This window comes from Haemophilus sp. SZY H8, assembly GCF_018829755.1.
Taxonomy (GTDB): Bacteria; Pseudomonadota; Gammaproteobacteria; order Enterobacterales; family Pasteurellaceae; genus Haemophilus; species Haemophilus haemolyticus_K.
In genome coordinates this window covers 346,029-403,699 of the sequence record NZ_JAHKJY010000002.1, presented here as the reverse complement: position 1 = coordinate 403,699, position 57,671 = coordinate 346,029, and the positions used below count along the sequence as shown (strand labels likewise).

Here is a 57,671-nt window from a genome sequence, read left to right as displayed (position 1 = left end):
AGCATGTGATAAATGAGGAGTATAAAAAAGATCCTGCCGATTTGCATCAATGGGCTATGAAAACACTTAAAGAGCTTAAGAAAAATACAGTCACTGTTTCTGATGTTGATTATTATTATACTGAGCCGCGTTTTCATAAGAAATCAACAAAATTACTAGGCATAATTTTATCTTATCTTGGATTAGGCACTGAAGGTTCATCTAAGTATGGTTTTGAAAGGCAGCCTATTTTTTTCTATGGTCGTAAAAAAGTAAGATTATTCAATACATTGAATCGAACAATGGAAGAGGCCACTTTACAAAGAGGTAAAAGTATTCGATTGGCCATTAGATTTGTTAAAAATTATATTCATTTGATACGTAATATTGAATCTTATCGTTCTAAATTATTAGAGTTTAGAGAGCATTCAAAAGAAAATGCTTCTTGGGATAAATTATTTAGTAGTCAAAATGAAAAGTAAACATATTATTGAATTAGACTCTTGGCGTGGAATTATGGCACTTTTAGTTGCCATATTTCATTACACCGTACCAAATAATTTCGTTTCTGCAGAGCTAGCAGTTGATTTCTTTTTTATACTTTCCGGTATAGTAATACAGAAATCTTACTTTGATAAAGAAATGAGTTCAACTGAGTTTTTCATAAAGAGATTATATCGCTTATACCCGTTACATTTATTCTCACTTATAATCTTGCTTTTTTTATTTCTTAGCACTGTATTCTTTGTGCATTATCCAAAAAATGGAGATTTATTAACATCTTTTTCTTGGCAGTTTCCAGCAGATTATTATAAAGATGGTATATTTTTTACGTTTATTCAACAGGTACTTTTTATTAATGGTCTAGGATTTCATCCCCATCATCAATATTAGAATGGTGCCTCTTGGTCTGTATCTTGTGAGTTGTGGGTTAATTTAATTTTCTTTATTTGGCTAAGAAAACTATCAATTCCATTAATTATTCTTATATCTATTTTTATTTATTCTATATTGTTTGTTACGTTTGGCAGATTAGGTGTTCATAATGAATATATAATGTATATGAACTCTGGAATGCTTAGATGTTTAGCTGGTTTTAGCCTAGGCGTTATTATTTATAGATGGCTAGAGCCGATAAAAATAAGTCTAGACAATAAGAAAAGAAAGCAGATGGTGATTTATTCTTTCTTGCAGATGATGTCTTGTGCTGTGTTTTTTTATATTATGTTTTCGAATCAACATAATTATAATGACTTTTTAGCGTTAATATTTATTTTGGTGGCAATATCTATTTCATTTATGCAGTTTGATACTCTATTAAATAGATTGCTGAATTTAAGGGTATTAGTGTTTTTGGGGAAAATTAGTTATTCAATATACTTAATGCATTATTCTGTTCAATATGTTATGCAGTCATTGCTAGGTATGAAGTTTGATTTCTCGTTAAAGGGATATATTAATTTAGTGGTATTCATTTCTATAGTAATTTTGATTTCTACAATAGTTTATTTTATGGTAGAGAACAGAAGCACAGATATTATGAAAAAGGCTAGTAGTTATTTTAAAATTACTTAATAAGAGTGTAAGTGTATATGTTTATTATTCCAATGGCGGGACTAAGTTCCCGTTTTTTTAAAGCAGGTTATACAAAACCAAAATATCAATTAGATTTAAACGGTGAAACTGTTTTTTCTTGGTCAGTTCGCTCATTTGAGCGATATTTTAAAACTGATAAGTTTGTTTTTATTTATCGAGATGTTTATGACACTAAACAATTCTTAGAGAAAGCGATAGTTGAGCTTGGTATCTTGGATTACGAATTAGTTTGTTTGCCCGAAGAAACACTCGGACAGGCAGATACGGTATACCAAGGAATTAATAAGCTCGATCATGATGAAGAGATTTATGTTTTTAATATTGATTCTCGCATAATTGATTTTGTTAAACCTGAGTGGGTGAATGACTGTGATGGTTATTTAGAGGTTTTTAAAGGTGAAGGAGAGCATTGGTCTTTTGCGTTAGCAGAAGAGAATTCTAAAAAGGTAATCCGCACGACTGAAAAAGAGCGGATTTCTGATTTATGCAGTGATGGCCTTTATTATTTTAAGAGAAAGTCAGTATTTGAGAGATTATTTCTTTCTGCAAAAGAAAATCGAAAGACAGCAAAGAATGAGTATTATATTGCGCCACTTTATAATGATTTAATCGAAGTTGGTTCGATAGTCTTCTATGATTTAATTGAAAATGAACGTATCTTATTCTGTGGAACTCCAGATGAATACCAACAATTATTAAAAGGGGATGCTTAATATGAAACGACTTATCATGGATCTAGATAATACTATCACCTTAACTGAAAATGGTGATTATAAGAATGCTAAGCCCATTGTTTCAGTTATTGAAAAATTAAAAGAATATAAAGCTCAAGGCTTTGAGATAATTATTAGTTCTAGTCGTAATATGAGAACCTATGAAGGGAATGTGGGAAAAATTAATGTTAATACATTACCTATAATTATTGATTGGTTAGAGCGTCATAATGTACCTTATGATGAAATTTATGTTGGTAAGCCGTGGTGTGGACATGATGGTTTTTATGTCGATGATCGTGCAATTCGTCCAGATGAATTTAGTTCTATGAGTTATGATGAAATCCGTAAATTAATAAAAATGGATGGTGAATATGATTCTAATTAATTCTGCGGCCTATGTTAATGCTGAATTTCGTAATGAATTTGGTGCAATCCCCCCGGTTTTTTTACCTATAGGTAATAAGAAATTATTAACTCATCAGATTAGTATGCTTCGTGAGCAGTTTTCAAAAGATATTAAAATAGTGGTTTCTTTACCGAGTACTTATGCATTAAGTATAGAAGAATCATTGCTGCTAGATGAGCTAAATATCGAGCCTATTTTTGTTCAAGATGGCATTTCGTTAGGAATGGCTCTTCTTTATGTCTTGAATACCATCGGGGATAATAACGAACCTTTACGTTTACTACATGGAGATACGCTACTAGGCTCATTTCCTCAAAATGAAAATTGCATTGCTTTAGCAAAAGCGGAAGATGATTACATCTGGCAATTTAATGAAAAATATAATGCGGTGTGGTGTGGTTTTTTTTCCTTTAGTAATCCTAAAGCATTTGTAAGGGCTTTAGCCTTATCTCAAGGTGATTTTTCCCAAGCCGTCAATATTTATGAAGAAGAAAATGGTATTGAATACGAAGATGTATCATCGTGGTACGACTTTGGACATATTAATACCTACTTTAAATCGCGTTCACTTATAACAACCCAACGAGCATTTAATTCATTAAAAATAGAGGACGGTGTTGTGTGGAAATCGGGCTCACCGCCACGAAAAATTGAGGCTGAAGCAAATTGGTTTAAGGCTTTACCTGCGGGATTAAAAAGATTTACTCCACAGCTTATTCAAGTTGGTAAAACAGAACAAGATAATCCGTTTTATGAAACAGAGTATTTACCAATACTTCCATTGAATGAAATTTTTGTGCATGGAAGAAATCCGGTAATTTTTTGGGAGAAAGTTTTAGGATTGATCTCATTTTATATGAGTGAATCAAGAAAATATTTTCCTAGAGGAGATGAAGTGCTTCTTGAAAAAATCAATCAGGATTCTACCGCACTTTATGCAGATAAAACATACGAGCGCTTGATAGCATATGCAAAGCAAGTAGGTCTAGACTTATATAAGCCGACTCGTTACGATGGTATTGACTTGCCTTCTTTGTGGCAAATTGCGGAAGACTGTGTAAATAAAGCATTAGCACTTCCTATAATACCGTCAGTAGTTCATGGTGATTTATGTTTTAGTAATATAATGTATGATTCTCGTAGTAATTCAATAAAAGTCATAGATCCTAGAGGATTAAATATTAATCATGAATTAACAATTTATGGAAATCAAAGTTATGATTTGGCTAAACTTTGTCATTCTTTTATTGGATTATATGATTTTATTATTGCGGACTCATTTAATTTAGAAAAAAATAATGATATTGGTGTTAAATTAACGTTTAACTTAGATGCTCGTTTAGAAAAAATACAAGCTGTTTTCATGAAGCAATTAATAATACCAAATATTCAACATGAAGATATTATAGCTCCTACAATTTTATTATTTTTATCAATGATACCATTACATTATGATAAACCCCATAGACAAGATGCAATGCTTGCAAATGCTCTGCGTTTATATCGTACTTTTATGACTAAATCTTAAATTAGGTGAATATAATGAAAAAATTCTTATTAGTCGGCGCTGGTTTCTCAAATGCCGTTATTGCTCGTGAATTAGCAGAGAAAGGTTATAAAACAGTTGTTATCGATTCTCGTAGCCATGTGGCAGGCAACTGCCATTCTGAACGTGATGCTGAAACAAATGTAATGGTGCATGTTTATGGCCCACATATTTTCCATACTGATAATGAGCGAGTATGGAATTATGTGAACAACTTTGGTGAGTTTATGCCATTTGTTAATCGTGTAAAAACGATTAGCCAAGGTGCGGTGTATTCTCTCCCAATTAACTTGCATACGATTAACCAATTCTTTGGCAAAACGTGCTCACCGAAAGAAGCAAAAGCTTTAATTGAGGCGCAAGCAGATTTGTCTATTACTGATCCGCAAACCTTTGAAGAGCAAGCAATGCGTTTTGTCGGTAAGGATTTGTATAAAGCGTTTTTCTATGGTTACACCAAAAAACAATGGGGTGTAGAGCCAAAAGAGTTACCGGCAAGCATTTTAAAACGCTTACCTGTACGTTTTAACTATGACGATAACTACTTCGCACATAAATTCCAAGGTATGCCGAAAGAGGGGTATACGCAAGTTGTGGAAGCGATTTTAGATCATGAAAATATTGAAGTGCGTTTAAATACGCCATTTGCTGAATCGATGAAGGCAGAATTTGATCACATTTTCTGGTCAGGTCCGTTAGATGCATACTTTGGATTTGAACTTGGTCGCTTAGGTTATCGTACTTTAGATTTTGAAGCATTCCGCGATGAGGGTGATTTTCAAGGTAATGCGGTAATTAACTATGGTGATGAAGAAGTACCATATACTCGTATTTCAGAACACAAACATTTTGCACCATGGGAACAACACGAGAAAACAATTTGTTATCGTGAATTTAGTCGTCTATGTGGTGAAAATGATATTCCGTATTACCCGATTCGTTTAGTGAAAGATAAAGTACTCTTGCAACAATATGTTGAAAAGGCGAATAAAGAAACGCAAGTGACTTTCGTAGGGCGTTTAGGTACCTATCGTTATTTAGATATGGATGTGACGATTAAAGAAGCCTTAGAAACAGCTGATGTTGTAAGAGAATCATTAGAAAAACAGACTGTACTTAAACCTTTTTATGTAAATATGGACTAAAGTATAGCGAGTCTATCATCAAGCCATATACGATTTCGTGTATGGCTTTTGTTTAAATAAAATTGAGTCAATTATGCATACTGAAAAATCAATTTGTGCAGTGGTTGTGACATTTAACCGCAAAGCATTATTATTAAATTGTTTAAATGCACTGAAAGCTCAAACACACCCTTTATCTCATATTGTGGTGATTGATAATGCCAGTACTGATGGTACAGCCGATTTTTTAGGTGAGCATGGTTGGATAAACAATGATGCTTTTACTTTAATCACGTTATCCGAAAATATGGGCGGTGCAGGTGGATTCCATGAAGGAATTAAGTATGCGTTTGAACAAGGTTTTGATTATATTTGGTTAATGGATGATGATGGATTTCCAGCTGAAACATGTTTGGAAAAACTCTTACCTTACACTACTGAGAATTGTTATATAGGTCCGATTGTGCTTGATTGTGAAGGCAAAGAGAAACTAAGTTTTAGCTTACGTTTACCAAATAGTTTGCAAGTACTCGATCATTACTCTGATATTCCTCAGTCTTTCAAAATAGATAATCAAATTAAGGATACAGTATTGCCTTTTAATGGTACATTAATCGGAAGAGATCTTGTCCAACAAATGGGATTTCCTATGAAGGAGTACTTTATTTGGGGAGATGAGCGAGAATATACTCTGCGTGCGGAGGCATACCGTGCCAAAATTTTGACAGTGATTGATGCATTGTTTTATCACCCTATAGCCAGCTCTATATCAGAACCAATGTTTTGGGGTAAATTACGGTTTAATAATGCACATTCAGATTTAAAACAATATTGTTTTTGTCGTAATACAATTGCTACTTTTGCCAAGCATAAAGGGTTTATTTATGCTCTGACTTTTTTTGTTAAAACGACTTGGTTTTATGCATTTACTCAGCCAAGTCTTTCTCGTTTACTATTTGCTTGGCGTGCAATGTGGCACGGGCTTACTGGTAATTTTTTTCATCACAAGGATTACTTAAAATAACATGCAAAAACTTACTGTATTAGTGATTACGCATAAAGACTACGAGTTTCCAGATTCTGCATGCTATTGCCCGCTTTTTGTGGGAGGGGAGACTACAAGTGATTTAAAAAATGAAAGGTTTTACCAAGATAGTGTTGGTGTGAATATAGCTGAAAAAAATAGTAGTTTTTGTGAATTAACCGGACTTTATTGGGCTTGGCAAAATGGTATCTTTAAAAATAACCAATATGTTGGGTTAGTACACTATCGGCGTTATTTTGCAGGTAAAGAGTTATGTTTGAAGAAACAGCATATTGCATCAGAAAGAGAGTTGCTATCTCTTCTAGAAAAATATGATGCGATTTTACCGAAAAAACGAAATTATTTTATTGAATCAATTTATTCTCACTACCAACATGCCCATCATGTTAAGGATCTGAATTGTACAAGGAAAATTATTTCTGAATTGCATCCTGAGTACATAACGAGCTTTGATACAATTATGCAAGGCCGAAAGATTCATATTTATAATATGTTTGTTATGTCATCAGAGAACGCATCAGAATACTGTAAGTGGCTTTTCCCTATTTTGTTTGAATTAGAAAAGCGAATAGATATAACCCAGTATGATAGCTACCAAAAAAGAGTATTTGGTTTTATCGCCGAGCGCCTATTCAATGTTTGGTTGGTTCATCATCAGTTAAAGTTTTGTGAAATTCCGGTAGTTAATTTGGAAGGCGAGAATTTGTTAAAAAAAGCGATTAATTTATTAAAACGGAAATTTTTAAGATTAGGATTTCACTATGCATAAAATTACGTGGTGTAAATTTATTTTGTTAGCTACTGATTTTTTAACACTTTTTAGTTCATTATTTATTGCCTATGAAGTGTTAGATATTACTCGTGGCGGCCGTTTTTATTTTCCTTTGGAAGAATTTAATGACTATGTATTGATTCATGCCTGTGTATCTTTCGTTGGTGTGTTATGGTTTTGGATACGATTACGGCACTATACTTACCGCAAACCGTTTTGGTTTGAATTAAAAGAAATTATCCGTACCTTATTGATTCTTTTCATTATTGAATTAGCAATTGTTGCCTTTTCTCGTCTATATGTTTCCCGTTATTTCTGGTCTGTAACTTGGATTTGTATCTTTGTAGGACTTCCTTTCTCCCGAATTTTTGTAAAAAATCTTTTAATAAAAAGCGGCATGTATCTAAAAGAAACTATCATTATAGGCAATGGGAAAAATGCTAAAGCGGTATTTAACGCTTTAAATGATGAATCGTATTTAGGATTCGACATAAAATTTTTTGTTACAACGGAAGATGATCATTCAGAGTTTCTAGAGGGGGTCCCTATCATGGACCATAACTCTGAACGGCTAATGGAATTGGTTTCACCTGAATTTACTCAGTTTATTCTGGCGATTGATGAGGAAAAGAAAGTTGAGCAAGATTTTTGGTTACGTTATTTAATTCGTAAAGGATGCCGTTCTATTTCAGTAATTCCTGATTTTCGAGGTATTCCACTTTATGGCACGGATATGTCTTTTTTATTTAGCCAGGAAATGGTGCTTTTTAGAGTAAATAATAATTTAGCAAAACGTTCATCTAAGATTGTAAAAAGAACCTTTGATATCTTAGGCTCATCTTTTCTCTTACTTTTATTGTTACCATTTTGTATTCCTTTATATTTTATAATCACAAGAGATGGCGGTAATTTCATATACGAGCATTCAAGAATTGGTCAGCACAAAAAGAAATTCAAATGTTTGAAGTTTCGAACAATGGTGAATAATTCAGATGAAGTGTTAGAAAAGATTTTAGCAATGGATGAAAGTGCTAGATTAGAATGGGAAAAAGACTTTAAACTTAAAGATGATCCACGCATTACACCAATAGGCAGATGGTTAAGAGAAAGAAGCTTAGATGAATTACCTCAACTTTGGAATGTACTTAAAGGTGAAATGAGTTTAGTCGGACCTCGTCCAATAGTGAAAAAGGAATTGCCTTACTATCAAGAAGATGTGGATTATTACCTTATGGCTAAACCTGGAATGACTGGCTTATGGCAAGTCAGTGGGCGAAATAACGTGAGCTATGATACTCGCGTTTATTTCGATACCTGGTATGCTAAAAATTGGTCTTTATGGAATGATATTGTGATTTTACTTAAAACAGTGAAAGTTGTTTGGAATAAAACTGGAGCTTATTAGTGAAACGCATCCTCATCACCGGCGGTTCCGGCTTCATCGGTTCCGCCCTTATTCGGTATATTATTAATCAGACTCAAGATTCTGTTATCAATATTGATAAACTGACCTATGCGGCAAATCAATCAGCTTTGAAAGAGGTAGCAAATAATCCTCGTTATACTTTTGAGCAAGTTGATATCTGTGATCTTAAGTCGATAGAAAGCATTTTTGAGAAATATCAACCGGATGCGGTGATGCATTTGGCAGCTGAAAGTCATGTCGATCGTTCTATTACGGGAGCGGCTGATTTTATTCAAACCAATATTATGGGGACTTATGCCTTGTTAGAGGTTGCTAAGAATTATTGGCATACCTTAGACGAAACTAAAAAAACGACCTTTCGATTCCATCATATTTCTACTGATGAAGTGTATGGAGATTTATCCCTTTCCGAACCAGCCTTTACCGAACAGTCCCCTTATCATCCGAGTAGTCCTTATTCAGCCTCAAAAGCGGCGAGTGACCATTTGGTGCACGCTTGGTATCGTACTTATGGTTTGCCTGTGATTATCACAAACAGTTCCAATAACTATGGGGCTTATCAACATGCTGAAAAGCTCATTCCTTTAATGATTTCAAATGCTGTGATGGGGAAGTTTTTGCCAATTTATGGTGATGGGCAGCAAATTCGTGATTGGTTATTTGTGGAAGATCATGTTCAAGCCTTATATTTAGTTTTGACAAAAGGTCGAGTCGGGGAAAGTTATAATATTGGTGGAAATTGTGAAAAAACGAACCTTGAAGTAGTTAAAATGATTTGTGAACTACTCGAAGAACTGGTGCTAAATAAGCCTAATCACATTAAGTATTACGAAGATTTAATTACTTTTGTAAAAGACCGACCAGGTCACGATGTGCGATATTCATTGGATTGTTCTAAAATTCATGAAGAATTGGGCTGGAAACCGCAAATAACCTTTGAACAAGGACTTCGTAAAACAGTAGAATGGTATTTATCAGATAATTATTATGCTAAATAGGTTTCCTAATTAAATAAACGAACTACATCTCTAGATAGGTACTATTTGAATAGTAAGCTTGTAATCCAGTAAAATAGAGTAATTACATATTGCTTATATTATTTCTATGAGTATCTTTATTTATATTTCTCTCATTATATTCAAAATTCTCTTATCTGATATCTGATACTTTGTGCCTAACTGCTGTGCAAATAAGCTCACACGTAATTCCTCGATCATATAACGAATTTCCGCAACTTCATCAGAAATCGGTTTAGATTTCGGCAGTTTAGCTAGCAATTGTTGGTAAGCCTGTTGTACTTGTTCCACGCGTAGCATCGCGGCACGGTCACGATTTACATCTTGAGCCAGTTTATCGATACGTTTATCAATAGCTTGTAAATAACGTTGTAAATCAGGTAGGCGATCATAACCGCTTTTTTGCACAAAACCTTGATAAATAAGATCCGCAAGTTGTGATTTAATATCCGACAACGCAAAGGCCATAGTGAAATCCATTTTGCCTTTTAAACGTTGGTTTAAGGCATGGTTAAGGGATAGGATTTGCTCCACTTTCTGCGCAATATCTACGGTCACTTCGTTAAGGTTTTCTCGAACAAAATCACGCAATTTTTCAAAACCGGCTTCATCCCATACAAAACCGCCAAAATCGGCAATCAGTTTATCTACGGCACAAGCGATACAATCATCGATCAAATCCAACACGCGACCGAATGGTGTAAAATACAGCCCCAATTTAGCTTTATTCGGCAATTTTTCATGCAGATATTTAATCGGTGACGGCACGTTGAGCAACAATAAGCGACGTAAACCTTGTTGCATTGCCACCGCTTGTTCAAATTCCGTTTCAAACAGTTTAATGCCCACCGCATCTTTTTCGTCCACAATGGCAGGAAAGGCTTTCACACTGAAACCGCGCTGTTTTTGTTCATAACACTGCGGCAGCTCGGCGAAACTCCAAATATGCAGTCCGCTTTGCTCAATACCATCGTCCGCCACGGCAGAAATGCTTTCTTGCACACGATCTTTTAAGCTAAATTTCAGCTCGTCTAAATTCATAGATTCGGCGATTTTCTTGCCGTTTTCATCCACCACACGGAAAGTCATTTTCAAATGGCTCGGGATTTGTTCCCAATTCCAATGTTCCGCTTCTACGGTGACGCCCGTCATGCGACGCAATTCATAAATCAGCGTATCCAATAACGGTTTTTCCAACGGCACGACGCGACTTAAAAAAGCTTGGGCATAATTTGGTGCCGGAACAAAATTACGGCGATAAGATTTCGGCAAAGACTTAATCAGCGCAATCACCAGTTCTTCCCGCAAGCCCGGAATTTGCCAGTCAAAACCCGTCATTTCCACTTGATTGAGCAACGGCAACGGAATATGCACGGTCACGCCGTCCGCATCCGTACCCGGTTCAAATTGATACGTCAGTTTGAGTTTTAAATTACCTTGATGCCAGAAATTCGGGAAATCCAGCTTGCTCACTTGTTCCGCATCATCATTAATCAAGAATGAACGTTCAAAATTAAGTAATTCAGGATCTTTTTGCTGTGTCTTTTTCCACCACGTATCAAAATGTTTTTGGGAAACCACTTCCGTGCCAATACGCTGATCGTAAAATTCAAAAAGCGTACGGTCATCCACCAAAATATCGTGGCGACGGCTTTTGTGTTCCAATTCCTCTACTTCTCGAACGAGTCGTTGATTTTCTTTGAAGAATTTATGTTTGGTATTCCAATCCCCTTCCACTAAGGCAGATTGAATAAAGATCTCGCGACTTACCGTTGGATCAATAGCACCGTAATTCACTGGTCGCGCCGCCACAATCGGCACGCCATACAAGCTCACCTTTTCATCGGCAATCACCGCCCCGCGAGATTTCGACCAACGCGGCTCGGAATAGGATTTTTTCGTTAAGTGTTCGGTGAGCGGCTCAATCCATTCCGGATCAATGTCCGCCACCATGCGACCCCAAAGTTTAGAGGTTTCTACTAACTCTGCCGCCATCACCCATTTCGGTTGTTTTTTGAAAAGCACAGAATTGGGAAAAATTGCAAAATGGGCATTACGTGCACCAAGATATTGTTGTTTCTCCGCTTCTTTTAAACCGATATGAGAAAGCAAGCCACTTAAAAGTGCGGTGTGAATTTGCTGATATTCTGCTTTTTCCGAATTAATCGGCAAGCCCATTTCACGCACGGCAAGGCGAATTTGTTGATAAATATCCTGCCATTCACGAATACGTAAATAATTTAAGAAATCCTTTTGGCATTGGCGGCGAAATTGGTTTTTACTCAATTCTTTTTGTTGTTCTTGTAGATAACGCCAAAGATTTAAGAATGCCAAGAAATCTGATTTTTTATCAGTAAAACGACGATGTTTTTCATCGGAAGCTTGTTGTTTTTCTTGTGGGCGCTCGCGAGGATCTTGAATGGATAACGCGGCGACAATAATCATCACTTCATGCAACGCACCTTGTGAGACAGCGGTCAGCAACATCTTCGCCAAACGTGGATCCACAGGGAGTTGAGCTAATTGACGGCCTACTGCCGTTAATTGACGTTTCTCGCCTGATTTGGTGCGAACCATTTCAAACGCACCCAATTCTTCCAACAGTTTTATCCCATCTTGAATATGGCGTTTATCTGGCGCATCCACAAATGGGAAGGCTTCAATATCGTCCAAACCCAATGCCGTCATTTGCAAAATAACGGAGGCTAAATTGGTGCGTAGAATTTCAGGATCGGTAAACTCTGGACGAGAATTAAAATCCTCTTCCGAATATAAACGAATACAAATCCCTTCACTTACACGACCACAACGGCCTTTACGCTGATTAGCAGATGCCTGTGAGATAGGTTCAATCGGTAAACGTTGTACTTTAGTACGATAGCTATAACGGGAAATGCGCGCTGTACCTGGGTCAATCACATATTTAATGCCCGGCACGGTCAATGAGGTTTCTGCGACGTTGGTCGCCAACACGATGCGATTTAATCCGCTCGGATGGAAAATTTTATTTTGTTCTTGAGCAGACAAGCGTGCAAAGAGCGGTAGAATTTCCGTGAGTTTTAGATTTTGCCTTTGTAAGGCTTCAGCGGTGTCGCGAATTTCCCGTTCACCGTTCATAAAGATCAAAATATCGCCGCGCCCTTCCGCTTGCAGTTCATCCACCGCATTGAGAATACCTTGCAGCTGATCTTGATCGTCTTCTTCCACTACAGGACGATAACGCACTTCAACAGGATAGGTTCTGCCCGACACTTCGATAATCGGGGCATTGTTAAAGTGTTTAGAAAAGCGTTCCACATCAATGGTTGCAGAAGTGATGATGAGTTTTAAATCACGACGACGTGGTAAAAGCTGTTTCAGATAACCGAGAATAAAATCGTTATTTAGGCTACGTTCGTGCGCTTCATCGATAATCAAACAAGAATATTGGTTGAGGAAACGATCGTTTTGAATTTCCGCTAACAGGATCCCGTCTGTCATCAACTTGATTTGTGTATCATCACTGATTTGATCGTTAAAACGAACCTTATAACCAACTAAACCGCCAAGCTCCGTTTCCAGTTCTTCCGCAATACGCGCAGCCACAGAACGCGCGGCAATACGGCGTGGTTGAGTATGACCAATCATGCCCAAATTGCCAAAACCTAATTCGAAACACATTTTCGGCAATTGGGTGGTTTTACCTGAACCAGTTTCCCCTGCCACCACGATGACCTGATATTCAGAAAGCAGTTTTTGAATTTCTGCTTTACGTTGGCTAACGGGCAGGCTTTCTGGAAAAATGATGGGATTTTTAACCGCACTTTTACGATTTTCTACACGTAATTGAGCCTGTTCAATCTGCAGCTGGATTTCTGTAACAACGGCTTGTTGGGCCTCTTGACTTTTAATTTTTCCAATACCATGAATGCGGGCGGATAAGCGACGTTGATCCACCTGCATGATGTCATTTAATTGAGAAAAAAGAGATTGCTGTAAAGGTGTTAATGCGTGTTTTACCGATCTGTTTTTCATAGCGATTTATTTTTGAAACTTCCGTAAGCTAAGCTAATCCATCCGATTAAAAATAAAGTTCCGCCAATAGGCGTAATCCATACTATTACATTGCTTGCTCCGAAAGCGAGGGCGTATAAACTTCCACTAAATAATAAGGTTCCAATTAACCAAGAAGACATGGATAATCGGGCGAATTTTTTGTCACGTAAAGCAGATAATGCAACGGCAAGTACTGTAATAGTATGGAACATTTGATATTTTAAACCCGTATCAATCCATGATAATGCTTTGGCTTCTAATACATGGCTTAAGCCATGAGCTGCAAATGCGCCTAGTGCGACGCAGAAGAATCCGCTTAAAGCGGCAAGAGTAAGGTATTTGTTTTTCATTTAAATTTTCCCTAAAAGTAAAGCTAATATACCTGCAGCAATAAGTGGACCAACGGGTATGCCACCAAAGAAAGATACGCCGATAACCGTACCAATCATAAGCCCTGTGACGAGAACGGGTTGATTTGTCATTAGGTCAACACCTTGGCCTGCAAGCCAGGCTACAAAAATACCAACGCCGATAGAGGAAAACATTTTCCAGTGAATAAAGGCAGAAAGTTCAGGCAATGGAATTTTCCCTGACACTAAAGGGCTGAGGACACCGAGGGTTAAAACCATAATTCCCAGTTTTAAACCATATTGATCGATCCAAGGAATATACTGTGATAAAAAAGTTTGCTGCATAATGAGCAAGACGGTAGCAGAAATTGTGATTGCGCTATTATGGCTGAGTAATCCGAGAATAATTAAAATCACCAATAATAAGGTGACGATATTAAATTGTAACGTCATAAGTAAAAGTGCGGTTAAAAGTGGTGAAGAATTATAGCAAGTTTAGATAATTGATGTGTTCTTTATTTCAATAAAACAGGCTAAAATACAAGCTACATTTCAGTTTTATTGAGCGTTTTTATGTCGAATACTATTGAGCATCTAGCTAACCATGAACTCATCAAAACCGTTATTTTACTCGCTTCCAGTGTAACCATTGTGCCACTATTTAAACACCTTGGTCTTGGTAGTGTGTTAGGTTATTTGGTGGCTGGTTGTCTAATTGGGCCTTCTGTATTTGGCATAATTCAAGATCCTGCTGCAGTTGTGCATTTGGCTGAACTTGGGGTGGTAATGTTTTTATTTATTATTGGTCTTGAAATGCACCCTGAACGCCTTTGGGCAATGAGAAAAGCAATTTTTGTACGTGGTTTTTTGCAAGTGGGATGCTGTGGTGCATTACTTACTTTAGCTGGAATTTATTTGCTCGATTTACCGAAAGAAGTCGCGTTTATAGCAGGCATGGGATTTACACTTTCTTCAACTGCTATTGTGATGCAAACTTTGGAAGAACGTTGTATTACCAGCACATCTAAAGGTCAGCGAATTATTTCGACTTTAATTTTTGAAGATATTGCTATTGTACCATTATTGGCATCAGTGGCGTTTCTTGCGCCTCATTCTGAAGAAAGCACTCATACCGATTGGATGTCAATCGGCATCGCATTAGGCGCGGTAATCGGCTTGATTGTTGCGGGTAAATGGTTAATGAATCCGTTATTCCGATTAATTTCTAAAGCACATATTCGCGAGATGATGACAGCAGCCGCTTTATTAGTTGTACTTGGCGCGGCATTAGCCATGGAAATAGGTGGACTTTCAATGGCAATGGGGGCATTTGTAGCGGGCGTTATGCTGTCAGAGTCTTCGTTCCGCCATCAATTAGAAGCGGATATCGAGCCATTTCGTGGTTTATTGCTTGGCCTGTTTTTTATGGGCGTGGGGATGTCATTGGATTTGATGTTAGTGTTTAATCACTGGTTATTACTACTCGGAATTGTATTTCTTTACATTATTGGCAAAGGGCTTTCCGTTTATGTCGTTGCCCGAATCACTCGCTTAGAACATAGAGAAGCAGTAGGAAGAATGTCACTCTTGGCGCACGGTGGTGAATTTGCTTTCGTACTTTTCTCTGCCGCAACAACAGCAGGCGTAATGAGCAACCATGAAAACGCTACTTTTACTGCAGCGGTAATTATTTCCATGTTGTTTTCTCCATTTATTACACAAATTACTCGTAAATTAGCGCAATGTGGAGAGAGAAAATCGGCGACTCAACCAGATACGAGCGATCTGTCGCCTATTGATGATTTAGAAGATAACGTGCTTGTAATTGGTTTTGGGCGTTTTAGCCAGATCGTATGTCAAACATTATTAATCCGTGGCATCAGCGTTTCAGTGATTGATCGTAATATAGAAAATATCCGTGCTGCGGCAAAATTTGGTTTTAAAGTCTATTATGGTGATGGTATTCGTTTGGATGTACTTTACGCCGCTGGAATTGAAAAAGCTAAATGTGTGGTGATTGGTATTAATGATACAGATCGCATTGAAACGATTGTGAGCCAACTTAAAGGGGCTTATCCAAACTTGCCGATTTTAACCCGCACTTATGATAGAAAAACGACCGTGAGCCTAATTAAGCAAGATGTGGACTTTATTGTGCGTGAAACTTTTGAATCCGCCATTGCGCTTAGCCAAGCAACATTGATGAAACTTGGCATTGATAAGATTGAGGCTGATGAAGTCATTAAAGAAGTGCGAGCATTGGATCAAGAACGTCTAAATGAGGAAGTTCTGCATGGTTTTTCTAATGAAATTGTGAAAAAGTATTGGACGCCAAAACCTTTTATTAAACCTCATGCTGATGCTCAGGCTTTAAATGATGAAACGGCAGAATTGTTAATCGATGAGGATGATTTACATCAAGATAGAGAAGAAACAATACAGAAATAATTCATTTTTAATTTCTCAATAAAAAACTCGCCATACATATATGGCGAGTTTTGACATAAAGATATGTTAGCACTTTCATGCAACTAAAGTTTTGCTGAAAGCATGGTTTCCAATTTTTCTTGGTCAACAGCAAATTTGCGAATACCATCTGCTAATTTTTCTACTGCCATCGCATCGCTATTATGTTGCCAATAGAATTCAGCTTCAGTAAGAGGTTGTGGTTTCGCTTTTACTTCGCCTTTGTATTCTAGTTTACGTACAAGTGCGGTTGAATTTTCTTGTAATTCTTTCAGCAATGCCGGTGCAATGGTTAAACGATCGCAACCTGCAAGTTCAGTAATTTCGCCTACATTACGGAAGCTTGCGCCCATCACAACGGTGTTGTAGCCATATTCTTTGTAGTAATTATAGATTTTGGTAACAGAAATAACACCTGGGTCTTCTGCTGGCGCATATTCTTTTTTATCGGAGTTTGCTTTGTACCAGTCTAAAATACGGCCTACGAATGGAGAAATTAAGTAAACGCCTGCTTCTGCACAAGCACGAGCTTGAGCTTCAGAGAATAATAAGGTTAAGTTACAGTTGATGCCTTCTTTTTCAAGGATTTCTGCAGCACGAATTCCTTGCCATGTTGATGCAATTTTGATCAGAATGCGATCATTTGAAATACCAGCAGCATTGTAAAGTGCAATTAATTTACGTGCTTTTTCAACCGTTGCTTGCGTGTCATAAGAAAGACGGGCATCCACTTCAGTAGAAATACGTCCTGGAACGATTTTTAAAATTTCTAAACCAATGTTTACCGCTAATTTATCTTCTGCATCGATGAGTTGTTGGGATTTGTCATTGCTTTGTGCTTTCGCGTAAGAAACAGCTTCGTCAATAAGTGGTGAATATTGTGGTAGGGCAGATGCACTTAAAATTAAAGATGGGTTAGTTGTCGCATCTTGTGGTTGGTATTTTTTTATGGCCTCAATATCGCCAGTATCAGCAACCACAACGGTCATATTACGAAGTGAATCTAATTGAGTTGTCATCAGTCTCTCCTATTCAAATGAAATGGAATAAATAATCTCAGCTACGATAGCATAAATTTATGACGAAAAGGAAAAATTTTTCAATAGAAAAAATAGGTGCAGACATTGATCTGCACGGAAGATTTACATTTGAAGTTTATTTTTAAGTGTGGTTTCAATTTCATCTAAAATAGCATAGCGTTTACGATACATTGAGCGTTTTTTACTTGGAACATCGTCTAGGTTTGTATCTCTAATAAGAGGTAACATCCAATAATTTTTTCGTTCACCACCAGCTTCTGAAAATATGGCGTCATAATCAACCACGAAATGTTTACTTTGAACAAAGCGAGACTTATTTTGGTATTTTTGAGGAATACCATAAAGTTTGTCATAGCCTAATATTTTTGTGAGCGATTTCATTATTTCAACCATTAGATAGGCTGGGCGTAATCCGTGGCAAGTTTTAGTGAGTTGTTTTACCATTTCTTTAGCGCCTTCAAAATTTGGGGCCTTGCACAACAGCAATAAGCAATGCCTCCTCTAACTTCCCAAATGTGAGTAGATAAACTTCAGCATCAGTGGGTTTATAACGTAACTCTAATGTCCAAAAACCTTCCATGGGTTGGTGATTGCTTAGCATGAATAGCAATTCAAAATCAGGAATAATTTCACCAAAAGAAATGGGGGTTTCCAAAATAGAAGGAGATAGGTTTGATAATTTTTGTGGTACAAATAGAAAATTATCACAAATGGTTGATAAACGTTTTTGGGTATTGAAACGTTTATCTAAAAAACGATGAACTAAGGGATAGCTATAATTGGGACGTTGTGTTAGCAAGCTAATCAGAACTGGAGTTTGATTAACGAAGGCTTCAAATTTTTTTATTGTTTGACAATGTAAGAGTGAACGAAGACGATAACGTAAACGTTTTGCTGCATAAGATTTATTAGGTCTATCAGGATAAATCAATTCGGCTTTAGGCCACTGATATAAGGTTGGTACAGTCATGTGGATTCCTTAAAAGTGCGGTCAAAAATAAATGATGAATACCGATCCGCAAAATGCAATGAATTTTGACATAATTTTGGAAATATTGCTATTTGATATGAAGTTTAGGAAAATCAAAAGCGGCCAGTTTTTGCTGACCGCTTTTTATCATGAGGGAATTATAAAATCTCTTTCGCTTTCTCTACCACGTTTTCAACAGTGAAACCAAAGAGTTTGAATAATTGATCAGCAGGTGCTGATTCGCCGAAGCTATTCATGCCTACCACATGACCTTCAAAGCCAACGTATTTATACCAGAAGTCGGCAATACCCGCTTCAATCGCAACACGTTTAGTTACTGCTGCAGGTAATACGCTTTCACGGTACGCTGCATCTTGTTTATCAAAACGGTTAGTGCTTGGCATAGAAACGACACGTACTTTTTTACCTTCACCGGTTAATACATCCGCTGCTTTCACTGCTAATTCCACTTCAGAACCTGTCGCGATGAAAATTAATTCAGGTGTACCTTCGCAGTCTTTTAATACATAAGCGCCACGTTTAACGGCATCTAATTGTGCAGAAGTGCGGTCCATTTGTGCAAGATTTTGACGAGTGAAAATTAACGCACTTGGACCATCTTGACGTTCAACCGCTTGTTGCCATGCAATGGCTGATTCCACTTGGTCACATGGGCGCCATGTTTCAAGGTTTGGAATTAAGCGTAGTGATGCAGTTTGTTCCACAGGTTGGTGAGTTGGACCATCTTCACCTAAACCGATAGAGTCGTGAGTATAAACGAATAATGAGCGTTGTTTCATTAATGAAGCCATACGCACCGCATTGTGTGCATATTCGTAGAACATTAAGAAGGTTGCGCCGTAAGGAATGAAACCGCCGTGCAAGGCAATACCGTTCATAATGGCAGACATACCAAATTCACGAACACCGTAGTTGATGTAGTTACCACCTACGTTTTCATGCGCACGAATCGGTTTAGAACCACTCCATAACGTTAAGTTAGAGCTTGCTAAGTCTGCAGAACCACCTAAGAATTCAGGTAACACATGAGCATATGCTTCGATTGCATTTTGTGATGCTTTACGGCTTGCAATACTCGCTGGATTTGCTTGTAATTTTTCAATGAACGCTTTAGATTCTGCCGCCCAGTTTGCTGGTAATTCACCGTTTACACGACGTGTAAATTCTGCGGCAAGTTCTGGATATGCTTTTGCATAAGCAGCAAATTTTTCTTCCCAAGATTTTTCTGCTGCAGCTCCTTTCTCTTTTGCAGACCATTCAGCATAATATTCAGCCGGAATTTCAAATGGTGCGTAATCCCAGTTTAAGGCTTTGCGGGTCAATGCAATTTCTTCATCGCCTAATGGTGCACCGTGACAATCGTGTGACGCTGATTTATTTGGTGAACCGAAACCAATGATCGTTTTACAAATAATTAAAGTCGGTTTTTCTTTTTCTGATTGTGCAAGTACAACAGCCTGACGAATTTGTTCTGCATCATGGCCATCCACATTACGGATTACTTGCCAGCCATAAGCTTCAAAGCGTGCTGCGGTATCATCGCTGAACCAACCATCTACATGACCATCAATTGAAATGTTGTTGTCATCGTAGAATGCGATTAATTTACCTAGGCCTAATGTTCCTGCTAAAGAGCAAGCCTCGTGAGAAATCCCTTCCATTAAACAGCCATCGCCTAAGAACACGTAAGTGTGGTGATCAACGATTTCATGACCTTCACGGTTAAATTGACCTGCTAAGGTTTTCTCAGCAATCGCCATACCCACCGCATTAGTGATACCTTGGCCTAATGGACCTGTTGTGGTTTCAACACCTGGCGCATAACCATATTCTGGGTGACCTGGGGTTTTAGAATGTAATTGACGGAATTGTTTTAAATCTTCGATAGAAAGATCATAGCCAGTTAAATGTAAAAGGCTATAAATCAACATAGAACCATGGCCGTTAGAAAGTACAAAACGATCTCGGTCAGCCCATTTAGGATTGGTCGGATTGTGTTTTAAAAAGTCGCGCCATAATACTTCAGCAATATCCGCCATCCCCATTGGTGCACCAGGGTGACCAGATTTAGCTTTTTGCACAGCATCCATTGATAAGAAACGAATTGCATTGGCTAATTGTCTACGAGTTGCCATTTTGTTCTCCTGTTATAATTCGCTTTGAAAAAATAATCTTGCGCATTCTACCTTATTTCTGAAGGAAATTTAGCAAAAATCCGCACTCAATTTAATAGTTTGTGACAATAATCAAATTCTACGGCGACGCTGGTGAAAACGCGCGCTACTCGATTTTACTTTCAAATTTACCGCACTTTTTTTCTCTTTGGATTTGCGGTAAGTCCGTCGATAGTGACTTAAAAAATAATGAATAGAGCTTGCCATCAGCGCGCCAAGTAAAAAGACAATAATGAGTTCACCATATAATTGGTGAAAAATCTGATTAATTTTTGATTGGTTAGATTGCGTATATTGCGCATCAATAGTGACGCGTAAAAATCCTTTAATGCCGCTTTGGGCGTAAAGTGGCTCCACAATTTGTTGGTTATTTTCATCGGGTGAATTGCGAGTCTCGCGACTTTGAGCCAGTAATTTTCCTTCGCCATCATATAAGCTTGCATCTAAAATAAAGTCTTCTTTGACTATTTGATCAAGATTATCCGTTAATTGCTCTGTTTTGGCATTGTTTGTAAGTAAAACTGAAAATAAATTGGCTTGTTGACGAACCAAAATATGTGAGATGTTCGCCACTTGGTTTACGCTAGCAAATTGTGAACTCAGCTTAAATTGCTTCACACCAAATAAGATAACGCCAAGTGCAGTTAGGCTTAGCACAATAATCGTTGCAAGCATGGTTGATTTGATTAGTTTTTCTTTAATTATTTGCACTTTTTCAACTCACATCGGTTAAAATCTTTTCAGTCGCCACAATTTACAGGATTTTTATGCAAATTCAACGTTTCGAAAGCATTACACAAAAATACCCACAACTTCCTACCGCACTTTTAGTTAACGAGGAGCCTATACAGAATGGGGAACCTTTTATCTTATACGGCACAAAGTTGGACATGACTAAGCTGGAAAAATTTCAACAAAAGTGCGGTCAAAATTTTCAGATTTTTGATGTTTGGATGGTGGAGCAAAATATTGTCGTTTTATTAAAAGGCCAGTGGTTTGCTGAGTTTGTTAACTTTGCTCATGATGTTGAAGTAGATATAGCTAAATTAGATTTTAGCCCTAAATTGTCTCAAGCTGGGTTATTGGTGATGGATATGGATTCTACCGCGATTCAAATTGAGTGTATTGATGAAATTGCGAAACTAGCAGGTGTTGGTGAACTTGTTTCTGCGATTACGGAAAGCGCAATGAGAGGTGAATTAGATTTCGAGCAAAGTTTGCGTCGTCGAGTGGGGACATTAAAAGGTGCGCCAGAAAGCATTTTGCAGCAAGTTAGAGAGCATTTACCGCTAATGCCTGGATTAGTTGAAACGATCCAAACCTTACAGAAATATGGTTGGAAAACCGCAATTGCTTCAGGCGGATTTACTTATTTTGCGGATTATTTGAAAGCCTTATTGCAGCTTGATTTTGCTGCATCCAATCAGTTTGATATTGAAGATGGAAAACTCACTGGCTTAGTTAAAGGCGATGTGGTTGATGCCCAATATAAAGCTAAAACATTACAACGTTTGTTAGAGGAATACAGTATTGATTCACAACATTCTATTGCTATTGGTGATGGTGCAAATGATTTGGCAATGATGAACGTAGCTGGGTTAGGTGTTGCGTTTCATGCTAAACCTAAAGTGCAACAACAAGCGCAAATTGTGGTAAACTTCGCCGACTTAACCGCACTTTTATGCCTTTTAAGTGCTAATGATAGAATTTAATAAAATGGGAGAAGACTATGCCATCTTTTGATATTGTTTCTGAAATCACTTTACACGAAGTCCGTAATGCCGTGGAAAATGCCAACCGTGTGCTTAGCACGCGTTATGATTTTCGTGGTGTAGAAGCAGTAATTGAATTAAATGAAAAAAATGAAACGATTAAAATTACCACAGAATCTGATTTCCAACTTGAACAATTAATTGAGATTTTAATTGGATCTTGTATTAAACGTGGTATTGAGCACAGCTCTTTAGATATTCCAGCAGAAAGCGAACACCACGGTAAACTTTATAGTAAAGAAATCAAACTTAAACAGGGGATTGAAACGGAGATGGCGAAGAAAATTACTAAATTAGTAAAAGATTCTAAAATCAAAGTTCAAACTCAAATTCAAGGTGAGCAAGTACGTGTGACAGGTAAGTCACGCGATGACTTACAGGCTGTCATTCAACTTGTTAAAGGCGCTGAATTAGGCCAACCATTCCAATTTAATAATTTTAGAGACTAGGATATAGTTATTGAGGTTTAAACTCATAGAAGTATGCAAAATTACCGCATATTTTTCAATGTATTATCGATGAGAAATAGTTAATGACAGAACAGGAAAAACATATTCAAGACAATGACAAGCTTTACCGTTATCTTTTCCAAAATCGTGCGGTTCGTGGGGAATGGGTTCGCTTAAATAAAACATTCACTGATACATTAAATACCCATCACTATCCGAAAGCAGTACAGGATTTATTGGGTGAAATGATGGTAGCGACTAATTTGCTTACTGCCACACTAAAATTTGACGGCAATATCACCGTACAAATTCAAGGCGATGGTCCATTACGCTTAGCATTAGTAAATGGCAATGATCAACAACAAATCCGCGCCCTTGCTCGAGTGGATGGCAACATCACTGAAAATATGAGTCTGCACAATATGATTGGCAAAGGCGTATTGGTCATTACTATTGCACCAAAAGAAGGAGAACGCTATCAAGGTGTAATTAGCCTGGATAAACCAACGATCACTGAATGCTTAGAAGATTATTTTGTACGCTCAGAACAGCTTCAAACTCAATTAATTATTCGTACTGGAGAATATGAAGGAAAGCCAGTGGCAGCAGGTATGTTATTACAAATTATGCCTGATGGTTCTGGTACACCAGAAGATTTTGAGCATTTAACTACGCTCGCAGCAACAGTAAAAGATGAAGAATTATTTGGTCTCCCTGCAGAAGAGTTACTCTATCGTTTATATCACGAAGAAACCGTCAATCTTTATCCAGCACAAGATGTACAATTTTTCTGTGGCTGCTCTGCAGAGCGTTCTGGTTCTGCATTACTGCTCATCTCCGATGAAGAAATTGACGAAATATTAGCCGAGCATAAAGGCAGTATTGATATGCAATGTGAGTGCTGTGGTACACACTACTTCTTTAATAAAGAAGCAATTGGAAAATTAAAATCAACAAAACTTTAAAAACAATCCCGACGCCATGTCGGGATTTTTGATCTATATCATAAATACACCTAAAAATAGGTAATAAAAAGCCATGATTTTTCAAAAATGAGATCTAGTTAACATTTTTTTGCATTGACATTCTTTAGAATAGGCGACAGTTAAATTTTAATCTTAAATATTAGAGGTGACTTATGACAGACTTAAACAAAGTAGTAAAAGAACTTGAAGCTCTAGGCATTTATGACGTAAAAGAAGTTGTCTACAATCCAAGCTACGAGCAATTGTTCGAAGAAGAAACCAATCCAGGTTTAGGAGGCTTTGAAAAAGGTACTTTAACTACGACTGGTGCAGTAGCTGTAGATACTGGTATCTTCACTGGCCGTTCACCAAAAGATAAATATATCGTATTAGATGAAAAAACCAAAGATACTGTTTGGTGGACATCTGAAGCAGCGAAAAATGACAACAAACCAATGAACCAAGCTACATGGCAAAGCTTAAAAGACTTGGTGACTAACCAACTTTCTCGTAAACGCTTATTTGTGGTTGATGGTTTCTGTGGCGCTAGCGAACACGACCGTATTGCGGTACGTATTGTAACTGAAGTTGCATGGCAAGCACATTTTGTGAAAAATATGTTCATTCGCCCAACTGAAGAACAACTTAAAAACTTTGAACCTGATTTTGTTGTAATGAACGGTTCTAAAGTAACTAATCCAAACTGGAAAGAACAAGGTTTAAATTCAGAAAACTTCGTTGCTTTCAACTTAACTGAGCGCATTCAATTAATCGGTGGTACTTGGTACGGCGGTGAAATGAAAAAAGGAATGTTCTCAATGATGAACTACTTCCTACCACTTAAAGGTGTTGGCGCAATGCACTGCTCAGCCAACGTTGGTAAAGATGGCGATGTAGCAATCTTCTTCGGCTTATCTGGCACAGGTAAAACAACCCTTTCAACCGATCCAAAACGTGAATTAATCGGTGATGATGAGCACGGTTGGGATGATGTTGGTATCTTTAACTTTGAAGGTGGTTGCTATGCGAAAACCATTCACCTTTCAGAAGAAAATGAACCAGATATTTACCGCGCTATCCGTCGCGATGCATTATTAGAAAACGTGGTTGTTCGTGCCGATGGTTCTGTTGATTTTGATGACGGTTCAAAAACAGAAAATACTCGCGTGTCTTACCCAATTTATCACATCGATAACATTGTAAAACCAGTTTCTCGTGCAGGTCACGCAACTAAAGTTATTTTCTTAACTGCAGATGCATTTGGCGTATTACCACCAGTATCTAAATTGACACCAGAACAAACTAAATACTACTTCTTATCAGGTTTCACTGCGAAATTAGCAGGGACTGAACGTGGTATTACTGAACCAACTCCAACTTTCTCAGCATGTTTCGGTGCAGCGTTCTTAACCCTTCACCCAACTCAATATGCAGAAGTGTTAGTAAAACGTATGCAAGCAGCTGGTGCTGAAGCTTACTTAGTGAATACTGGTTGGAATGGTACAGGCAAACGTATCTCAATCAAAGATACTCGTGGAATCATTGATGCAATCTTAGATGGCTCAATTGAAAAAGCTGAAATGGGTGAATTGCCAATCTTCAACTTAGCAATTCCTAAAGCATTACCAGGTGTAGATTCTGCAATCTTGGATCCTCGCGATACTTACGCAGATAAAGCACAATGGCAATCAAAAGCTGAAGACTTAGCTGGTCGTTTTGTGAAAAACTTTGTTAAATATGCAACTAACGAAGAAGGCAAAGCTTTAATTGCTGCTGGTCCTAAAGCTTAACTAAAAATACTAAAAATATTAACCGCACTTTGGGTGACTGAAGTGCGGTCATTTTTTATCTGTTTTCAAGCTGATAAATGTATTCAAAAATTGACAAAAATCCAGTAAAATCACCGCGTTTTAACTTTCGTCAATTAAAAGGACAATGTAATGCTTAACCAAATTAAAAAAGATGCTCAAGATCGTATGGAAAAAAGCCTTGAAGCATTAAAAGGCCATATTTCGAAAATCCGTACCGGTCGTGCACAACCGAGTTTACTTGATGCAATTCAAGTTGAATATTATGGTGCAGCAACTCCACTTCGCCAATTAGCAAACGTAGTGGCAGAAGATGCGCGTACTTTAGCTGTAACTGTTTTTGATCGTTCTTTAATTTCTGCGGTAGAAAAAGCAATTTTAACCTCAGATTTGGGTTTAAACCCATCTTCAGCGGGTACCACAATCCGTGTTCCACTTCCGCCATTAACGGAAGAACGTCGTCGCGATTTAATCAAAATTGTAAAAGGCGAGGGTGAACAAGGTAAAGTTGCGGTGCGTAACGTTCGTCGTGATGCAAATGATAAAATCAAAGCATTATTAAAAGACAAAGAAATCAGCGAAAACGAACAACATAAAGCAGAAGAAGAAATCCAAAAAATCACAGATATTTACATTAAAAAAGTAGATGAAGTATTAGCAGATAAAGAAAAAGAATTAATGGATTTCTAATCATAAAAAATGCGAAAGGCAGACAGTTTTGTCTGCCTTTATTTTATTAGGTATGCGAATTTAGACGTACCAATGAAAATATAATCAACAAAAGTGCGGTAAAGATTCTATGCAAAAACAAAACATTGTCATTCTTGGTTCAACGGGATCAATCGGTAAGAGTACCCTTTCTGTTATCGAAAATAACCCTCAGAAATATCATGCATTTGCACTCGTCGGCGGAAAAAATGTAGAAGCAATGTTTGAACAATGCATAAAATTCCGACCGAACTTTGTGGCGCTTGATGATGTAAATGCGGCTAAAATTTTACGTGAGAAATTAATTGCACATCATATTCCAACAGAAGTGTTGGCAGGACAACAAGCTATTTGTGAACTAGCTGCACATCCAGATGCCGATCAGATAATGGCATCGATTGTTGGTGCTGCAGGATTGTTACCGACTCTTTCAGCAGTTAAGACTGGTAAAAGGGTATTACTGGCAAATAAAGAATCTCTGGTAACCTGCGGACAGCTTTTTATTGATGCCGTAAAAAACTATGGTGCGAAGCTTTTACCAGTAGATAGTGAACATAATGCGATCTTTCAATCGTTACCGCCAGAAGCACAAGAAAAAATTGGTTTTTGCCCACTTTCTGAATTAGGTGTAAGTAAAATTATACTCACTGGGTCTGGCGGGCCATTCCGTTACACGCCACTCGAACAATTCACCAACATCACACCAGAACAAGCGGTTGCACACCCTAATTGGTCTATGGGTAAAAAAATCTCTGTCGATTCAGCTACCATGATGAATAAAGGCTTAGAATACATTGAGGCTCGTTGGCTTTTCAACGCAAGTGCGGAAGAAATGGAAGTCATTATTCATCCACAATCAATTATTCATTCTATGGTACGTTATGTTGACGGCTCAGTGATTGCTCAAATGGGAAATCCAGATATGCGTACACCAATTGCAGAAACTATGGCATATCCTCACCGCACTTTTGCAGGAGTAGAACCTCTCGATTTCTTTAAAATCAAAGAACTGACGTTTATTGAACCTAATTTTAATCGCTATCCAAATTTAAAACTGGCTATTGATGCCTTTGCTGCGGGTCAATATGCGACAACAGCAATGAATGCAGCTAATGAAATTGCTGTACAAGCATTTTTAGATCGTCAAATTAGTTTTATGGATATTGCAAAAATTAATGAGCGTACTATTGAGAAGATTACACCGCAATCTATTCAATATATTGACGATGTATTGGAAATTGATCATTTAGCGAGAAAGATTGCTGGAGAACTAATATAAAAGTGTGATGTTGCGTTTATATTCTTATTATGGATGGAGTTTGTTTACTACTAATAAAAAAGTACGGCAAAACATAGCCGTACTTTTTTTATTTACTAGATAACGCTACCAAGTAAAACCGACCTTTAATGAAGCAAATTTCTGTGGTGCCACATCAGATCCCTTAAGTATTCCAATATTCGTGCTAATATTCCACTGTTTAATCTGCGCATTAAAACCAAGTTCATGAGTAAAATAACGTCCGAATTGTTGTTTTAATGCAACATCATTGACACTTAATATACCATCAAGGGCAAGTTTTTGTTGAGTGGCATCATAGTAATTGCTTGAGAAAGTTGGGGTGAATTTTACACCATTTATATCAAAGGTTTTATCTAACATTATACCTGCTCGGTAAGTAGTTAAATATAACGTTTTACTGTTGATATTTGCACCATCTAATTGGTAGTTTGTGCTAGATAGACGGTAGTAGCGCATACCAACTGAAGGTGTGACGTGAATTCCCCAGTCTAAAGAAGCCCCAATATTTCCACCTGCACTAAAAATATTACGGTGGAACGTTTTGTTTTCTTCGTCAAATTTTACATTGTTACGGCTGCGTCCATAACCTAAGTCAAAACTTGCAAAGACACCATTATTCCACTCGCCTTTAACAAAACCATTTATGCCTGTTAGTCGGCTTGTACCCGATACATTTTCATCAAACTCATTATTCGCACGAGAATGAGAAAGCACCGCACCAATTTGCATATTCGAATTTAATGCCTGTGCTACACCGATTTGAGTTAAAGTTAAATTTTGCTTATATGGTCGATTATAGTCGGAGCGATAAGTTCTCTGACTTGCTTCCGTATTCACCCAAACATTCGATTTATCTTGGCTTAATAAATGACGATCTAAATTTCGTCCAATTTGTAATACCGAATTAACGTTTGAAGAAAGCTCTGATAAAGCCGTATTGGAATAACGACTGATCAATTGAGCCTGTACAGGTATTGCCACATCTTCAGGTATCTCACCTAAGAAATGATTAATATCACCTAAAGTTGCATAAGTATCTTCAAGCGCATTAACGAGAGAACGTATAGCTTGATCTAAATTTTCTTGCGCAAAATGAACCGCACTTTCATCACCTGATGCTTTAGCATGTTCTAATGCTTGTTGAGCAAATTCTACTTGTTCTATATTTACATCAAGTTCCGCTTCAAAAGCCACTAGATCACTATTATTTGCGACTTTAGCAACTTTTCGACATACATCAGATGAAAGCCCTTGGGCTGTGCAAAGTTTTTGCGCTTGTGCAATTTTATTTGCATAACCCACTTGTAAACGATTTAATTCTGCTTGCAAATTACCTTGTTGAGATGAAAGTGAATTAACTTCATTTTTTATCGAATTAACACCATTAAGTACCGAAGATACTTGTTGCGTATAATAATTTGCTTGAGAATTAAGGTTGCGATATTCATTACGTTGATTTTCTAATTTAGACTTATATTGCGTAAATTGCTCATATAATCGTCGACGTTTAATAAAACGGATACGAGGCGTACGATTGTATTCATTAAAAGCATTATCAATTTGATTATTGGTTTGGTTTATATCTGAAAGCAATCGTGCAACATGTGATTTATAAGTATTTTCTTTTGCTTTCACATCCTCGTATTGAGCATTTAATCGATTTAGCTCTTGTTGTTTTTGATTAAGTAATTGGTGTACTTTCTCAAATTCACGCTGACTATTTGCAATAAGTTGCTCACTACCTTGAAAAGACTGTTCAGCCTCACGCAATGGGTTATATAGTCGATAGTCATTGTTGCGATTAGCTAGAATATAACGATATGCCCCTAAATCAACATAACCATTTTCAAGCGCAAAGCGAGCTTGCCCTATTCGCTGATTTGGATGATTTAATTTAACAAGGCTTAATGGATTTACTTCATTAGGTTCTTTACCCGTATTTTTTACAGAAAGGATATAAGAACCTGAAGCAAGCCCATTTACTGTAATATGATCGCCTCTACGTTCCGCCACATTCGTTAAGAAACGGAAGTGACCATTCCCCGTCAATTTGCCATTAATTGTTAACTCATTAAATTGAATCCAACCACGATAGTTTTTATTTACATCATCATAATTGGCATTTAATGTGATCTGGCTATTAGGTAAAAGCTCTAAATTTCCTACTGTACTATTTCCGTTGAGTGACCACTGGCTATTAGGTTGTAAGTAAATTTGTGTCGTAGGGGCTGCATTAATACGCCCAACTAAATGCGCTTTACCTAAATTAAGCTGGCTATTATTTTTTAAATCAATGTTACCGAATACAACTGTAACAGGCATGCGATTAAAAGCTAAATTCCCTAAAGTCTTATTCTCAGAACAAGCTGTGTAACCTGTATAAGATTCACGAATGCATTCATTGGATTTACCTTGGGTAAAACCTAGCTGAATTTGGGCTTGATGTCGAGCGTTGAAATTCCCTTCTAATAAGCTTACATTACGACTACTTTCTAGTTTTGCATTGCCTGAAACATTAAATTCACGCGCTTTGAATTGGCGATTAATCCAACTATTTTCATCTATAACTTCTTTTTTGTTTAAATGATCATAAGCGTGAGGAGTAGGAATACCTGAAAGTACTAAGTGCCCTGCTGATACGTTTAAATTACCATTTAAATTCGTACCGCCGTTCAATACAAGCACACTATTGTAATAGTTAGGGTTGTAATTAAACGTTAACGCACCGTTATAACGTTGAGAATCATACTCGCCAAGGAAACCACTAAACGTATCTAAACGTTTTTTAGAATTTTCTTTTAAAACCTCATTTCTTACAACTTTTTGTTTGTCGTTACCTAAAAATTCCCAATCATTGGTGGTTGTCATATCCAAAGGGAAATAAGCTCGAGGATTTTTCCCATCTTTTAGACGGAAATAATCTAATCGGTTATTTCTGTGGATGTTTTTATATTCATAAAGCGCAAATGAAGTAGTTGGTTCCTCTCCCCATTTTACCCATTCTATGTTTTGAGCCGTTACATCATTACGACCAATTACATTAATTTCAGCGGCATAAGTGCGGTGATTATTGACAATTTTTGCACCGTCATCAGTATTTTGAATACGATGAAAAGTAAGCGAATTTCCATTAACATCTAATCGCCCACCTCGGAAACCAAAGTAAATGTTGTCTGAATTGACCTGCTTATTATTGGCAAGAATAACTGTTCCTCGACCACTTGTTATCCCGACTTGGTTAAAGGCTTGCTGCTGTCCATTAAACGACTTTTGATCAAGTACTACAGTTCCATCACCTACACTAATATCACCTAGGTTTTTGCCTTGACCATCAATATAAAGTGTGCCTGAACCTAATTTTGACAGACGGTCATTTATAGGGTTTTTTACGCGCCAATGAACCGTTTTATCACCGTTAACGACAATTCCCGCTCCTAGCCAAGTCGTATCATTATTTTCTGCGCGAACAATGGCATTTTGATTGAAGTATAAAGCCCCTGCACCTTGGTTAATACTATCTTTAAGAATAAGAGTTGAACCATCACCACCTTGGAAATGAATAGTCTTACCATTATCTAAAGAAGGGCGTTGCGTATTTTGATCTAATGATTTTTTAGATGAACTTTCTAATGCTACATGAATATTTTCAGCACCATTTTTTAATACACTATCTCCATTACCTAAATTCCGCCATTGGATCTCTTTAGCGCGAAGTGGAATCTGAATCTCATCATTTTTAAAAGCTTGTGCTATGACATCAGGTTGAATAATCGTATAAATGTTCTCAGTCCGATCGTAATTTGCAAAAGTAGACAACACTGCAGCTAATACCCAGCGTTTTTCCTTCGCATCATAAGCAAATAGCGGTGAGCCACTATCACCAGGCAAACCATAAGTTGCTAATCCATCATAAATATCACCATTGAATAACACCCAATTATCCATTGATGAGCGCGGTGTAAGTGGTATACCACCTGTAAGATAGTTGTATGCTGAGGTTAAAGACGTTTTTTCCTTGCCATCTTTACTTCTTAAATATTGACGTCCAGACCCTACTCGCACAAAGTACGGATAACGATTTTTATCTAAAAAAGCACCATTGCGTGGTCCTGTTTTTTTAGCATTATCAAAAGCAATATTATTTAGAAGTATCGGTACGACTTCGGTCACTAATTTATGTAACCGCGGGGCATGAAAATCCAACTGGCTATGATTATTTCGATCTGTAATAAGATAATTAAAATAATGACTATCTGAATTATTATCACTATCACCAAATTGTACAGAACCATAACCTAAGTTATGTTTTACACTGGCGATATACTGAGGATTAAACAAAGTTGCAATACCGCTTACCCTATTTGCCACATGTAAATCAGGCATCGGTAAATTGGGTAATACTGTTGCAATTTTCTGACCTTGTTTATTAAAAACGGGAATATTGCTAGATCCGACTGAAAATTGTCCTTTATTTTCAGCAAAATCACGGAAGAATTGGTAGTCCACATCATTACGTACAATTGAGGCTTGCGCGTAAGAATTCGCAAAAGCAAGACTTAATGCCAAAAGTGTTGGACGAAACAAATTAATTTGATGCATTAAAGGTTCCTCATAAAATAGGAGATCCTTGTGCTAATCTTTAGAGAAAATAAAATTGAGTAAAGTGCAGTGAAAGTCTGCAGAATTTTTGAAATTATTCCCCGATAGTAATAGATTTAAACCAATAATGCACACAAATAAGTCAATTCACTTCTGTGAAATGATTCGATTGCTCTTTTATTGTTCAAAGAATGCTTTATCCTTCAACACTCTCAAAGGCTGCATATCACTATTCCCCATGATGACACGACTTGAATCGGAACGTAAGCAAGTGCCGCCATAATGTCCTCCAACAGTAAAAGTACAGACTTGCAAATATTGATCTTCCACTTGTGGTAAGCACCAAAGTTGTTGATAAATACTATCTTGCTGACCAAACTGTCCATCGGTTGTGTCTAACATGGAATTATTTTCACCAATCAATTTAACATTATCACCTCGGCGACCTGCAATTGGTTTTTGTGCGTAGCCGTTTTGGATTAAGTCTGGTGTGAGATGAAAACTTGCCTCTAACAAATAACGATGATTAGGGAATAAAGACCAAAGCACAGGCAAAATCGCCTTATTACTTGGAATTGCCGTCCAAAGTGGTTCATAAACCAACACTTCTGGGCGGAGTAGTACGTCAATTAACCGCACTTTATCTTCAGGATAACCTGTGCGAATAGGTGGAGCGACTTCCATTCCTGTTGCATCTTCACGAAGTTGTTCCAGCATGGTTTCCCACGCCCAGGTTTTCCAAACAGTTTGAACTTGGTTATTTTCATCATCAATCAGGCGACCACGATTATCCCAATGTAATCCTTCTGTGCCATGAATAATTTTGGCTTGAAATCCCGCCTGTACTAATGCCTGTTGCATAAACATGGCATGATAATCTTCTTCATCATCGTGATCTTGCAGAATATGAACTAATTTTGAGGCTTGGCTATGTTGCCAACAATCAGCTAACGCATTACGCAAACCATCTGATGGATTTTCCCCCAATACGCCACCAGCTTGTTTTGCCCAACGATTCATAATATCGCCTGCTTCTGCATGGCAAGAAGCTGAGTCAGCATTATATTCATAGACTTTCAAACCTCGTTCACTCATACAGAAATCTAAACGACCTGTAATCGTCTGATAACGGCGATTTTGCCAAGAAAGTCTTAAGCGTGGCCAAAGGAGCTTCGGAATATTAAAATACTGTAACAGGTTATCATCTTTAAGTACCTTGTCTGTCGCATGTAAATACATTAAATGCAGTTCATTAGTGGCGTGAATCAATTCTTGTTGAGCACTTTCAGACATAGCAAAATAGCAATACTGATCAGAATGGCTCACTTTATGTCCGCTCATTGCCTTAATATATGCTGCATCAAATGGCTCATTTTCATTTAACCATTTCCCATTAAATTGACCGTGATTGTCAACATGATGAGCTTGTAACTGAAGTGCGGTGGATTTTGGGAAAGGTTGAGGCTCTGAAAATTCAGTATCATTTGTTTGAATCATCCAGCCAAGAATTGTTGTATCATCGAAAGTATCTTGTAGAAAATAGCCTTGTTCTGAAACAATCATCGGCAATTCACGCGTCCATTGCTGACCACTCGGCAAGCGAGAATGAATCACATTTTGCTCGGCGATTCGAACGCTATCAGGCAAAACCTCGGTGATAATTGCCACATGCCCCGTGTGTTTAAATTCGCCCCCTTCTTGCCAAATTAATAAGGAGCCTGCTAGAGGTTTACGTTTACAACCATTAGAAAATGCCTGCAAGGGCAACAAGGCATCGTTCACCACTTGGCGTAAAAAACGTAAAGAAAAGATCTCGTACGCCATACCAACATCGGCAAACACAACACCATGATTGAGATATAAATAACGACGTGCAAATTCCACACACTGCCATTTATAGCCCATATATTCTCGCCCTAGATAACTCCGGAATGAAGCATCATTCGGGAACTCTTTATCATCTGCAGTATTATAATCTGAGGAATAAATTGCCACGCCACCAGGCGCATATCCAAGCAAGCTACCAAAAGGATCGTGGGTAATGATATTGGCTGAACGTTCTGTCATAGTATCTTCCGAGTAAAAAGTGAACGCAGTTAGTATAGATCTTTTATTTTCATTACGACAATCAATAAAAATTTTACCGCACTTTTTTTTCGTAGCAAATTTTTGATTTATCTCATCTTTTCATCAAAACATTCTTTACCATTTAACTTCTTAGATTAAAATGAACGTGCTTTTCGAGTATTCGAAAGTACACAATTTAGTTTAACTTTAGATATCACAAGGGTTTCATTATGAAAGGATCAAAATGGCCTGTGGTTGCAGGTGCTGCACTTGGTATCATCGCTCCACTACTTACTTATAGCGGAAATCCCGGCAATATGGGATTCTGCGCAGCCTGTTTCTTACGCGATACAGCTGGCTCCATTGGCTTACATCAAGCCGCTCCACTTCAATACATCCGCCCCGAGCTCATCGGATTAATTTTCGGTGCGTTAGTGAGTGCATTATTTGCAAAAGAATTCCGTGCTCGTGGTGGTTCATCGCCATTTATTCGCTTAATTTTAGGGGCATTTGCCATGATTGGTGCCCTAACATTCTTAGGTTGTCCATGGCGTGCATATTTGCGTTTAGGCGGTGGCGATTTATCTGCGATTGCTGGTATTGTCGGTTTATTTGTCGGTGTACTAGGTGGAATCTTCTTTAGCAATCGAGGTTTTTCTCTCGGTAAAGCAAAAGAACAAGCCCCTGTTACAGGGTGGATTTCTGTCATTATCGCGGGTTTATTACTTATTGGCGTTATCACACAATTTAGTTTTGGCGAAGGTTTACCCCTTTATTTCTCACAAAAAGGCCCCGGCGCACAACATGCATTTTGGGCATTATCTTTAGCAGGCGGGCTAATCATAGGCGTATTAATGCAAAAATCACGTTTCTGCTCAATTGGCGCATTCCGTAATTTTATTCTATTCCGTGATTCTTCGTTATTGAACGGTGTCATCGCTTTAGTGGTATTTGCTGCTATTACCAATGCTTTACTTGGTCAATTCCATTTAGGTTTTGAACAACAACCTGGTGCACATAATCAATATCTTTGGAACTTCCTCGGCATGGCACTTTGCGGCTTGTGCTTCGCCCTTGGCGGTGGTTGCCCAGGCAAACATTTAGTTCATCTTGGTGAAGGCGATAATGACTCCGCTATTTTTGTGCTTGGTATGCTTTTAGGTGCAGCTGCTGCGCATCGTTTAAGCCTTGCAGCTTCAGGCTCTGGCATTGGTGAATTCACCCCTTACGCTTTAGTTCTTGGATTTATATTCTGTGCCTATATTGGCTTTACCAAAAAATCGGCTTAAGTCACTTTCTATCTGCACTCATCACGAGTGCAGATTTTCTTTTCCTTGCATTATCCCCCTTACAGTGTCAAACTCTCCGAACTTTTTAAAACTGTAAAAAATAATGACAAAAAAACGTAAAAACTTAATCAACCAAGATCCGCATTACAAACGAGAATTGGAAAAATACGGTAATCCAATCCCGAGCCGTGAATTTATTTTAAGCGTTATTCGAGACAATAATGCACCGATGAATCGGGATGAAATTTTGACCGCACTTTCCATTCGAAATGAAGATCAAATAGAAGCGATGCGTCGCCGATTACGAGCGATGGAAAATGACGGCCAATTAGTGTTCACCAAACGTAAACGCTATGCCTTACCAGAAAAATTAGATTTATTTAAAGGCTCGGTAATTGGTCATCGCGAAGGTTTCGGTTTTTTACAGGTCGATGGCAAAAAAGATGATTTATTCATTCCGAACCATCAAATGCAAAGAGTCATGCATGGGGATTTTGTCTTAGCGCAACCTGCTGGATTAGATCGTCGTGGTCGCCGAGAAGTGCGAATTGTGCGCGTATTAGAAAGCCCTAAAAAACAAATTGTGGGTCGCTTTTTCTTAGAAAACGGTTTTAGCTATGTGGTACCTGATGACAGCAGAATTGGCCGAGATATTCTCGTGCCTAATGAACATCGTAATGGCGCTCGCATGGGACAAGTTGTGGTTGTCGAATTGCAAGAACGTTCAGCCAGTTTTAACCAGCCAATAGGCGTAATCACTGAGATCCTAGGCGATAATATGGCGAAAGGAATGGAAGTGGAAATCGCCTTGCGTAACCACGATATCCCCCATAAGTTTCCAAGTGCAGTGGAAAAATACGTCAAAAAATTCACTGAAGAAGTCCCTGAAGAAGCAAAAAAGGGTCGTGTGGATTTACGCAATTTACCGCTTGTGACCATTGATGGTGAAGATGCTCGCGATTTTGACGATGCCGTTTATTGTGAAAAACACGGCAAAGGCTGGAAACTTTGGGTCGCGATTGCTGATGTCAGTTATTACGTACGTTTACGTTCTGCTTTGGATGTGGAAGCGCATAATCGTGGTAACTCAGTCTATTTTCCGAACCGAGTTGTACCAATGTTACCTGAAATTTTATCCAACGGCTTATGCTCTCTGAACCCACAAGTGGATCGCTTGTGTATGGTGTGTGAGATGCAAATTTCTGCCAAAGGTAAGCTCACAGATTATCGCTTTTATGAAGCAGTGATGAATTCTCATGCCCGCCTCACTTATACCAAAGTAGCAAAAATGCTTGAAGGCGATGAGGAATTACGCACTCGTTATTCTACGCTTGTGCCTCATTTAGAAGAACTTTATAAACTCTATCAAGCTTTGCTTAGTGCACGTCATCAACGTGGTGCGATCGATTTTGAAACCATTGAAACTAAGTTTATTTTCAATGCAATGGGGCGAATCGAGCGCATTGAACCCGTTATTCGTAACGATGCCCACAAAATCATTGAGGAATGTATGATTCTTGCGAATATCGCAGCAGCCAATTTTATGGAAAAACATAAAGAGCCTGCGTTATATCGTATTCATGCCACCCCGAGCGAAGAAAAATTAACATCGTTCCGCACTTTCTTAAGTGAGTTTGGTTTAACTTTAGAAGGCGGATTAAAACCAACCACAAAAGACTATGCTGCGCTCTTAGAAAAAGTTAAAGAACGACCTGATCATGAACTTATTCAAACAATGTTGCTACGTTCATTAAGCCAAGCTGTCTATCATGCTGATAATATTGGGCACTTTGGTTTGGCTTTGGAAGAGTATGCACACTTTACTTCGCCAATTCGCCGTTATCCAGACTTAACACTTCATCGAGGCATCAAGTATTTACTCGCTAAAGAACAAGGAGCAAAACGTAAAACAACTGATACTGGCGGTTATCATTACTCTTTTGATGAAATGGATTTACTTGGCAATCACTGTTCAATGACGGAACGCCGTGCTGACGACGCAACTCGTGAAGTGGCAGATTGGTTGAAATGCGAATATATGCAAGATCATGTTGGCGGTGAATTTAGCGGTGTTATTTCATCTGTGACTGGATTTGGTTTATTTGTACGCTTAGATGACTTATTCATCGATGGTTTAGTCCATATTTCCACCTTAGAAAACGATTATTACCAATTCGATGCAACAAAACAGCGTTTAATTGGAGAAAATAGCGGAATACAATATCGCTTAGGCGATAAAGTTCGCATCAAAGTTGAAGCAGTACATTTAGAAAATAAAATGGTCGATTTCTCGCTGATGGGGAGTGAACGTAAACCTCGTCGAGCTGGAAAAACCGCGAAAGAAAAAGCCAAGAAAGTCTTTAAAGAGCTACCGTCTAAAGCATCCAAAAAACGGAAAAGTGCGGTAAAAAAGAAAGAAGTTTCGAAGAAAACATCTAGAAAACGAAAATAATTCACTTCCTATTTTAAGAATGAATTAAAAATTCAAATAAGAAAAAGAGAAATTTATGTCAGAACAAATCTATGGCATTCATGCTGTTAATAGTATTTTAACCCATTCACCAGAACGTTTAATTGAAGTCTTCGTGCTTAAAGGCCGTGAAGATAAACGTCTACAGCCACTCTTAAATGAGCTTTATTCCCTAGGAATTGGTGTGCAATTCGTTAATCGACAAACACTTGATAAAAAAGCCGATGGTGAGGTTCATCAGGGTGTCATTGCTCGAGTACAAGCGGCAAAAGAACTTAATGAAAATGATCTTGATGAAATTCTTGCGAATAAACAAAATCCGCTTTTATTAGTTTTGGATGGTGTGACGGATCCACACAACTTAGGAGCATGTTTGCGAACAGCTGATGCAGCGGGCGCAGCAGCCGTGATCGTACCGAAAGATAAATCGGCACAATTAACATCTATCGCGCGTAAAGTTGCTTGTGGTGCTGCAGAAACCGTACCGTTAATTCGTGTAACCAATCTTTCTCGCACACTACGCGATTTACAGCAAAATCATAATATTTGGGTGGTTGGCACTGCTGGCGAAGCCACTGAAACCATTTATCAAAGCAAACTGACAGGGCCACTAGCACTTGTTATGGGAGCTGAAGGCGAAGGAATGCGTCGTTTAACGCGTGAACATTGCGATCAACTGATTAGCATTCCAATGGCTGGTTCAGTTTCATCATTAAATGTATCTGTCGCAACAGGGGTATGTTTATTTGAAATTGTGCGTCAGCGTTTAGCATACATTTAAGTTAGAAGCGTTGTAAATTTCACCGCTATTTTATTTTCCTTTTTCGTTAAAGAAAATAAATTCCCTCAAAAGGTTGAAAAATAGGGGGATTTATTGCGATAATTTAAACCATTTCGGGAAAATCTTTTTAACTGCTGAAGTTTATTTTGGCTTGTTTATTTTTTGTTAGAAAGATTAGATTTTTATTTCACCTTTAAATTAGATAAGAACAATGGCGGAAAAACGTAATATTTTTTTAGTCGGGCCAATGGGGGCAGGAAAAAGCACGATTGGTCGTCAGTTAGCGCAACAGTTAAATATGGATTTTGTTGATTCGGATGCTGTAATTGAAGAACGTGCTGGCGCAGATATTAGCTGGATTTTTGATCTGGAAGGCGAAGAGGGCTTCCGCAAACGTGAAGAACGTATTCTTAACGAACTCACTCAAATGCAGGGGATTGTCCTGTCTACTGGTGGAGGAGCAGTGCTTTCTAAAGATAGCCGTAATTATTTATCTGCACGTGGTATTGTAATTTATTTAGAAACTACTGTAGAAAAACAATTTCAACGTACTCAGCGTGACAAAAAACGTCCGCTGTTGCAAGGCGCAGAAGATCCTCGTCAAGTATTGGAAGAGTTGGCAAAAATTCGTAATCCACTTTATGAGGAAGTAGCTGACATCACCCTACCTACAGATGAGCAAAATGCCAAAGTAATGGTAAACCAGATTGTTGAACTCATCGATAATATGAATGGATTAAATGGCGCACTTTAAGTGTGTCTAAGGATAAATTTATGCTGTGCGTAAACGTGGAATTACAGGAGCGTCGTTACCCAATTTTAATTGGTAATGGACTATTGCAAGATGAACGCAGTTATCCGGTTAAGCGAGGAGAGCGCGTGATGATTGTGACGAATCCCACGGTTGCACAGTTTTACTTAGATACGGTAACATTTGCGCTAAAAAAACGCGGATGCGAAGTCGATCATGTTCTTTTGCCCGATGGTGAGAAGTATAAAACGCTTGAATCCTTAAATTTAATTTTTACTGCGCTTTTACAAGGTAATCATGGGCGTGATACAACAATTATAGCACTAGGTGGTGGTGTGATTGGTGATGTGGCAGGATTTGCCGCAGCCAGTTATCAACGAGGAGTACGATTAATTCAAATTCCAACCACTTTACTTTCCCAAGTGGATTCTTCTGTTGGAGGAAAAACAGCAGTGAATCATGAACTTGGGAAAAATATGATCGGTGCATTTTATCAGCCCTCTATGGTTATTATTGATACGCATACTCTTGGCACGTTACCAAAACGTGAAGTAAATGCAGGGTTGGCTGAAGTAATAAAATATGGCGCAATTTTAGATTACGAATTTTTTGAATGGCTTGAAGCTCATATTGATGAGCTTGTTGCATTAAATAACGAATCCCTACAACATTGTATTGCTCGTTGCTGTCAAATTAAAGCGGATGTAGTTGCTCGTGATGAAACAGAAAAAGGTGATCGAGCTTTACTTAATCTTGGTCATACCTTTGGACATGCGATTGAAACTCATCTCGGCTATGGTAACTGGCTCCATGGTGAAGCGGTATCTACCGGAATGATGATGGCAGCCGCGCTTTCCGAGCAGTTGGGTGATATTTCTGTAGCAGATGTTTCACGCTTAGAAAAATTACTCGCACGCGCTAATTTGCCCACCTTATCACCGGATTCGATGCAGCCGGAGGACTATTTACCGCATATGATGCGAGATAAAAAAGTTCTAGCAGGTAAGTTGCGTCTGGTGTTACTTAAATCACTAGGTCAAGCTTATATAGTAACTGATACTGATAAGGATCTTGTGTTAAACGCTATTAAGCGTTGTACCCAAATGGACTAAGATGTTACGTCCAAAAAAACATTCCCTAAAACCGAAACTTAAACACCGTCCATTTTTGAAATGGGCTGGTGGGAAGTTTCGTTTAACAGATGAAATTAATAATATCTTTCCTAAGAGAAAACAATGTCTTATTGAACCGTTCGTCGGAGCAGGGGCCGTTTTTTTAAACTCGAATTTTGAGCGCTATATTTTGGCTGATATTAATCCTGATTTAATTAATCTTTTTAATATAGTGAAAGAAAATGTAGATGTTTACATTGAGGCTTGTAAAACCATTTTTTTTGCCCCTAATGCGAATGATCCTGATTACTACTATGACAAACGTCGCCAATTTAATGCTTCAACTGATCCTTTTGAACGATCTGTACTTTTTCTCTACTTAAATCGCTTTGGGTTTAATGGACTATGCCGTTATAACAGCAGAAATGAATTTAATGTGCCTTTTGGCGCATATAAAACGCATTATTTCCCAGAGGACGAGTTACGTTATTTTGCACATAAGGCACAAAGTGCAATATTTTTATGTAGCGATTTTCAGCAAACATTTGCATTAGCTGATAAAGATTCGGTGATTTACTGCGATCCACCTTATGCTCCCTTACTGCAGGATTCAAATTTTACGAGCTATGCGGGTAATGAGTTTAGTTGTGAGCATCAACTCATTTTAGCTGAACTCGCAAAATTTACACAAAAAGAAAAACAAATTTCGGTTTTAATATCTAACCACGATACCAAATTTACCCGAGAAATTTATAAGGGGGCTAAATTTAAACGTGTGAAAGTACAACGCTCGATTAGCCAGAGCTCAGAAAAACGAGTAAAAGTAAGAGAGTTGATTGCGATTTTTAAGGTATAATTTTTGATAGCTCAGGGTTTATAACGATATCCAATTTTATGATTTGTGGAAAATCCTCTTGAATTAATTTTATAAGTTCAGTTTGACGAAATAAGATTCCTTGACGCACTATTGCATTCGATACTTCTAAAAAAAGACTATTACCGTTAACGGAACCAATACGAAATTTGCCGTGAAATTCCTGTGGAAAAATGCGGTTAAATTTTTGATTCAGTTCATTGATAGCAAGACCTTTTTTCATTATTTTGGCAAAGGGCGATTGCTCAAGCACATCCATAATATTGACTGCTTTTTGATAACGCTCAGCCTTGTTTTCCATAAAGTCTGCCCCCAGTAAATGACATTAGTTTAGATTTCCGCTACAATACACGCAATTTTCATAATAAACAACGAGATGATGATTTCAGGCACTGTCAAACCGAATTTTTGGTCGCGATTACTTTTAAGTATCATCGCGATTTTTGCTTTGCCTAACGCACAAAGTTTTGAAAATCAAAATAATGCAGAAAATTATTCTTCAAGTGTTTCCATTCAACAAGCGTTAGAGACGGTAAAAGTTGCACGTGAAGTGCAACGACAAGCCATTCCTCAACCTTCAATTTCCCACCAAACTGAAAAACAACTTAAAATTCAACCGCACTTTTTGGTTGAAGTGTTGAATCCTAGTGCGCCAATTCGAGCAGGCCCTTTGCTTATTTAATTTTCTGTTTTCTGTAAAGAATATTGCTATTGAAATAGCGATATTTTTAAAAAATTATTGTGCATGAAATAAAGTATTTCATACGCATTTAACTATTTAACTTATATATTTAAAAAGAGAAATTATGAGCATTTTAACGAAAATTTTTGGCAGCCGTAACGACCGTATTTTACGTAAATTAAGAAAACAAGTTGCAAAAATCAATAAATTAGAACCTGAGTTTGAAGCCCTCACAGATGAACAACTTCGTGCAAAAACAGATGAATTCCGTCAACGTTTAAGTGCGGGCGAAACTTTGCAACAAATTTTACCAGAAGCATTCGCAACGGTACGTGAAGCAAGTAAGCGCGTGCTTGGTATGAGACATTTTGATGTTCAGCTTATTGGCGGAATGGTATTGACTAACCGCTGTATCGCAGAAATGCGTACTGGTGAAGGTAAAACATTAACGGCGACTTTGCCTTGTTATTTAATCGCACTTGAAGGTAAAGGCGTTCATGTTGTGACGGTGAATGATTATCTTGCTCGCCGAGACGCAGAAACCAACCGTCCGTTATTTGAATTTTTGGGCATGAGTGTAGGCGTAAATATTCCTGGTTTACCGCCGGAAGAAAAACGTGCCGCTTATGCAGCAGATATTACTTATGCAACCAATAGTGAACTTGGTTTTGACTACTTACGTGACAACTTAGCTCACTCAAAAGAAGAGCGTTTCCAACGTACTTTAGGGTATGCGCTGGTGGATGAAGTAGATTCCATCTTAATTGATGAAGCCCGTACGCCATTGATTATTTCTGGTCAAGCGGAAGACAGTTCTGCGCTTTATATTGCAGTCAATAAACTGATTCCAAACTTAATTAAACAGGAAAAAGAAGATACAGAAGAATATCAAGGCGAAGGGGACTTTACTTTAGATCTTAAATCTAAACAGGCACATTTAACGGAACGTGGCCAAGAAAAAGTGGAAGATTGGTTGATTGCGCAAGGTTTAATGCCTGAAGGTGATTCTTTGTATTCTCCAGGTCGAATTGTATTGCTTCATCATGTTATGGCTGCCTTGCGTGCACACACATTGTTTGAAAAAGATGTCGATTACATTGTGAAAGATGGTGAAATCGTGATTGTTGATGAACATACTGGTCGAACAATGGCAGGGCGTCGCTGGTCAGATGGTTTACACCAAGCTATTGAGGCAAAAGAAGGGGTTGAAATTAAGAGCGAAAACCAAACTGTTGCGTCAATTTCTTACCAAAACTACTTCCGTTTATATGAGCGTCTTGCGGGTATGACGGGGACTGCGGATACCGAAGCGTTTGAGTTCCAACAAATTTACGGATTGGAAACCGTTGTGATTCCAACAAACCGCCCAATGATTCGTGATGATCGCACAGATGTGATGTTTGAAAATGAACAATATAAATTTAATGCGATTATTGAAGATATCAAAGATTGTGTAGAACGCCAGCAACCAGTATTAGTGGGGACGATTTCAGTAGAAAAATCGGAAGAGTTATCTAAGGCTTTAGATAAAGCGGGTATCAAACACAATGTGTTGAATGCGAAATTCCACCAACAAGAAGCGGAAATCGTGGCAGAAGCGGGTTATCCTGGTGCGGTGACTATCGCAACGAATATGGCGGGGCGCGGTACGGATATTATCCTTGGTGGTAACTGGAAAGCGCAGGCTGCCAAATTAGAAAATCCAACTCAAGAACAAATTGAAGCGCTTAAAGCTGAGTGGGAAAAGAACCACGAGATTGTAATGAAAGCAGGTGGTTTGCATATTATCGGTACGGAGCGTCATGAATCTCGCCGTATCGATAACCAGTTGCGTGGTCGTTCTGGTCGTCAAGGTGACCCAGGATCTTCTCGTTTCTACCTTTCTTTGGAGGACGGCTTAATGCGCATTTATTTGAATGAAGGTAAACTCAATTTAATGCGTAAAGCGTTCACCGTGCCTGGTGAGGCTATGGAATCGAAAATGTTGGCGAAAGTGATTGCATCTGCTCAAGCAAAAGTTGAGGCTTTCCATTTCGATGGCCGTAAAAACCTACTTGAATATGATGATGTTGCAAATGACCAACGTCATGCAATTTATGAGCAACGCAATTATTTGCTTGATAATGATGATATTTCTGAAACTATCAACGCCATCCGCCACGATGTATTTAATAACGTGATTGATCAATATATTCCACCGCAATCTTTGGAAGAACAATGGGATATTAAAGGGCTTGAAGAACGCTTAGCTCAAGAGTTTGGTATGGAATTACCAATTTCTCATTGGCTGGAAGAAGATAATAATCTGCACGAAGAAAACTTGCGTGAACGCATCGTAGAAGTCGCCGAAAAAGAATATAAAGAAAAAGAAGCGCTGGCTGGTGAAGAAACCATGCGTAACTTTGAAAAAGGTGTCATGTTACAAACCTTAGATGAGCTTTGGAAAGAGCACTTAGCGGCGATGGATTATTTACGCCAAGGTATTCATTTACGTGGCTATGCGCAAAAAGATCCAAAACAAGAGTATAAAAAAGAATCTTTCCGTATGTTTACGGAAATGCTGGATTCTTTAAAACACCATGTTATCACGACTTTAACGCGTGTACGTGTGCGTACTCAAGAAGAAATGGAAGAAGCTGAACGAGCTCGTCAGGAGATGGCTGCTCGTATCAATCAAAATAATTTACCTGTGGATGAAAATGGTCAGGCAATCCAAAATTCAGATTCTGAAGATTATTCAGATCGTCGCATTGGACGCAATGAGCCTTGTCCTTGTGGTTCGGGTAAAAAATATAAGCATTGTCATGGTAGTCGTGCTGCTCGCCATTAATGATTGGCCAAAGTGCGGTGATTTTTCACCGCACTTTTTTCATAGATGCTATTGGATAGAAGAAATGGATAAAAAAATTATACAAGTTTCTGCAGGTATTATTCGTAATGAGTTTGGTCAGATCTATTTAACGCAGCGTTTAGAAGGACAGGATTTTGCGCAATCTTTAGAATTTCCAGGTGGAAAAGTGGATGCGCGGGAAACCCCAGAACAGGCTTTAAAACGTGAACTGGAAGAGGAAATTGGCATTGTGGTATTAAATGCTCAACTTTACGAGCGCTTCCAATTTGAATATCCAACAAAGATTATTTCTTTTTTCTTTTATGTCGTAGATGAATGGATTGGTGAGCCTTTTGGGCGAGAAGGGCAAGAAGGTTTTTGGGTTGAGCAACGTGCATTAGATGCAGGACAGTTTCCTCCCGCTAATGCAAAATTAATTCAGCGATTACTGAATGAAACAAATAATTCTCTTTAAAATAAACCCCAGTTTTTAGCTGGGGTTTATTTTTAATCTATTGATTGCAAAGAATGTGAATTCACGGCTGAAAAATAGTGCTCTACAAACAAATTTTTACAGATAAATCAGCAAGTTTAATCCACACTTCATCTCTAAATTCTTGCTTAGCAAGACGTTCTATATTGGCGAGCTCTTGAATAATTTCGTAGAGCTTTTGGTAGGTTAAACGTTGAATCGCACTTAAAAAGAGCGGTCGGCGATTTTGCCAGATTTTTAGACGGTCAAATTCAAGCTTAATTTGTTGAGTTGGAAGTTTTTCCGTTGTCATAATACGTTGCTGTGGTTTTGTGAGTTCAAGCAACGTAAATAATTCTCGCTGTAGTGTGCGTAATAAAATAACAGGTTGTACATCTTCAGCTTGTAACCCTTTTAAAATACGTTTAGCGCGATTTGCTTTTCCCATTAACAAAGCATCAATCCATTGAAATGGTGTAAAAATTGAGGATTGTTCTACTACGCTAATAACACGATTGTAGTTAAGTTTATGATCAGAATAGAGCAAATCTAAAAGCTGAAGAGCTTGTTTGAGCGCAAGCAGGTTATTCTCATAACTGTAACAAAGTTGTTGAATTGCTTCATCATCAGCTTCTAATTCCATCGCTTTGATACGATTTTTTACCCAACGAGGGAGATTTTCTGCTGTAGGTGTTTGACAATTTACAAGAATCGCATTGGTTTCATATTGGTTTAGTTCAACAAACCATGCTTGGTTTTCATTTGCTTTTGCTAGCTTTGCAATTTGTAAAATCAGCAAGATATCGTCATGTAGAACCGAAATAAATTCTTGCAGATTTTTCTGTAAAAGTGCGGTGAAATTTTCAGGTAAATTTAATACCATGACTTGTTTATTAAAAAACAATCCCATGGACTGACAGGATTCTATGAGTTGTGCCCAGTCAGTTTGACTATCAATCTGAATGTTATTTTTCTCATCGAATCCTTGTTGGTTGGCTGTTTTATAAATGGCATCTTCACTTTCACTCAGTAACAATGGATCTTGTCCTACCAAAAAGTAAACTTTGGCTAAACGTTGGGAAAGATGTTGATTGAGTTGCTCAGGGACGATGCGATTCATTATTTGTTTTTCACTTGTTTTTCTAATGCAACCATTTTAGTAATGAGCTGACGAGCAGCTTGTTCCCGCATATCATTCCAAATTACTTCTCGTTCGCTAGATTTAGCTAATGCTGCGCGAGAGTTATCAAAGAAAGTGCGGTTGACTTTTGCCGTGATTGGATGGCTTTCACCATTCGCTAAACGAATGCTAGCTTCCACTTCTAACATCAATACTTTTTCAGCTTCGCGTCCGCGTTTAAAGACGGAGGCAACTTCATCATTTGTGCGGAATTTATTTATGCGCAAAACAGGAATGCCTTGAGTAGAATTGACGAGTTGAACATTATTCGCTTGTAACTGATTGCGCATCGCTACTGACATTTCGCTGTATGGATCGGGGCTTTCAAATGTAAGAGTACGTAATTCTTGTGGAATTAATGTACCGTTTTGAAAATGCCAGCCGCAAGCAGAAAGCGCGGTAAAACCTGCTACAATAAACACTACTTTGATTGATTTAATCATAAAAATTACCTTTATTGTGGAGTGTACAAATTTAAAATCCATACACTAATAAAGATAGAATCTGTGAAATATCAATATTCCACAGATTCTACGGATTATGGTTTAACCACAAAATTCAACATTTTTAATGGAATATAGATCTCTTTAAGAATTTCTTTTCCATCAAGGAATTTTGCAACATTAGGATCTGCTTTAGCTGCTGCTTTAATTTCTTCTTCTGAAGATGTTGCAGGAACAGTCACTTTTCCACGAACTTTGCCATTTACTTGCACTACAATGAGTTTTTCATCTTCTACCATTGCGGCTTCATCAGCCTTCACCCATTCAGCGGTATCGATGTTGCTTTCATTTCCTAGCGCTTGCCATAATTCAAAGCAGATATGTGGTGTAATTGGATAAAGCATACGAACAACTGCACTTAATGCTTCCGCCATGACAGCACGATCTTGATCACTTTCTAAGGAAGCCTTAGTGAGTTTATTCATCAACTCCATTACTGCTGCAATCGCAGTATTAAATGTTTGACGGCGACCAATATCATCGCTCACTTTCGCAATCGTTTTATGTACTTCACGACGAAGCGCTTTTTGCGCTGCTGAAAGTGCGGTGATATCTAGGCTAGTTTTTGCTGGGTTTTGTTGATATTGATATACCAAATTCCAAACACGCCCTAAGAAACGTTTCGCACCTTCTACGCCAGATTCTTGCCATTCCAAGGTCATTTCTGCTGGAGAGGCAAACATCATGAACAGACGAACAGTATCGGCACCATATTTTTCTACCATTTCTTGTGGGTCAATACCGTTATTTTTCGATTTCGACATTTTGGTCATGCCACTGTGGACTAATTCACGCCCTTCAGGATCGGTGGCTTTAATGATGCGACCTTTCTCATCACGCTCAAGGGTCACTTGAGTTGGGCTTACCCAAATACGCTCATTGGTTGGACTTGTGTAGTAGAAGGCATCTGCAAGCACCATACCTTGACACAATAATTTATCGGCTGGCTCGTCACTGGTTACAAATCCCGCATCGCGTAATAATTTGTGGAAGAAACGGAAGTAGAGCAAGTGCATTGTTGCGTGTTCAATACCACCGATATATTGATCCACTGGTAACCAATAGTTTGCTTCTTCCGCATCAAGCATGCCATTTTGATATTGTGGACAAGTGTAGCGAGCGTAATACCAAGAGGATTCCATAAAGGTATCAAAGGTATCCGTTTCTTTGAATGCTGGTGCACCGTTAAGCGTTGTTTTTGCCCAGTTAGGATCAGCTTTAATTGGGCTTTTCACGCCATCCATTACCACATCTTCAGGAAGAATAATAGGTAAATCTTCCATTGGTGCAGGTACTACATCGCCATTTTCAAGGGTTAGCATAGGAATTGGCGCCCCCCAATAACGTTGGCGAGAAACACCCCAGTCACGTAAACGGTAATTCACTTGACGTTTTCCAACACCTAATTTTTCTAATTTATCTGCAATGCCATTGAAAGCGCCATCAAAATCTAAACCATCAAACTCAGCTGAGTTCACTAATTTACCGTGCTCAACGAAAGCTTGTTTGGTTAAATCAATTTCTTCATCTGCAAGAGGTGCGATCACTTGTTTAATTGGCAAACTGTATTTTTGAGCAAATTCAAAGTCACGTTGGTCGTGTGCAGGAACCGCCATGACAGCACCTGTGCCATAGTGCATTAACACGAAATTCGCAACCCAAATTGGTAATTTTTCCCCCGTCAATGGATGAATGGCAAACAAGCCCGTTGCCATTCCTTTTTTCTCCATTGTTGCAAGATCAGCTTCTGCTACTTTGGCGTTTTTCGCTTCTTGGATAAAGGCGGCTAATTCGGGATTGTTTTGAGCAGCCAAACTTGCTAATGGATGTGCTGCCGCAATGCCTAAATAACTCACGCCGTAAAAGGTATCTGGACGCGTGGTGTAAACCGCTACTTTTTCGTTGGTATCTGCAACATCAAAAGTAATTTCTACCCCTTCAGAACGACCGATCCAGTTACGTTGCATAGTTTTTACCATGTCTGGCCATTGTGGAAGGGTATTTAAACCACCTAATAATTGCTCTGCGTAGTCAGTAATTTTGATAAACCATTGTGGGATTTCTTTTTGTTCAACAGGTGTATCACAACGCCAGCAACAACCTTCGTGTACTTGCTCGTTTGCAAGTACGGTTTCATCATTCGGACACCAGTTTACGGTTGAGGTTTTTTTATACACTAAGCCTTTTTTGTAAAGCTCAGTGAAGAACCATTGTTCCCATTTGTAGTATTCTGGTTTACAGGTTGCGATTTCACGATCCCAGTCGAAACCAAAACCTAAAAGCTGAAGTTGTTTTTTCATGTAGGCAATGTTTTCGTATGTCCATTTAGCAGGTGCAGTTTTGTTTTTGATCGCAGCACCTTCTGCCGGTAAGCCGAAAGCATCCCAACCAAATGGTTGTAATACGTTTTTGCCTAGCATGCGTTGATAACGAGAAATTACATCACCAATAGTGTAGTTACGCACGTGCCCCATATGTAGGCGACCAGAAGGATACGGGAACATAGAAAGACAGTAATATTTTTCTTTAGATTCGTCTTTGATTGCTTTGAAAACTTTATTTTCTGCCCAATATTGTTGAACCTTTGGTTCGATCATATCGGGGCGATATTGTTCTTGCATAAAATCACCTTAAATTTTAACCGCACTTTTGCAGTATTTTGACAATAGAAAATGTGGCATAGAATACCGTAAAACGGCATAAATTGATAGCTTGAGAGTCCAAAGTGCGGTGATTTTTTCTTTGTTTTTACAATAGATTTTGAATTTCTTTTGGAATTAATTTGGGTTCAGGAATCCAAACTTGTTTGTGTCGGCTCAATTCCCCTTTTTCTAAAATAATACTGCTTTTGGGTACTTTGAAGGATTTACTTAAAAATTTCAATAAATGCGCATTTGCTTGACCATCAATGGGTGGTGCAGTAATGGTAATTTTTAATTCATCATTGTGAATGCCAGCAATATGATCTTTACTGGCTTTTGGCTGTAAGAATATTCTTAATCTAATACCGTCTTTATTTTGTTCAATCGCAGACATAAATTCTTCGTTTTTCTTATTTTTATTTATTATAAAAATGAATTATGTAAAAAATAAAGTGTAGATTAGGGCCCGCTAATCCATAGCAAGCAAATACAACTTATGATATAGTTCACAGCCGAATTTATAGGGATCTTTTTATAATAAAAATAATGATAGAACTCGATCAAAACAATATTCCAAAACACGTTGCCATTATTATGGATGGTAATGGTCGGTGGGCTAAACAGAAAAATAAAATGCGTATTTTTGGCCATACCAATGGCGTATCTGCAGTTCGCAGAGCGGTAAGTTATGCTCGCCAAACTGGAGTAAATTTTCTTACACTTTATGCCTTTAGCAGCGAAAATTGGAATCGACCAGAGCAAGAAGTCAGCGCGTTAATGACGCTTTTTATGCAAGCTTTAGATCGCGAAGTAAAAAAATTACATAAAAATAATATTCGCCTGAAAATTATTGGCGATGTATCTCGTTTTAGTGAATCTTTGCAAGAAAAAATTTCAAAAGCGGAAAATTTAACAGAAAAAAATACCGCACTTACGCTCAATATTGCGGCAAATTATGGCGGTTGTTGGGATATTGTACAAGCGACAAAACAACTCGCAGAAAAAGTAAAAAATAATGAAATGAGCGTTGAAGAGATTGATGAAATTGCTTTTCAGCGTCATTTGGTTACACAAGATGAACCACCAGTAGATCTGTTGATTCGTACCAGTGGTGAACAACGAATTAGTAATTTTTTATTATGGCAAATTGCATATGCGGAACTTTATTTTTCCGATGTGCTGTGGCCAGATTTTGATGAGGCGGAATTTAACCGTGCCATCGCCTGTTATCAACAACGTCATCGCCGTTTTGGTGGGACAGAATAATTCAATAAATGGATTAAAATTATGCTTAAACAACGAGTTTTATCTGCCATTGTGTTAATCGCAGCGGTGTTATGTGCGCTATTTTTATTCACGCCTTTTTATTTTGCCCTCGCTTTAGGGGCAGTAGCGACTTTAGGTGTTTGGGAATGGACTCAGTTTGCTCGCCTTAAACAGCCTTTAGCACGTTTTTGTGTTGCTGCTTTTTTAGGTGCTTTTATTTTTTTATGGCTCTACACTGAGAGCAACTATTTAGATGCAGGTCGTGTGTTTGAACAGCATCTTCAGCTTCTATTGATGAACGCTGTTGGTTGGTGGATTTTAGCTTTATTGCTTGTGGTGAGTTATCCTCAATCAGCTAAATTTTGGTCTAAAAATCCTCTTTTACAGCTTTTATTTGCCTTTTCTACTTTAATCCCATTTATAGCGGGGGTATTACGTTTACGTTTAGAACACTATACCCATGATCCTTATCACGGCTTATTTTTATTACTTTACGTGTTTGTGCTTGTTTGGGCAGCTGATTCAGGCGCTTATTTTAGCGGACGCGCATTTGGTAAACGTAAACTTGCGCCAAAAGTTTCACCGGGTAAAAGCTGGGAAGGCGTTGCTGGTGGTTTAATTACTGCGTTAGTGCTTGCTTTTGTGTTTATTCATTTCTTTGGTGATGCTTTAGTTGGTGAGCGAAATATCACTGGATTCGTTATCCTTTCCGTTGCAACAGTTGCAATTTCGGTATTGGGTGATTTAACTGAAAGCATGTTTAAACGTGAGTCTGGTGTGAAAGACAGCAGCCAATTGATTCCTGGTCATGGTGGTGTATTAGATCGTATTGATAGCTTGACTGCCGCGGTACCTTTTTTCAGCTACTTCTATTTCTTTGTGTTATAAGGATTTTGAATGTCATTTTTGTGGTCGCTAGGTTCTTTTATCATTGCTATTGCGGTATTAGTATCCGTTCACGAATATGGTCACTTTTGGGCTGCTAGAAAGTGCGGTATAAAAGTCCATCGTTTTTCAATTGGCTTTGGTAAAGTCATTTGGAAACGTATTGATAAGCATGGTACAGAATTTGCGGTTTCAATGATTCCTTTAGGCGGCTATGTAAAAATGCTTGATGGACGCAATGAAGAGGTTCCAGTTGAACAAAAGCCACAAGCATTTGACAGTAAAAGCGTATTACAACGCGCATTTGTGATTATTGCAGGCCCTTTGGCGAATTTTATTTTCGCGATTTTTGCCTATTGGGTCATCTACCTTTATGGAATGCCAAGTGTTAAACCTGTAATTGAATCGATAACGCCAAGTTCAATCGCTGCACAAGCGCACATTGAACCTAATACACAAATTCTAGCGGTTGATGGCGAAAAAACTCAAGATTGGGAAACCATCAATATGCTACTTGCCACAAAAATGGGGGAGCCTAATGTTGAGATTACCCTTTCTTCTTTTGGTTCCAATATTGAACAACAACGAACTTTAAATCTTACAAATTGGACTTTTGATCCTGAAAAAGAAAGTTCGTTTGAGGCATTAGGCATTATGCCTATGCGTCCTAAAGTGGAAATGGTGCTTTCTAAAGTTGTTCAAGGTTCTCCCGCTGAGAAAGCAGGTTTACAAATCGGTGATAAAATTTTAAAAGAAAATTTAACCGCACTTACTTGGCAAGATTTTATAAAACAGGTCGAACAAGGCGAATCTTTTTCTATTAAAGTTGAACGTAATGGGGAAACGCTTGACAAAATTATCAGTCCAGTGCGTAATCAGAGTGGAAAATGGTTTGTAGGCGTGAGTCCTACTTTTATAAAATTAGGTGATGAGTACCGCACAGAGTTAAAATATGGTATTCTTGAATCAGTTCAAAAAGGTATTGAAAAAACAACTCAGCTTTCTCTTTTAACATTAAAAGTATTAGGAAAACTGATTAGCGGTGATTTGTCATTAAATAATTTAAGTGGGCCAATTTCTATTGCTAAAGGTGCGGGAGCATCATCAAGTATTGGATTCATTTATTTTTTGAGTTTTATGGCATTAGTCAGTGTTAATTTGGGTATTATGAATCTATTTCCATTGCCTGTGTTAGATGGTGGCCATTTGGTTTTTCTTGCAGTTGAAGCAATAAAAGGAAAACCTATTTCTGAACAGGTACAAAATGTCTGTTATCGAATTGGTGCGGCGTTGTTGCTAACATTAACAGCGTTTGCGTTATTTAATGATTTTTTACGTCTATAATTTTTATATAGGATACAGTCGATGAAAAAACTTCTCATAGCAAGTTTATTATTCGGTACAACGGTAAGCGCATTGGCTGCGCCTTTCGTTGCTAAAGAAATTCGTATTGAAGGTGCGCAAGGTGACCTAGAGCAGTCTATTCTTGCAAGTTTGCCTGTGCGAGCAGGACAGCGTGTAACAGATCAAAATGTTGCTAATATTGTTCGCTCGTTATTCGTTAGTGGACAGTTCGATGATGTTAAAGCTCGTCAAGACGGGGATGCGTTAGTTGTCAGTGTGGTTGCAAAACCGATTATTGCGGATGTTCAAGTTAAAGGAAGTTCTGCAATTCCAGCTGATGTAATTAAACAGAATTTAACCCAGAGTGGTATAGCAACTGGTGCGGTACTTAATAGAACAATATTAAATGAGTTTGTTAAAGCCGTTAAAAGAGATGGTTATGAAGCCAAAGGGCGTTATAACGCAAAAGTTGAAGCGATAGTGAATACATTACCGAATAACCGTGCAGAAGTTATTGTTCAAATTGATGAAGATGATACTGCAAAATTAGATTCGGTTACTTTTAATGGAAATGAATCAGTAAGTAGTAGCACACTTCAAGAACAAATGGAATTACAGCCTGATGCTTGGTGGAAATTGTGGGGCAATAAATTTGAAGGTGAGCAATTTGGTAAAGATTTGCAAGCAATTGAAGAGTATTACCATAATAACGGTTATGCAAAAGCGCACATTACCAAGCAAGATGTTCAGCTAAATGATGAAAAAAAACGTGTTACTGTTTCTATTGATATAAATGAAGGGCAGAAATATGATTTACGTGGGGCCCGTATTGTCGGTAATGTTGGCGGTATGGCAACAGAACTTGAGCCTTTACTTTCAAAATTGCATTTAAATGATACTTATCGTCGTAGCGATATTGTTGATGTAGAGAATGCTATCAAAGCAAAATTAGGAGAGCGAGGCTATGGCAGTGCAACGGTTAATTCAGTGCCTGATTTTGATGAAGAAAATAAAACGTTAGCCATCACTTTTGTAGTTGATGCAGGTCGTCGTTTAACGGTTAGAGAGGTTCGTTTTGAAGGTAATACTGTTTCCGCGGATAGCACATTGCGCCAGGAAATGAGACAACAAGAAGGTACTTGGTATAATTCCCAACTTGTTGAATTAGGAAAAGTTCGTTTAGATCGTACGGGCTTTTTTGAAACTGTAGAAAGTAAAATTATCCCAGTTCAAAACAGTTCTGATGAAGTCAATGTTATTTATAAAGTAAAAGAACGTCAAACAGGTAGTATCAATTTTGGTATTGGTTATGGTACAGAAAGTGGTATTAGTTATCAGGCAAGTGTTAAACAAGATAACTTTTTGGGTACTGGTGCGGCAGTAAGCCTTGGTGGAACCAAAAATGATTATGGCACAAGCCTTAATCTTGGTTATACAGAGCCTTATTTTACTAAGGATGGTGTAAGCCTTGGTGGTAACGTATTCTTTGAAAATTATGATAATTCAAAAAGTGAGACTTCATCTACTTATAAACGTACTACCTATGGTGGAAACCTTACTTTAGGCTTCCCTGTTAACGAAAATAATTCATATTATATGGGTTTAGGCTACACCTATAATAAGATTAGTAATTTTGCGAGAGAATATAATCGTGATTTGTATCTATCATCAATGAATTTTAACGGGAACTCTATTAAAACAGATGATTTCGATTTTTCATTTGGATGGAACTATAACAGTCTGAATAGAGGTTATTTCCCTACAGAAGGGGTAAAAGCAACGCTTGGCGGCCGTGTTACGGTACCTGGTTCTGATAACAAATATTATAAATTAAGTGCAGATATCCAGGGATTCTATCCACTCGATCGAGATCATCGTTGGGTTATTTCTGCAAAAGCATCAGCGGGTTATGCGAATGGGTTTGGTAATAAACGTTTACCGTTTTATCAAACTTATACCGCAGGTGGTATTGGTTCATTGCGTGGCTTTGCTTATGGCGCAATAGGGCCTAATGCTATCTACTATCGAAATGATGCTTCAGGACGTCATCCAGAATGGGTTCCAAGTACCGATGTCGTTGGTGGTAATGCGATTACAACAGCAAGTGCTGAATTAATTGTGCCAACACCATTTGTCGGAGATAAGGGGCAAAATTCGGTGAGAACATCTTTATTTGTAGATGCAGCAAGTGTGTGGAATACTAAATGGAAAGCTGAGGATAAGGCTAAATTTGCTAATTTGCCAGATTATAGTTCACCTAGTCGTATTCGAGCATCTGCTGGTGTAGGTTTCCAATGGCAATCACCAATTGGACCGTTGGTTTTCTCTTACGCAAAACCGATTAAGAAATATGAATATGATGATGTAGAACAATTCCAATTTAGTATTGGTGGTTCATTTTAATAAATTGAACTTTTTGTTGTATCATCATTCAAAGAAAACGTTCTATGCTAAATTTATTTTAGTGTAGAAAGTATTAATAACTCATTGTTTAAGGAAATTTATAAAATGAAAAATGTTGTAAAAGTAACCGCACTTGCATTAGGTATTGCACTTGCTTCTGGCTACGCTGCTGCTGAGGAAAAAATTGCTTTCATTAATGCAGGTTATGTTTTCCAAAACCATCCAGATCGTCAAGCTGTTGCAGATAAATTAGATGCAGAATTTAAACCTGTTGCTGATAAATTAGCTGCAAGCAAAAAAGAAATTGATGATAAAATTGTTGCAGCACGTAAAAAAGTAGAAGCAAAAGCAGCTGCATTAGAAAAAGATGCGGCACGTTTAAGTAAAGCTGATATTCAAAAACGTCAAGATGAAATTAATAAACTCGCTTCTTCTGAAGACGCTTCATTACAAAAATTGATGCAAGAACAAGATAAAAAAGTGGCTGAATTTCAAGCTCAAAATGAAAAACGTCAAGCTGAAGAGCGTGGTAAATTGCTAGATAGTATTCAAACTGCAACAAATAATTATGCAAAAGCAAATGGTTATAGCTATGTGCTTGATGCAAATTCAGTCGTATTTGCAGTAGAGGGTAAAGACATTAGTGATGCTGTGTTAAAAACAATTCCTGCAACACAAAAAACAGAAGAGAAAAAATAATAGGCTTTATTAATCATGTTAAAAACCTATTCTTTACAAGAATTGGCAACTCAAATCGGCGCTACCGTTCGCGGTAACGCCGATGTCGTTGTAGAAAATATCGCTCCTCTTGATAAGGCTCAATGTCATCAGCTTACCTTTATTTCTAATGCAAAGTTCCGTTCTTTATTAAAAGATTCTAAGGCTGGTATCTTGGTTGTATCCGAAGCAGATGTAGAGTTTTGTTCACCTGAAAGCAATTTATTAATCGTAAAAGATCCTTATGTTGCCTATGCCATTTTAGCCCAATATATGGATACTACACCTAAAGCAGCTCAAGGTATTGCACCTAGCGCGGTAGTCTCTGGTCATGCATCTTTGGGAGAGAATGTCTCCATCGGTGCAAATACTGTTATTGAAGATGGCGTTGTTCTTGGCGATAACGTTATTATTGGTGCAAATTGCTTTGTGGGTAAAAATACAAAAATCGGTGCGAATACACAGCTTTGGGCAAATGTAAGTATCTATCATGATGTAGAAATTGGTATAAATTGTTTAATTCAATCGGGTGCAGTGATTGGTAGCGATGGTTTTGGTTATGCAAATGATCGTGGACGTTGGATTAAAATTCCACAAGTTGGTCAGGTAATTATTGGTAATAATGTTGAAATAGGTGCTTGCACTTGTATTGATCGTGGTGCTTTAGATGCAACTGTTATTGAGGATAATGTTATTATTGATAATCTTTGTCAAATTGCCCATAACGTACATATTGGTACCGGCACCGCGGTTGCGGGAGGGGTCATTATGGCTGGAAGCTTAACAGTTGGGCGGTATTGCTTAATTGGTGGTGCGAGTGTAATCAATGGTCATATGGAAATCTGCGATAAGGTAACTATTACAGGTATGGGAATGGTGATGCGTCCAATTACTGAGCCTGGCGTCTATTCATCTGGTATTCCATTGCAAACGAACAAAGCATGGCGTAAAACTGCGGCATTAACTTTGGGAATTGATGAAATAAATAAACGTGTGAAAGCGTTAGAGAAGAAGATTAATTAATTTATTGTAGAGCGCACCAACTTTTATGGTGCGTTTTATTTTTAGCCGTAAATATCGTATAATTCGAGAGATTTTATTTGTTTATTTTTTGTAAGGT

At 38.0% G+C, this 57,671-nt stretch carries 44 protein-coding genes and 2 pseudogenes (1 of these 46 only partly in view); 32 read left to right on the top strand and 14 right to left on the bottom strand.

Features of this window, described 5'->3' with window-relative positions; translation table 11 throughout:
- From KKW16_RS04990 to rfbB, 10 genes and pseudogenes are all read left to right on the top strand, one after another.
- On the top strand, positions 1-461 hold the 3' end of the coding sequence (locus KKW16_RS04990) for a glycosyltransferase (protein ID WP_111304559.1). Its footprint begins 1,288 nt before the window's first position; only the last 461 of its 1,749 coding nucleotides appear in the window; its start codon lies beyond the left edge, outside the window; its stop codon occupies positions 459-461.
- Positions 418-1,554 (top strand): annotated as a pseudogene (locus tag KKW16_RS08990) (acyltransferase family protein). The gene KKW16_RS04990 and the pseudogene KKW16_RS08990 overlap by 44 nt, the downstream one beginning before the upstream one ends.
- Positions 1,555-1,571: 17 nt before the next feature.
- Positions 1,572-2,288 carry a glycosyltransferase family 2 protein gene (locus KKW16_RS04975; RefSeq protein WP_215767994.1) on the top strand — a complete coding sequence of 239 codons (717 nt, stop codon included), beginning with the start codon at positions 1,572-1,574 and terminating at the stop codon, positions 2,286-2,288.
- A 1-nt stretch (position 2,289) separates the two neighbouring features.
- On the top strand, positions 2,290-2,676 hold the full coding sequence (locus KKW16_RS04970; protein WP_065265430.1) for an HAD-IIIC family phosphatase: 387 nt from the start codon (positions 2,290-2,292) through the stop codon (positions 2,674-2,676).
- Complete coding sequence (locus KKW16_RS04965) at positions 2,663-4,225, top strand: aminoglycoside phosphotransferase family protein (RefSeq protein ID WP_065265429.1); 1,563 nt, start codon at positions 2,663-2,665, stop codon at positions 4,223-4,225. The genes KKW16_RS04970 and KKW16_RS04965 overlap by 14 nt, the downstream gene beginning before the upstream one ends.
- A 14-nt stretch (positions 4,226-4,239) precedes the next feature.
- The gene (gene glf, locus KKW16_RS04960; protein WP_065265428.1) at positions 4,240-5,388 is read left to right on the top strand and encodes a UDP-galactopyranose mutase; all 1,149 of its coding nucleotides are present in this window, start codon (positions 4,240-4,242) and stop codon (positions 5,386-5,388) included.
- A gap of 73 nt (positions 5,389-5,461) precedes the next feature.
- Positions 5,462-6,391: a glycosyltransferase family 2 protein gene (locus tag KKW16_RS04955; RefSeq protein ID WP_065265427.1), complete on the top strand. Its 930-nt coding sequence runs from the start codon at positions 5,462-5,464 to the stop codon at positions 6,389-6,391.
- Between the two features lies 1 nt (position 6,392).
- The gene (locus KKW16_RS04950; RefSeq protein WP_065265426.1) at positions 6,393-7,181 is read left to right on the top strand and encodes a DUF4422 domain-containing protein; all 789 of its coding nucleotides are present in this window, start codon (positions 6,393-6,395) and stop codon (positions 7,179-7,181) included.
- The gene (wbaP, locus tag KKW16_RS04945; protein ID WP_065265425.1) at positions 7,174-8,589 is read left to right on the top strand and encodes an undecaprenyl-phosphate galactose phosphotransferase WbaP; all 1,416 of its coding nucleotides are present in this window, start codon (positions 7,174-7,176) and stop codon (positions 8,587-8,589) included. Before KKW16_RS04950 ends, wbaP begins: the two co-directional genes overlap by 8 nt.
- On the top strand, positions 8,589-9,608 hold the full coding sequence (gene rfbB, locus KKW16_RS04940) for a dTDP-glucose 4,6-dehydratase (RefSeq protein ID WP_065265424.1): 1,020 nt from the start codon (positions 8,589-8,591) through the stop codon (positions 9,606-9,608). The genes wbaP and rfbB overlap by 1 nt, the downstream gene beginning before the upstream one ends.
- Positions 9,609-9,728: 120 nt before the next feature.
- On the opposite strand, the gene hrpA is transcribed toward rfbB, so the two are convergent.
- From hrpA to KKW16_RS04925, 3 genes are read right to left on the bottom strand one after another with little or no spacing between them, the layout of a single operon-like run.
- Complete coding sequence (hrpA, locus tag KKW16_RS04935; protein ID WP_215767993.1) at positions 9,729-13,640, bottom strand: ATP-dependent RNA helicase HrpA; 3,912 nt, start codon at positions 13,638-13,640, stop codon at positions 9,729-9,731.
- On the bottom strand, positions 13,637-14,011 hold the full coding sequence (locus KKW16_RS04930) for a DUF423 domain-containing protein (protein ID WP_215767992.1): 375 nt from the start codon (positions 14,009-14,011) through the stop codon (positions 13,637-13,639). Before KKW16_RS04930 ends, hrpA begins: the two co-directional genes overlap by 4 nt.
- On the bottom strand, positions 14,012-14,464 hold the full coding sequence (locus KKW16_RS04925; protein WP_215767991.1) for a DUF441 domain-containing protein: 453 nt from the start codon (positions 14,462-14,464) through the stop codon (positions 14,012-14,014).
- Positions 14,465-14,596: 132 nt separating this feature from the next.
- Between KKW16_RS04925 and KKW16_RS04920 the strand changes: the two genes are divergently transcribed.
- Complete coding sequence (locus KKW16_RS04920; protein WP_140449886.1) at positions 14,597-16,459, top strand: monovalent cation:proton antiporter-2 (CPA2) family protein; 1,863 nt, start codon at positions 14,597-14,599, stop codon at positions 16,457-16,459.
- 83 nt (positions 16,460-16,542) lie between these two features.
- Here the strand turns inward: KKW16_RS04920 and tal are convergent, their stop codons facing one another.
- The 4 genes and pseudogenes from tal to KKW16_RS04900 all read right to left on the bottom strand — a co-directional run bounded on the left by tal (position 16,543) and on the right by KKW16_RS04900 (position 21,393).
- Positions 16,543-17,496, bottom strand: coding sequence for a transaldolase (gene tal, locus KKW16_RS04915; protein WP_065265422.1), 954 nt, complete (start codon positions 17,494-17,496; stop codon positions 16,543-16,545).
- A gap of 123 nt (positions 17,497-17,619) precedes the next feature.
- Positions 17,620-18,487 (bottom strand): annotated as a pseudogene (locus KKW16_RS04910) (VirK/YbjX family protein).
- Between the two features lie 158 nt (positions 18,488-18,645).
- Complete coding sequence (tkt, locus tag KKW16_RS04905; protein WP_065265420.1) at positions 18,646-20,643, bottom strand: transketolase; 1,998 nt, start codon at positions 20,641-20,643, stop codon at positions 18,646-18,648.
- A 111-nt stretch (positions 20,644-20,754) separates the two neighbouring features.
- On the bottom strand, positions 20,755-21,393 hold the full coding sequence (locus KKW16_RS04900) for a YtjB family periplasmic protein (protein ID WP_065265419.1): 639 nt from the start codon (positions 21,391-21,393) through the stop codon (positions 20,755-20,757).
- A 56-nt stretch (positions 21,394-21,449) separates the two neighbouring features.
- Here KKW16_RS04900 and serB point away from each other — a divergent pair, with 56 nt between their 5' ends.
- From serB to ispC, 6 genes are all read left to right on the top strand, one after another.
- Positions 21,450-22,394 carry a phosphoserine phosphatase gene (gene serB, locus KKW16_RS04895; protein WP_065265418.1) on the top strand — a complete coding sequence of 315 codons (945 nt, stop codon included), beginning with the start codon at positions 21,450-21,452 and terminating at the stop codon, positions 22,392-22,394.
- A 17-nt stretch (positions 22,395-22,411) separates the two neighbouring features.
- A complete protein-coding gene (locus tag KKW16_RS04890) occupies positions 22,412-22,903 on the top strand; it encodes a YajQ family cyclic di-GMP-binding protein (protein ID WP_005629625.1) in 492 nt (163 codons plus the stop codon).
- A gap of 83 nt (positions 22,904-22,986) precedes the next feature.
- Complete coding sequence (gene hslO / locus KKW16_RS04885) at positions 22,987-23,868, top strand: Hsp33 family molecular chaperone HslO (protein WP_065265417.1); 882 nt, start codon at positions 22,987-22,989, stop codon at positions 23,866-23,868.
- 173 nt (positions 23,869-24,041) lie between these two features.
- Positions 24,042-25,658 (top strand): phosphoenolpyruvate carboxykinase (ATP), encoded by a 1,617-nt coding sequence (gene pckA / locus KKW16_RS04880; RefSeq protein ID WP_065265416.1) that lies wholly within the window; start codon positions 24,042-24,044, stop codon positions 25,656-25,658.
- A gap of 150 nt (positions 25,659-25,808) precedes the next feature.
- Positions 25,809-26,366 carry a ribosome recycling factor gene (gene frr / locus KKW16_RS04875; RefSeq protein WP_005632773.1) on the top strand — a complete coding sequence of 186 codons (558 nt, stop codon included), beginning with the start codon at positions 25,809-25,811 and terminating at the stop codon, positions 26,364-26,366.
- Positions 26,367-26,475: 109 nt separating this feature from the next.
- Positions 26,476-27,663, top strand: a complete 1,188-nt coding sequence (gene ispC, locus KKW16_RS04870) for a 1-deoxy-D-xylulose-5-phosphate reductoisomerase (RefSeq protein WP_215767990.1) — start codon at positions 26,476-26,478, stop codon at positions 27,661-27,663.
- Positions 27,664-27,768: 105 nt separating this feature from the next.
- Here ispC and KKW16_RS04865 read toward each other — a convergent pair whose 3' ends face one another.
- Positions 27,769-32,283, bottom strand: coding sequence for a S6 family peptidase (locus KKW16_RS04865; protein ID WP_215767989.1), 4,515 nt, complete (start codon positions 32,281-32,283; stop codon positions 27,769-27,771).
- Positions 32,284-32,460: 177 nt separating this feature from the next.
- Entirely contained in the window at positions 32,461-34,350 is a 1,890-nt protein-coding gene (gss, locus tag KKW16_RS04860; protein ID WP_215767988.1) for a bifunctional glutathionylspermidine amidase/synthase, read from the bottom strand.
- 230 nt (positions 34,351-34,580) lie between these two features.
- Here gss and yedE point away from each other — a divergent pair, with 230 nt between their 5' ends.
- The 6 genes from yedE to KKW16_RS04830 all read left to right on the top strand — a co-directional run bounded on the left by yedE (position 34,581) and on the right by KKW16_RS04830 (position 41,609).
- Positions 34,581-35,639 carry a YedE family putative selenium transporter gene (gene yedE, locus KKW16_RS04855; protein WP_048952765.1) on the top strand — a complete coding sequence of 353 codons (1,059 nt, stop codon included), beginning with the start codon at positions 34,581-34,583 and terminating at the stop codon, positions 35,637-35,639.
- Positions 35,640-35,742: 103 nt separating this feature from the next.
- The gene (gene rnr, locus KKW16_RS04850) at positions 35,743-38,091 is read left to right on the top strand and encodes a ribonuclease R (RefSeq protein WP_215767987.1); all 2,349 of its coding nucleotides are present in this window, start codon (positions 35,743-35,745) and stop codon (positions 38,089-38,091) included.
- Between the two features lie 55 nt (positions 38,092-38,146).
- Positions 38,147-38,890, top strand: coding sequence for a 23S rRNA (guanosine(2251)-2'-O)-methyltransferase RlmB (rlmB, locus tag KKW16_RS04845; RefSeq protein WP_111407656.1), 744 nt, complete (start codon positions 38,147-38,149; stop codon positions 38,888-38,890).
- Between the two features lie 211 nt (positions 38,891-39,101).
- Complete coding sequence (aroK, locus tag KKW16_RS04840; protein WP_048952768.1) at positions 39,102-39,644, top strand: shikimate kinase AroK; 543 nt, start codon at positions 39,102-39,104, stop codon at positions 39,642-39,644.
- Positions 39,645-39,664: 20 nt separating this feature from the next.
- A complete protein-coding gene (gene aroB / locus KKW16_RS04835) occupies positions 39,665-40,753 on the top strand; it encodes a 3-dehydroquinate synthase (RefSeq protein WP_048952769.1) in 1,089 nt (362 codons plus the stop codon).
- A gap of 1 nt (position 40,754) precedes the next feature.
- Entirely contained in the window at positions 40,755-41,609 is an 855-nt protein-coding gene (locus tag KKW16_RS04830; RefSeq protein ID WP_111407655.1) for a Dam family site-specific DNA-(adenine-N6)-methyltransferase, read from the top strand.
- Here KKW16_RS04830 and KKW16_RS04825 read toward each other — a convergent pair.
- Entirely contained in the window at positions 41,599-41,928 is a 330-nt protein-coding gene (locus KKW16_RS04825) for a DciA family protein (RefSeq protein ID WP_048952771.1), read from the bottom strand. The two genes, KKW16_RS04830 and KKW16_RS04825, sit on opposite strands and share 11 nt — an antisense overlap.
- A 78-nt stretch (positions 41,929-42,006) precedes the next feature.
- On the opposite strand from KKW16_RS04825, the gene secM reads away from it, so the two are divergent.
- The 3 genes from secM (at position 42,007) to mutT (ending at position 45,614) form a co-directional block, all read left to right on the top strand.
- On the top strand, positions 42,007-42,309 hold the full coding sequence (secM, locus tag KKW16_RS04820) for a secA translation cis-regulator SecM (RefSeq protein ID WP_048952772.1): 303 nt from the start codon (positions 42,007-42,009) through the stop codon (positions 42,307-42,309).
- Positions 42,310-42,433: 124 nt separating this feature from the next.
- A complete protein-coding gene (gene secA, locus KKW16_RS04815) occupies positions 42,434-45,139 on the top strand; it encodes a preprotein translocase subunit SecA (protein ID WP_111407654.1) in 2,706 nt (901 codons plus the stop codon).
- A 64-nt stretch (positions 45,140-45,203) separates the two neighbouring features.
- Positions 45,204-45,614, top strand: coding sequence for an 8-oxo-dGTP diphosphatase MutT (gene mutT, locus KKW16_RS04810; RefSeq protein WP_111407653.1), 411 nt, complete (start codon positions 45,204-45,206; stop codon positions 45,612-45,614).
- Between the two features lie 82 nt (positions 45,615-45,696).
- On the opposite strand, the gene holA is transcribed toward mutT, so the two are convergent.
- The 4 genes from holA to yggU form a co-directional block, all read right to left on the bottom strand.
- Positions 45,697-46,731, bottom strand: coding sequence for a DNA polymerase III subunit delta (gene holA / locus KKW16_RS04805; RefSeq protein WP_111407652.1), 1,035 nt, complete (start codon positions 46,729-46,731; stop codon positions 45,697-45,699).
- The gene (locus KKW16_RS04800; protein ID WP_111407651.1) at positions 46,731-47,234 is read right to left on the bottom strand and encodes an LPS-assembly lipoprotein LptE; all 504 of its coding nucleotides are present in this window, start codon (positions 47,232-47,234) and stop codon (positions 46,731-46,733) included. Before KKW16_RS04800 ends, holA begins: the two co-directional genes overlap by 1 nt.
- Positions 47,235-47,329: 95 nt before the next feature.
- Positions 47,330-49,915 carry a leucine--tRNA ligase gene (gene leuS, locus KKW16_RS04795; protein ID WP_111407650.1) on the bottom strand — a complete coding sequence of 862 codons (2,586 nt, stop codon included), beginning with the start codon at positions 49,913-49,915 and terminating at the stop codon, positions 47,330-47,332.
- Positions 49,916-50,042: 127 nt separating this feature from the next.
- Complete coding sequence (gene yggU / locus KKW16_RS04790) at positions 50,043-50,330, bottom strand: DUF167 family protein YggU (protein ID WP_111407649.1); 288 nt, start codon at positions 50,328-50,330, stop codon at positions 50,043-50,045.
- Positions 50,331-50,482: 152 nt separating this feature from the next.
- Here yggU and uppS point away from each other — a divergent pair, with 152 nt between their 5' ends.
- The 6 genes from uppS (at position 50,483) to lpxD (ending at position 57,574) form a co-directional block, all read left to right on the top strand.
- Positions 50,483-51,202: a polyprenyl diphosphate synthase gene (gene uppS / locus KKW16_RS04785; RefSeq protein ID WP_111407648.1), complete on the top strand. Its 720-nt coding sequence runs from the start codon at positions 50,483-50,485 to the stop codon at positions 51,200-51,202.
- A 21-nt stretch (positions 51,203-51,223) separates the two neighbouring features.
- Positions 51,224-52,090 carry a phosphatidate cytidylyltransferase gene (locus tag KKW16_RS04780; protein ID WP_215767986.1) on the top strand — a complete coding sequence of 289 codons (867 nt, stop codon included), beginning with the start codon at positions 51,224-51,226 and terminating at the stop codon, positions 52,088-52,090.
- Positions 52,091-52,099: 9 nt separating this feature from the next.
- Positions 52,100-53,431, top strand: coding sequence for a sigma E protease regulator RseP (gene rseP / locus KKW16_RS04775; protein WP_111407646.1), 1,332 nt, complete (start codon positions 52,100-52,102; stop codon positions 53,429-53,431).
- A gap of 21 nt (positions 53,432-53,452) precedes the next feature.
- Positions 53,453-55,834: an outer membrane protein assembly factor BamA gene (bamA, locus tag KKW16_RS04770; protein WP_048952782.1), complete on the top strand. Its 2,382-nt coding sequence runs from the start codon at positions 53,453-53,455 to the stop codon at positions 55,832-55,834.
- Between the two features lie 105 nt (positions 55,835-55,939).
- On the top strand, positions 55,940-56,533 hold the full coding sequence (locus KKW16_RS04765) for an OmpH/Skp family outer membrane protein (RefSeq protein WP_111407645.1): 594 nt from the start codon (positions 55,940-55,942) through the stop codon (positions 56,531-56,533).
- 15 nt (positions 56,534-56,548) lie between these two features.
- Entirely contained in the window at positions 56,549-57,574 is a 1,026-nt protein-coding gene (lpxD, locus tag KKW16_RS04760) for a UDP-3-O-(3-hydroxymyristoyl)glucosamine N-acyltransferase (protein ID WP_111407644.1), read from the top strand.
- Positions 57,575-57,671 lie beyond the last annotated feature (97 nt).

Excerpts from the sequence above, each read along its gene's own strand:
- gss (WP_215767988.1), bottom strand. The coding sequence starts at position 34,350 with ATGACAGAACGTTCAGCCAATATCATTACCCACGATCCTTTTGGTAGC.
- glf (WP_065265428.1), top strand. The coding sequence starts at position 4,240 with ATGAAAAAATTCTTATTAGTCGGCGCTGGTTTCTCAAATGCCGTTATT.
- secA (WP_111407654.1), top strand. The coding sequence starts at position 42,434 with ATGAGCATTTTAACGAAAATTTTTGGCAGCCGTAACGACCGTATTTTA.
- mutT (WP_111407653.1), top strand. The coding sequence starts at position 45,204 with ATGGATAAAAAAATTATACAAGTTTCTGCAGGTATTATTCGTAATGAG.
- hrpA (WP_215767993.1), bottom strand. The coding sequence starts at position 13,640 with ATGAAAAACAGATCGGTAAAACACGCATTAACACCTTTACAGCAATCT.
- KKW16_RS04800 (WP_111407651.1), bottom strand. The coding sequence starts at position 47,234 with ATGATTAAATCAATCAAAGTAGTGTTTATTGTAGCAGGTTTTACCGCG.
- KKW16_RS04965 (WP_065265429.1), top strand. The coding sequence starts at position 2,663 with ATGATTCTAATTAATTCTGCGGCCTATGTTAATGCTGAATTTCGTAAT.
- KKW16_RS04865 (WP_215767989.1), bottom strand. The coding sequence starts at position 32,283 with ATGCATCAAATTAATTTGTTTCGTCCAACACTTTTGGCATTAAGTCTT.
- aroK (WP_048952768.1), top strand. The coding sequence starts at position 39,102 with ATGGCGGAAAAACGTAATATTTTTTTAGTCGGGCCAATGGGGGCAGGA.
- KKW16_RS04925 (WP_215767991.1), bottom strand. The coding sequence starts at position 14,464 with ATGACGTTACAATTTAATATCGTCACCTTATTATTGGTGATTTTAATT.
- tkt (WP_065265420.1), bottom strand. The coding sequence starts at position 20,643 with ATGGCAACTCGTAGACAATTAGCCAATGCAATTCGTTTCTTATCAATG.
- frr (WP_005632773.1), top strand. The coding sequence starts at position 25,809 with ATGCTTAACCAAATTAAAAAAGATGCTCAAGATCGTATGGAAAAAAGC.
- KKW16_RS04970 (WP_065265430.1), top strand. The coding sequence starts at position 2,290 with ATGAAACGACTTATCATGGATCTAGATAATACTATCACCTTAACTGAA.
- KKW16_RS04950 (WP_065265426.1), top strand. The coding sequence starts at position 6,393 with ATGCAAAAACTTACTGTATTAGTGATTACGCATAAAGACTACGAGTTT.
- pckA (WP_065265416.1), top strand. The coding sequence starts at position 24,042 with ATGACAGACTTAAACAAAGTAGTAAAAGAACTTGAAGCTCTAGGCATT.
- KKW16_RS04930 (WP_215767992.1), bottom strand. The coding sequence starts at position 14,011 with ATGAAAAACAAATACCTTACTCTTGCCGCTTTAAGCGGATTCTTCTGC.
- KKW16_RS04975 (WP_215767994.1), top strand. The coding sequence starts at position 1,572 with ATGTTTATTATTCCAATGGCGGGACTAAGTTCCCGTTTTTTTAAAGCA.
- yggU (WP_111407649.1), bottom strand. The coding sequence starts at position 50,330 with ATGTCTGCGATTGAACAAAATAAAGACGGTATTAGATTAAGAATATTC.
- uppS (WP_111407648.1), top strand. The coding sequence starts at position 50,483 with ATGATAGAACTCGATCAAAACAATATTCCAAAACACGTTGCCATTATT.
- bamA (WP_048952782.1), top strand. The coding sequence starts at position 53,453 with ATGAAAAAACTTCTCATAGCAAGTTTATTATTCGGTACAACGGTAAGC.
- KKW16_RS04825 (WP_048952771.1), bottom strand. The coding sequence starts at position 41,928 with ATGGAAAACAAGGCTGAGCGTTATCAAAAAGCAGTCAATATTATGGAT.
- tal (WP_065265422.1), bottom strand. The coding sequence starts at position 17,496 with ATGACAACTCAATTAGATTCACTTCGTAATATGACCGTTGTGGTTGCT.
- lpxD (WP_111407644.1), top strand. The coding sequence starts at position 56,549 with ATGTTAAAAACCTATTCTTTACAAGAATTGGCAACTCAAATCGGCGCT.
- wbaP (WP_065265425.1), top strand. The coding sequence starts at position 7,174 with ATGCATAAAATTACGTGGTGTAAATTTATTTTGTTAGCTACTGATTTT.
- KKW16_RS04890 (WP_005629625.1), top strand. The coding sequence starts at position 22,412 with ATGCCATCTTTTGATATTGTTTCTGAAATCACTTTACACGAAGTCCGT.
- rseP (WP_111407646.1), top strand. The coding sequence starts at position 52,100 with ATGTCATTTTTGTGGTCGCTAGGTTCTTTTATCATTGCTATTGCGGTA.
- KKW16_RS04830 (WP_111407655.1), top strand. The coding sequence starts at position 40,755 with ATGTTACGTCCAAAAAAACATTCCCTAAAACCGAAACTTAAACACCGT.
- rnr (WP_215767987.1), top strand. The coding sequence starts at position 35,743 with ATGACAAAAAAACGTAAAAACTTAATCAACCAAGATCCGCATTACAAA.
- rlmB (WP_111407656.1), top strand. The coding sequence starts at position 38,147 with ATGTCAGAACAAATCTATGGCATTCATGCTGTTAATAGTATTTTAACC.
- KKW16_RS04780 (WP_215767986.1), top strand. The coding sequence starts at position 51,224 with ATGCTTAAACAACGAGTTTTATCTGCCATTGTGTTAATCGCAGCGGTG.
- leuS (WP_111407650.1), bottom strand. The coding sequence starts at position 49,915 with ATGCAAGAACAATATCGCCCCGATATGATCGAACCAAAGGTTCAACAA.
- KKW16_RS04765 (WP_111407645.1), top strand. The coding sequence starts at position 55,940 with ATGAAAAATGTTGTAAAAGTAACCGCACTTGCATTAGGTATTGCACTT.
- holA (WP_111407652.1), bottom strand. The coding sequence starts at position 46,731 with ATGAATCGCATCGTCCCTGAGCAACTCAATCAACATCTTTCCCAACGT.
- secM (WP_048952772.1), top strand. The coding sequence starts at position 42,007 with ATGATTTCAGGCACTGTCAAACCGAATTTTTGGTCGCGATTACTTTTA.
- hslO (WP_065265417.1), top strand. The coding sequence starts at position 22,987 with ATGACAGAACAGGAAAAACATATTCAAGACAATGACAAGCTTTACCGT.
- serB (WP_065265418.1), top strand. The coding sequence starts at position 21,450 with ATGCAAATTCAACGTTTCGAAAGCATTACACAAAAATACCCACAACTT.
- yedE (WP_048952765.1), top strand. The coding sequence starts at position 34,581 with ATGAAAGGATCAAAATGGCCTGTGGTTGCAGGTGCTGCACTTGGTATC.
- ispC (WP_215767990.1), top strand. The coding sequence starts at position 26,476 with ATGCAAAAACAAAACATTGTCATTCTTGGTTCAACGGGATCAATCGGT.
- KKW16_RS04955 (WP_065265427.1), top strand. The coding sequence starts at position 5,462 with ATGCATACTGAAAAATCAATTTGTGCAGTGGTTGTGACATTTAACCGC.
- aroB (WP_048952769.1), top strand. The coding sequence starts at position 39,665 with ATGCTGTGCGTAAACGTGGAATTACAGGAGCGTCGTTACCCAATTTTA.